The 55,867-nt window shown below is 40.8% G+C and carries 62 protein-coding genes and 2 tRNA genes (1 of these 64 cut by a window edge); 33 read left to right on the forward strand and 31 right to left on the reverse strand.

Annotated elements, in window-relative coordinates; translation table 11 throughout:
• Positions 1-4: 4 nt before the first annotated feature.
• Genes MOB01S_RS04510 through MOB01S_RS04530 form a run of 5 tightly spaced genes read right to left on the reverse strand, consistent with a single transcriptional unit; the run spans position 5 to position 3,936 of the window.
• On the reverse strand, positions 5-355 hold the full coding sequence (locus tag MOB01S_RS04510; RefSeq protein ID WP_066802123.1) for a RidA family protein: 351 nt from the start codon (positions 353-355) through the stop codon (positions 5-7).
• A 22-nt stretch (positions 356-377) separates the two neighbouring features.
• Positions 378-1,109: a hypothetical protein gene (locus MOB01S_RS04515; RefSeq protein WP_066802125.1), complete on the reverse strand. Its 732-nt coding sequence runs from the start codon at positions 1,107-1,109 to the stop codon at positions 378-380.
• Positions 1,110-1,119: 10 nt separating this feature from the next.
• Positions 1,120-1,734, reverse strand: a complete 615-nt coding sequence (locus MOB01S_RS04520; protein WP_029102692.1) for a DUF6915 family protein — start codon at positions 1,732-1,734, stop codon at positions 1,120-1,122.
• Between the two features lie 46 nt (positions 1,735-1,780).
• Positions 1,781-2,677 (reverse strand): hypothetical protein, encoded by an 897-nt coding sequence (locus tag MOB01S_RS04525; RefSeq protein WP_066802130.1) that lies wholly within the window; start codon positions 2,675-2,677, stop codon positions 1,781-1,783.
• 8 nt (positions 2,678-2,685) lie between these two features.
• Entirely contained in the window at positions 2,686-3,936 is a 1,251-nt protein-coding gene (locus MOB01S_RS04530) for a D-amino acid dehydrogenase (RefSeq protein ID WP_066802132.1), read from the reverse strand.
• Between the two features lie 157 nt (positions 3,937-4,093).
• Between MOB01S_RS04530 and MOB01S_RS04535 the strand changes: the two genes are divergently transcribed.
• Positions 4,094-4,855 carry a TSUP family transporter gene (locus MOB01S_RS04535; RefSeq protein WP_066802134.1) on the forward strand — a complete coding sequence of 254 codons (762 nt, stop codon included), beginning with the start codon at positions 4,094-4,096 and terminating at the stop codon, positions 4,853-4,855.
• A 43-nt stretch (positions 4,856-4,898) separates the two neighbouring features.
• Here the strand turns inward: MOB01S_RS04535 and ribF are convergent, their stop codons facing one another.
• Positions 4,899-5,870, reverse strand: a complete 972-nt coding sequence (ribF, locus tag MOB01S_RS04540; RefSeq protein WP_066802136.1) for a bifunctional riboflavin kinase/FAD synthetase — start codon at positions 5,868-5,870, stop codon at positions 4,899-4,901.
• A gap of 242 nt (positions 5,871-6,112) precedes the next feature.
• On the opposite strand from ribF, the gene MOB01S_RS04550 reads away from it, so the two are divergent.
• Positions 6,113-6,877 (forward strand): Slam-dependent surface lipoprotein, encoded by a 765-nt coding sequence (locus MOB01S_RS04550; RefSeq protein ID WP_066802145.1) that lies wholly within the window; start codon positions 6,113-6,115, stop codon positions 6,875-6,877.
• A gap of 60 nt (positions 6,878-6,937) precedes the next feature.
• On the opposite strand, the gene murJ is transcribed toward MOB01S_RS04550, so the two are convergent.
• From murJ to MOB01S_RS04575, 5 genes are all read right to left on the reverse strand, one after another.
• Positions 6,938-8,488, reverse strand: a complete 1,551-nt coding sequence (murJ, locus tag MOB01S_RS04555; protein ID WP_066802147.1) for a murein biosynthesis integral membrane protein MurJ — start codon at positions 8,486-8,488, stop codon at positions 6,938-6,940.
• A 276-nt stretch (positions 8,489-8,764) separates the two neighbouring features.
• Positions 8,765-9,640 (reverse strand): EamA family transporter, encoded by an 876-nt coding sequence (locus tag MOB01S_RS04560; RefSeq protein ID WP_066802149.1) that lies wholly within the window; start codon positions 9,638-9,640, stop codon positions 8,765-8,767.
• Between the two features lie 67 nt (positions 9,641-9,707).
• Positions 9,708-10,961: a 5-demethoxyubiquinol-8 5-hydroxylase UbiM gene (gene ubiM, locus MOB01S_RS04565; RefSeq protein ID WP_245639996.1), complete on the reverse strand. Its 1,254-nt coding sequence runs from the start codon at positions 10,959-10,961 to the stop codon at positions 9,708-9,710.
• 24 nt (positions 10,962-10,985) lie between these two features.
• A complete protein-coding gene (locus MOB01S_RS04570; protein WP_066802153.1) occupies positions 10,986-11,411 on the reverse strand; it encodes a hypothetical protein in 426 nt (141 codons plus the stop codon).
• A 71-nt stretch (positions 11,412-11,482) separates the two neighbouring features.
• Positions 11,483-12,511, reverse strand: coding sequence for an FAD:protein FMN transferase (locus MOB01S_RS04575; protein ID WP_066802155.1), 1,029 nt, complete (start codon positions 12,509-12,511; stop codon positions 11,483-11,485).
• 289 nt (positions 12,512-12,800) lie between these two features.
• On the opposite strand from MOB01S_RS04575, the gene MOB01S_RS04580 reads away from it, so the two are divergent.
• Positions 12,801-14,504: an AMP-binding protein gene (locus MOB01S_RS04580; RefSeq protein ID WP_066802157.1), complete on the forward strand. Its 1,704-nt coding sequence runs from the start codon at positions 12,801-12,803 to the stop codon at positions 14,502-14,504.
• A gap of 100 nt (positions 14,505-14,604) precedes the next feature.
• On the opposite strand, the gene MOB01S_RS04585 is transcribed toward MOB01S_RS04580, so the two are convergent.
• Positions 14,605-15,873, reverse strand: a complete 1,269-nt coding sequence (locus MOB01S_RS04585; protein ID WP_066802158.1) for a tetratricopeptide repeat protein — start codon at positions 15,871-15,873, stop codon at positions 14,605-14,607.
• A 265-nt stretch (positions 15,874-16,138) separates the two neighbouring features.
• Here MOB01S_RS04585 and rph point away from each other — a divergent pair, with 265 nt between their 5' ends.
• Positions 16,139-16,855 (forward strand): ribonuclease PH, encoded by a 717-nt coding sequence (gene rph, locus MOB01S_RS04590; RefSeq protein ID WP_066802160.1) that lies wholly within the window; start codon positions 16,139-16,141, stop codon positions 16,853-16,855.
• A complete protein-coding gene (locus MOB01S_RS04595; RefSeq protein WP_066802162.1) occupies positions 16,855-17,307 on the forward strand; it encodes a hypothetical protein in 453 nt (150 codons plus the stop codon). Before rph ends, MOB01S_RS04595 begins: the two co-directional genes overlap by 1 nt.
• Before the next feature lie 44 nt (positions 17,308-17,351).
• On the opposite strand, the gene MOB01S_RS04600 is transcribed toward MOB01S_RS04595, so the two are convergent.
• The 4 genes from MOB01S_RS04600 to MOB01S_RS04615 form a co-directional block, all read right to left on the reverse strand.
• Positions 17,352-18,281: a hypothetical protein gene (locus MOB01S_RS04600; RefSeq protein WP_066802163.1), complete on the reverse strand. Its 930-nt coding sequence runs from the start codon at positions 18,279-18,281 to the stop codon at positions 17,352-17,354.
• A gap of 113 nt (positions 18,282-18,394) precedes the next feature.
• A complete protein-coding gene (locus MOB01S_RS04605; protein WP_066802165.1) occupies positions 18,395-18,634 on the reverse strand; it encodes a YheV family putative metal-binding protein in 240 nt (79 codons plus the stop codon).
• 28 nt (positions 18,635-18,662) lie between these two features.
• Entirely contained in the window at positions 18,663-18,944 is a 282-nt protein-coding gene (locus tag MOB01S_RS04610) for a hypothetical protein (RefSeq protein WP_066802166.1), read from the reverse strand.
• Between the two features lie 206 nt (positions 18,945-19,150).
• Positions 19,151-21,253: a M3 family metallopeptidase gene (locus MOB01S_RS04615; RefSeq protein ID WP_066802248.1), complete on the reverse strand. Its 2,103-nt coding sequence runs from the start codon at positions 21,251-21,253 to the stop codon at positions 19,151-19,153.
• A gap of 89 nt (positions 21,254-21,342) precedes the next feature.
• On the opposite strand from MOB01S_RS04615, the gene MOB01S_RS04620 reads away from it, so the two are divergent.
• The 10 genes from MOB01S_RS04620 (at position 21,343) to lpxC (ending at position 29,611) form a co-directional block, all read left to right on the forward strand.
• Positions 21,343-22,110: an endonuclease/exonuclease/phosphatase family protein gene (locus MOB01S_RS04620; RefSeq protein WP_066802250.1), complete on the forward strand. Its 768-nt coding sequence runs from the start codon at positions 21,343-21,345 to the stop codon at positions 22,108-22,110.
• Positions 22,107-22,703: a hypothetical protein gene (locus MOB01S_RS04625; RefSeq protein ID WP_066802168.1), complete on the forward strand. Its 597-nt coding sequence runs from the start codon at positions 22,107-22,109 to the stop codon at positions 22,701-22,703. The genes MOB01S_RS04620 and MOB01S_RS04625 overlap by 4 nt, the downstream gene beginning before the upstream one ends.
• 57 nt (positions 22,704-22,760) lie before the next feature.
• Positions 22,761-24,266 (forward strand): glutamate--tRNA ligase, encoded by a 1,506-nt coding sequence (gene gltX / locus MOB01S_RS04630; RefSeq protein WP_066802170.1) that lies wholly within the window; start codon positions 22,761-22,763, stop codon positions 24,264-24,266.
• A gap of 96 nt (positions 24,267-24,362) precedes the next feature.
• On the forward strand, positions 24,363-24,722 hold the full coding sequence (locus MOB01S_RS04635; RefSeq protein WP_066802172.1) for a DUF5713 family protein: 360 nt from the start codon (positions 24,363-24,365) through the stop codon (positions 24,720-24,722).
• 104 nt (positions 24,723-24,826) lie between these two features.
• Positions 24,827-24,902 (forward strand) — tRNA-Ala (locus tag MOB01S_RS04640).
• Between the two features lie 70 nt (positions 24,903-24,972).
• A tRNA-Glu gene (locus MOB01S_RS04645) sits at positions 24,973-25,048 on the forward strand.
• Positions 25,049-25,171: 123 nt separating this feature from the next.
• Positions 25,172-26,854 (forward strand): formate--tetrahydrofolate ligase, encoded by a 1,683-nt coding sequence (locus tag MOB01S_RS04650; RefSeq protein ID WP_066802174.1) that lies wholly within the window; start codon positions 25,172-25,174, stop codon positions 26,852-26,854.
• A 69-nt stretch (positions 26,855-26,923) separates the two neighbouring features.
• Positions 26,924-27,679 (forward strand): CDP-alcohol phosphatidyltransferase family protein, encoded by a 756-nt coding sequence (locus tag MOB01S_RS04655; protein ID WP_157073894.1) that lies wholly within the window; start codon positions 26,924-26,926, stop codon positions 27,677-27,679.
• Between the two features lie 200 nt (positions 27,680-27,879).
• The gene (locus MOB01S_RS04660) at positions 27,880-28,626 is read left to right on the forward strand and encodes a metal-dependent hydrolase (protein ID WP_084349614.1); all 747 of its coding nucleotides are present in this window, start codon (positions 27,880-27,882) and stop codon (positions 28,624-28,626) included.
• A 58-nt stretch (positions 28,627-28,684) separates the two neighbouring features.
• A complete protein-coding gene (gene lpxC, locus MOB01S_RS04665; RefSeq protein WP_245639997.1) occupies positions 28,685-29,611 on the forward strand; it encodes a UDP-3-O-acyl-N-acetylglucosamine deacetylase in 927 nt (308 codons plus the stop codon).
• Between the two features lie 228 nt (positions 29,612-29,839).
• Here the strand turns inward: lpxC and MOB01S_RS04670 are convergent, their stop codons facing one another.
• Positions 29,840-30,376 (reverse strand): hypothetical protein, encoded by a 537-nt coding sequence (locus tag MOB01S_RS04670; RefSeq protein WP_066802180.1) that lies wholly within the window; start codon positions 30,374-30,376, stop codon positions 29,840-29,842.
• Positions 30,377-30,551: 175 nt separating this feature from the next.
• Here MOB01S_RS04670 and MOB01S_RS04675 point away from each other — a divergent pair, with 175 nt between their 5' ends.
• Positions 30,552-31,373 (forward strand): CHAP domain-containing protein, encoded by an 822-nt coding sequence (locus tag MOB01S_RS04675; RefSeq protein WP_245639998.1) that lies wholly within the window; start codon positions 30,552-30,554, stop codon positions 31,371-31,373.
• A 51-nt stretch (positions 31,374-31,424) separates the two neighbouring features.
• Here the strand turns inward: MOB01S_RS04675 and MOB01S_RS04680 are convergent, their stop codons facing one another.
• Positions 31,425-31,994: a DOMON domain-containing protein gene (locus MOB01S_RS04680; protein WP_066802182.1), complete on the reverse strand. Its 570-nt coding sequence runs from the start codon at positions 31,992-31,994 to the stop codon at positions 31,425-31,427.
• Positions 31,994-32,314, reverse strand: coding sequence for a YhbY family RNA-binding protein (locus MOB01S_RS04685; protein WP_066802253.1), 321 nt, complete (start codon positions 32,312-32,314; stop codon positions 31,994-31,996). Before MOB01S_RS04685 ends, MOB01S_RS04680 begins: the two co-directional genes overlap by 1 nt.
• A 105-nt stretch (positions 32,315-32,419) precedes the next feature.
• On the opposite strand from MOB01S_RS04685, the gene MOB01S_RS04690 reads away from it, so the two are divergent.
• Both MOB01S_RS04690 and ftsH read left to right on the forward strand, forming a co-directional pair.
• Entirely contained in the window at positions 32,420-33,052 is a 633-nt protein-coding gene (locus tag MOB01S_RS04690) for an RlmE family RNA methyltransferase (protein WP_066802183.1), read from the forward strand.
• A gap of 251 nt (positions 33,053-33,303) precedes the next feature.
• Positions 33,304-35,187 (forward strand): ATP-dependent zinc metalloprotease FtsH, encoded by a 1,884-nt coding sequence (ftsH, locus tag MOB01S_RS04695; RefSeq protein ID WP_066802255.1) that lies wholly within the window; start codon positions 33,304-33,306, stop codon positions 35,185-35,187.
• A 185-nt stretch (positions 35,188-35,372) separates the two neighbouring features.
• Here ftsH and MOB01S_RS04700 read toward each other — a convergent pair whose 3' ends face one another.
• Positions 35,373-35,741, reverse strand: a complete 369-nt coding sequence (locus MOB01S_RS04700; RefSeq protein WP_066802185.1) for a hypothetical protein — start codon at positions 35,739-35,741, stop codon at positions 35,373-35,375.
• A gap of 27 nt (positions 35,742-35,768) precedes the next feature.
• On the reverse strand, positions 35,769-36,536 hold the full coding sequence (locus MOB01S_RS04705; protein ID WP_066802188.1) for a M15 family metallopeptidase: 768 nt from the start codon (positions 36,534-36,536) through the stop codon (positions 35,769-35,771).
• 301 nt (positions 36,537-36,837) lie between these two features.
• Here MOB01S_RS04705 and MOB01S_RS04710 point away from each other — a divergent pair, with 301 nt between their 5' ends.
• From MOB01S_RS04710 to MOB01S_RS04730, 5 genes are all read left to right on the forward strand, one after another.
• Entirely contained in the window at positions 36,838-37,599 is a 762-nt protein-coding gene (locus MOB01S_RS04710) for a lysophospholipid acyltransferase family protein (RefSeq protein ID WP_066802257.1), read from the forward strand.
• Positions 37,600-37,676: 77 nt separating this feature from the next.
• Positions 37,677-38,552, forward strand: a complete 876-nt coding sequence (gene lgt / locus MOB01S_RS04715; RefSeq protein WP_066802190.1) for a prolipoprotein diacylglyceryl transferase — start codon at positions 37,677-37,679, stop codon at positions 38,550-38,552.
• Positions 38,549-39,052: a hypothetical protein gene (locus MOB01S_RS04720; RefSeq protein ID WP_066802191.1), complete on the forward strand. Its 504-nt coding sequence runs from the start codon at positions 38,549-38,551 to the stop codon at positions 39,050-39,052. The genes lgt and MOB01S_RS04720 overlap by 4 nt, the downstream gene beginning before the upstream one ends.
• A gap of 73 nt (positions 39,053-39,125) precedes the next feature.
• Complete coding sequence (locus tag MOB01S_RS04725; RefSeq protein ID WP_157073895.1) at positions 39,126-39,614, forward strand: hypothetical protein; 489 nt, start codon at positions 39,126-39,128, stop codon at positions 39,612-39,614.
• Positions 39,611-40,453: a thymidylate synthase gene (locus MOB01S_RS04730; RefSeq protein WP_066802193.1), complete on the forward strand. Its 843-nt coding sequence runs from the start codon at positions 39,611-39,613 to the stop codon at positions 40,451-40,453. The genes MOB01S_RS04725 and MOB01S_RS04730 overlap by 4 nt, the downstream gene beginning before the upstream one ends.
• 24 nt (positions 40,454-40,477) lie before the next feature.
• On the opposite strand, the gene MOB01S_RS04735 is transcribed toward MOB01S_RS04730, so the two are convergent.
• Positions 40,478-41,020, reverse strand: a complete 543-nt coding sequence (locus tag MOB01S_RS04735) for a hypothetical protein (protein ID WP_157073896.1) — start codon at positions 41,018-41,020, stop codon at positions 40,478-40,480.
• Positions 41,021-41,034: 14 nt separating this feature from the next.
• A complete protein-coding gene (locus MOB01S_RS04740; protein ID WP_066802195.1) occupies positions 41,035-41,568 on the reverse strand; it encodes a DUF4442 domain-containing protein in 534 nt (177 codons plus the stop codon).
• A gap of 109 nt (positions 41,569-41,677) precedes the next feature.
• Here MOB01S_RS04740 and MOB01S_RS04745 point away from each other — a divergent pair, with 109 nt between their 5' ends.
• Positions 41,678-42,229, forward strand: coding sequence for a dihydrofolate reductase (locus MOB01S_RS04745; protein WP_066802259.1), 552 nt, complete (start codon positions 41,678-41,680; stop codon positions 42,227-42,229).
• Entirely contained in the window at positions 42,213-42,677 is a 465-nt protein-coding gene (locus MOB01S_RS04750; protein ID WP_157073897.1) for a hypothetical protein, read from the forward strand. Before MOB01S_RS04745 ends, MOB01S_RS04750 begins: the two co-directional genes overlap by 17 nt.
• A gap of 34 nt (positions 42,678-42,711) precedes the next feature.
• On the opposite strand, the gene MOB01S_RS04755 is transcribed toward MOB01S_RS04750, so the two are convergent.
• The 4 genes from MOB01S_RS04755 to MOB01S_RS04765 form a co-directional block, all read right to left on the reverse strand.
• Positions 42,712-43,044: a DUF4298 domain-containing protein gene (locus MOB01S_RS04755; protein ID WP_066802199.1), complete on the reverse strand. Its 333-nt coding sequence runs from the start codon at positions 43,042-43,044 to the stop codon at positions 42,712-42,714.
• Between the two features lie 76 nt (positions 43,045-43,120).
• On the reverse strand, positions 43,121-43,261 hold the full coding sequence (locus MOB01S_RS12635) for a hypothetical protein (protein WP_174521830.1): 141 nt from the start codon (positions 43,259-43,261) through the stop codon (positions 43,121-43,123).
• Positions 43,258-43,860, reverse strand: a complete 603-nt coding sequence (locus MOB01S_RS04760; protein WP_169798120.1) for a hypothetical protein — start codon at positions 43,858-43,860, stop codon at positions 43,258-43,260. The genes MOB01S_RS12635 and MOB01S_RS04760 overlap by 4 nt, the downstream gene beginning before the upstream one ends.
• A complete protein-coding gene (locus MOB01S_RS04765; RefSeq protein WP_066802203.1) occupies positions 43,847-44,845 on the reverse strand; it encodes a class 1 fructose-bisphosphatase in 999 nt (332 codons plus the stop codon). Before MOB01S_RS04765 ends, MOB01S_RS04760 begins: the two co-directional genes overlap by 14 nt.
• A gap of 204 nt (positions 44,846-45,049) precedes the next feature.
• Between MOB01S_RS04765 and MOB01S_RS04770 the strand changes: the two genes are divergently transcribed.
• The 7 genes from MOB01S_RS04770 to MOB01S_RS04800 all read left to right on the forward strand — a co-directional run bounded on the left by MOB01S_RS04770 (position 45,050) and on the right by MOB01S_RS04800 (position 51,157).
• A complete protein-coding gene (locus MOB01S_RS04770; RefSeq protein ID WP_066802205.1) occupies positions 45,050-46,057 on the forward strand; it encodes an aspartate carbamoyltransferase catalytic subunit in 1,008 nt (335 codons plus the stop codon).
• On the forward strand, positions 46,054-46,632 hold the full coding sequence (locus tag MOB01S_RS04775) for a hypothetical protein (RefSeq protein ID WP_066802208.1): 579 nt from the start codon (positions 46,054-46,056) through the stop codon (positions 46,630-46,632). The genes MOB01S_RS04770 and MOB01S_RS04775 overlap by 4 nt, the downstream gene beginning before the upstream one ends.
• Before the next feature lie 190 nt (positions 46,633-46,822).
• Positions 46,823-47,365: a Uma2 family endonuclease gene (locus MOB01S_RS04780; protein ID WP_066802209.1), complete on the forward strand. Its 543-nt coding sequence runs from the start codon at positions 46,823-46,825 to the stop codon at positions 47,363-47,365.
• 5 nt (positions 47,366-47,370) lie between these two features.
• Positions 47,371-48,093, forward strand: a complete 723-nt coding sequence (locus MOB01S_RS04785; protein ID WP_066802210.1) for a hypothetical protein — start codon at positions 47,371-47,373, stop codon at positions 48,091-48,093.
• A 114-nt stretch (positions 48,094-48,207) separates the two neighbouring features.
• Positions 48,208-49,188 carry a DUF3784 domain-containing protein gene (locus MOB01S_RS04790; protein WP_066802212.1) on the forward strand — a complete coding sequence of 327 codons (981 nt, stop codon included), beginning with the start codon at positions 48,208-48,210 and terminating at the stop codon, positions 49,186-49,188.
• A 102-nt stretch (positions 49,189-49,290) separates the two neighbouring features.
• Positions 49,291-49,968: a tetratricopeptide repeat protein gene (locus MOB01S_RS04795; protein WP_066802217.1), complete on the forward strand. Its 678-nt coding sequence runs from the start codon at positions 49,291-49,293 to the stop codon at positions 49,966-49,968.
• 31 nt (positions 49,969-49,999) lie between these two features.
• Positions 50,000-51,157: a dihydroorotase gene (locus MOB01S_RS04800; protein WP_066802218.1), complete on the forward strand. Its 1,158-nt coding sequence runs from the start codon at positions 50,000-50,002 to the stop codon at positions 51,155-51,157.
• Positions 51,158-51,316: 159 nt separating this feature from the next.
• Here MOB01S_RS04800 and efp read toward each other — a convergent pair whose 3' ends face one another.
• Positions 51,317-51,886, reverse strand: a complete 570-nt coding sequence (gene efp, locus MOB01S_RS04805; RefSeq protein WP_066802220.1) for an elongation factor P — start codon at positions 51,884-51,886, stop codon at positions 51,317-51,319.
• A gap of 97 nt (positions 51,887-51,983) precedes the next feature.
• Between efp and epmB the strand changes: the two genes are divergently transcribed.
• Positions 51,984-52,997 (forward strand): EF-P beta-lysylation protein EpmB, encoded by a 1,014-nt coding sequence (gene epmB / locus MOB01S_RS04810; RefSeq protein WP_066802261.1) that lies wholly within the window; start codon positions 51,984-51,986, stop codon positions 52,995-52,997.
• A gap of 130 nt (positions 52,998-53,127) precedes the next feature.
• Here epmB and MOB01S_RS04815 read toward each other — a convergent pair whose 3' ends face one another.
• The 3 genes from MOB01S_RS04815 to gorA form a co-directional block, all read right to left on the reverse strand.
• A complete protein-coding gene (locus tag MOB01S_RS04815) occupies positions 53,128-53,952 on the reverse strand; it encodes a hypothetical protein (RefSeq protein WP_066802222.1) in 825 nt (274 codons plus the stop codon).
• Positions 53,953-54,092: 140 nt separating this feature from the next.
• Entirely contained in the window at positions 54,093-54,716 is a 624-nt protein-coding gene (locus MOB01S_RS04820; RefSeq protein ID WP_066802224.1) for a tetratricopeptide repeat protein, read from the reverse strand.
• Between the two features lie 55 nt (positions 54,717-54,771).
• Positions 54,772-55,867, reverse strand: partial view of a glutathione-disulfide reductase gene (gorA, locus tag MOB01S_RS04825; protein WP_066802226.1) — the 3' portion only. The gene runs 269 nt beyond the window's last position; only the last 1,096 of its 1,365 coding nucleotides appear in the window; its start codon lies off the right edge, out of view; the stop codon is at positions 54,772-54,774.

Here is a 55,867-nt window from a genome sequence, read left to right on the forward strand (position 1 = left end):
TACCTTACAAACCTGCCGTAACCACAATTTCCACAAGCCAGTTTGGATTAACCAAATGAGCCTGTACGGTGGCACGAGTGGGCGGTACAAAACCTTGTATCCACGCTTTATATTCAGCATTAAATTGTTCAAAATCAGCCAAATCTTTGATAAATACTTGAGCGGTCAAAAGACGAGATTTGTCCGTGCCTGCTTTGGCAAGGGCTTTGTCAATATTAGCAAGAACCTGCCGAGTTTGCCCCACAATATCAAGGCTGTCATCATCAGGCACTTGTCCTGCCAAATATACCACACCGTTGTAAATGGCGATTTCGGTGATGGTTTCGTTGCTGTCTAGTTTAATAATTTCACTCATTATAAATTACCTTTTCAATTAATTAAAGTTTGGCAAATTCATCAATGCTCAACGCACGAATTTCAAACCACGGTTGTTTTAATAGGGCATTGACCGCTTCCAAATCGGACAATTCTTTAAAGTTTAAACCGCCCACTTCTACCAATAATTGATTGTCTTTATACATCACCAATTCACCATCAATCAATTGTTCTAAGAGCGTGGGCGAATCACTTAATTCTTCCAACGAGCCTTTTGGAGCAACTTTATTTAAAGTCTCCAAAAAATCAGCGATTAAATCATCATTATAATAACCAAAATCCAGTCTGTTATTTTCTAAGGTAAAAATGCCATTCCAGCCTTTAAAATACTCATTTTGATGATTTAACCAAATGACATAGAATTTTTCACTTTCATCAACTTCCACAATTTGATAGAAGTTTAACCCTGCAATTTGGGCAAAGGCAAATATATCATCGTCACTCCATTCGCTAAAATCAATGTCGTCTAGATACTTAAAGGTTTTGCCAAATTTTTCTTGGGTAAAGGCATCAATGGCATCATAAACTTCTTGTTCTGCCTCACCATTGCCAATTGCATAGCTTGACAAATCGTCACTACGCAAGGCGTGAACGGTCAATTTTTTATAAGCGGTTTCGGCATCACTTTGATTGTCATAAACTTCTCTGATGATACTGCTTTCTATCCAGCCCATCACATACCATTCATCGTTGTAGCCAAATTGGTTTTGGCGGATAACATATTTGGTGGTCATAAAAAACTCCTTACAGTTTCACTTTAATTTCTTGCAATTTTTTGGCACTGGGCGGATAAAACGCCCCATTGTCCATCCACATTTCAAACCGCATTGGGTTAAAAATCATATCAGGCGAAATGTCAAATTCCATAAACCGAGCCTTAGCCATTCCCATCATTGGCAAAATGGTATTGACAAACCAGCTATTATGGGTAATTAACAGCGATTTTAATTGCCCCGTTACCGATAGCGGTGATAACATTGTCGCAGAAATTTGCGGATTGTCAATGACATCGGCGTGAAATTTTTCAAGGCGTTTGGCAAGCCCTGCGGTGGGAATGTCGTCCATCGCCATCACAAAATCGCCCAAAGTCGGAATAAACCGATGATGAAAATCCACAAGCAAATGGTCTTTTTCGCATAAATCTTTGGTTTCAATGGTTTTGCCCGCACTATTGACAAAACTGTGTCCAAAAATGGGAATAATCACTTCTTGCACGCCCCAAAAAGTGTGCAAAATGCGGTGGCGGTTGTCGGTACACAGCATTTTTGTGCTGTCAATGAGGGCGTGAATGTCCACATAATCTTCAACTTCTCCGCCCCGTCTTTTTTGGGAAATTTGTGCGTGTTTATAGGGGTTCATAGAGTTCCTTTAAAGAAAATTATTCATCACAATCAATATATTAATATTACACTAAATGGCTAACATCAAACTCCGCTACGCCCCACCATTCACCCCAATAACAAAAATAAAGTTTGCCATTGTCATAAGTCATTGCACTTATTTTTGAATGAATTTCGTCATCGTCATTTAATTGTGGCTCATAATCTTTAATGATGATTTCTTTTTCAATTTGTCGTGTTTGTGCATTAAAAACATAATAACGAAAATTCGCCCCATCAGAAAATAACCATAATGTATTGGTAATTTTTTCCAGTCCACCATAATACATTTTATCATCAAACCAATAAGTATGCAATATCTTAAAATCAGGATAGGAAGTGATATGAATGAAATTGTCATAAAAATTTAACAAAACCGCCTTTTGATTATTATCAAAACAAAATAAAAAGGACAAATCATCATCTAATGGTTTTTGGATTTGCAGTTTGTCATCAGTCCATTTTACCAAATAATCAAAACAACCATCTTGACCATAGGCAAACATTAACATTATGGCATTGTTTTCTGGTAATTTGGTAATTAAAAACTCCGCCCAACCATAATCATCATCAACACTTTGACTTGCCAATAAATTGCCTTGATAATCATAAAGTAAAATGGTGATTTTATGTTGATGATTTCGCTCAATCAACCAAACCCATTGATGATTGGGGCATAATTTGGCATAACAAATTGGCAAATCTAATTGCCATAATAAAGTTCTTTTAAACTTAGGTATGGTAAAGTCAAAAAATTTAATATACCCTGTTTCTTCATTCCAAATGATTGCTTTTTGATGGTGGTTATCCATATCAAAGCAATCTTGTTTTGGGTTAAATTTATTGGGATTGACCGCAAATTTTGGATTGAACGCTACCTTTTGATAAGTATCAATCACAATGGGCTTGGGTAAATGGTTCATAAACTACCTTATTGATAGCGATTTAAATTCAAACCATCAATACTAATCTGTGTCGGCTTACCCAAAATAATATCGCTCAAAAGTTTGCCAGAGCCACACGCCATCGTCCAGCCCAGCGTACCGTGTCCTGTGTTAATAAACAAATTATCATATTTTGTCGCCCCAATAATCGGTGTGCCGTCTGGGGTCATCGGACGCAGTCCCGTCCAAAACTGTGCCTTTGGTAAATCACCGCCATCAAATAAGCTCTTTGTTACCATTTCTAGCGTGGCACGGCGAGCAGGGTTTAGGGATTTGTCAAAGCCTGATAGCTCTGCCATTCCGCCCACACGAATCCGCTTATCAAAGCGAGTAATGGCAACCTTATAAGTCTCATCAAGCACGGTAGAAATGGGGGCTTTGGACTCATCCACAATGTCAATGGTCAAAGAGTAGCCCTTGACAGGATAGACAGGCAAATCAAGCCCAAGCGGTAGTAAAAGATTGCGAGAATAAGAACCGCACGCCAGCACATAGCCGTCCGCTGTAAGCGTTTCGCCATTTGCTAGCACGCCTGTTACTTTTTGGTTATCAAAAAGGATTTTGTCAATGACGGTGTTAAATTTAAATTCTACACCAAGCGATTTGCAATACTCGGCAAGGCGTTTGGTAAACAAATTACAATCGCCTGTTTCGTCATTGGGTAGTCTTAGACCGCCCAAAAGATTGGCGGACGCATACGCCAAAGCAGGTTCGGCATTGACAAGTCCGTCTTTATCAAGTACTTGATAAGGCACACCAAGCTCATCAAGCACTTTGGTGTCAAGTTTCATTGCCTCCAATTGGGCGGGTTTTCTAAACAGTTGTAGCGTTCCGCCTGTTCTTTGTTCGTAGTCAATGTGGGTCTCATCACGCAAAGCACGGATACAATCTCGGCTGTATTCGGCAACTCGCATCATTCGCTCTTTGTTGATTTCATACCGCTTTGCATTGCAATTGGCAAGCATTTGTTTCATCCACGCAAGTTGAAAGCTGGTACCATCTGGGCTAATGGCAAGCGGGGCGTGTTTGGTAAAGAGCCATTTGATGGCCTTCATTGGAATGGCAGGGGCTGCCCAAGGGGTTGAATAACCAGGGGAGATTTGTCCTGCATTGCCAAAGCTGGTCTCTTCGGCAACATTGGATTGGCGTTCAAGGATAGTAACTTTTGCCCCTTGTTTTGCCAAAAAATAAGCGGTGGTTGTGCCGATGACACCGCCACCAAGTACGATGATGTGCATGATAATCTCCCTAAACCAAGATGTTTTATTATAACATATTTTATTTATGGCGACATAAGTCATGATATTTTTCTAAACAGGAATATGTAGCATGGAATAAGGAATATGTGATTTTGGCAAAATTTGCGATAATTAGCCAAATTTTTGGAGCTATGTTATGTTTGATTTTGAAACACATGATTGGATTATTGTGGTATTTTTTGTATTGGGGGCATTATTGCATGGTATTGCAGGTTTTGGTTATCCCATTGTGGGGACGGCGATTATTGCCAGTTTTTATCCTTTAAAAATTGCGGTGGCAATGGTTATTGTGCCATGTATTATTTTAAACCTCATCATGCTTCGTACAGGCGGTACGATTATTGGCAATATGATTAAATATGGCAAAGAGTATTTTTGGCTATTTGTCATGAGTTTTTTGGGGGGATTGGTTGGTGTGCGGTTATTGCTACTTTTCCCTGACAGTTATTTAAAAATCTTTTTGGGTGTTACGCTGATTGTTTATATCGCCACCCAATATAGCAGATTTAAAATCAAATTTAAAAAAGACAAACTCACCATGTCTATTGCAGGTTTTATCGTAGGGGTTGTTGGTGGTGTTACCAATGCGATTGTGGCATTTTTGATGATTTATCTTTTGGGGACTGACCGCCAAAAACAAGACATGGTTATTATCAATAACATGAGTATTTTGATTACCAAAGTCATTCAGTTATTTACTTTGACACCGCTCATTATGCAATTTAGTCAAAAACAAATGGCAATGTTGGGTATTGTGATTGCGATTTCTATGTTTTTTGTATATTTGGGTTCAAAAATCCGCAACCGACTTTCCCAAGAAGTATTTGGGCATGTGATTTCGGTGGTGCTTTTTATGTTGGGTATTTATGCATTGATTCAGGGCATTCGCATTTTATGATTTTAAACAAAAAAAGCGTTATTTTGATAACGCTTTTTTATTGTTAATTTTGCTGTTTTCTTAATTGCAAAGTTCGCCAATTTAATAACTCATTGACGTCTTGGCGAATGCCGTTTTTTAAATCGTCCAAACCTTGATAATGACGCTCACCATGCAAAAAATGCAAAAATTTGACCGTCAAAGTCTGACCATACAAATCCCCACAGAAGTTGGGCAAATGCACTTCCAACCGCCAATCTGTACCATGCACCGAAGGGCGTGTACCAATGTTGGCACAACCAAACAAGCTGTTTGGCGATAATCCAGCCAGTCCTTGCCAACCATCTTGATAAGTATCATCAAGGAGCATGACATCAACGGCAAATACGCCATGCAAGGCAGGTTTTAGGCGGTTTAGAGTGATGTTGGCGGTGGGAAAATTTAGCGTACGACCGATTTTGTCACCGTGTACTACTTGTCCTGTTATGGCATAATCTTGCCCCAAAAGCCCTTTTGCTTTTGCCAAATCCCCCTGTGCCAATGCTTCACGCACGGCAGTTGAGCTGATGCGTAAGTTGTTTTTGGTAACTGTGGGCAAATCATCAACGCCAAACCCCAAGCCTTGTAAAAATACCTTATCCCCCATGCGGTCATGCCCAAAGCGAAAATCATCACCAAGCACCAAATGATGTGTGCCAATGGTTTTTAAGAGGTTGGCAAAGTCATGGGCGGATAAATGGCGAAAAGTGTCGTTAAACTTGGCTTGAATCACCATTTCTACACCAAAGCGGTCAAGTAAAGCGATTTTTTCGGCAAAATTGGTTAGGCGAGCAGGAGGATTTTGGGGGTTAAAAAACTCACGAGGTTGTGGCTCAAATACCATGACGGCGGTGGCAAGCCCTAAGTGCTGGGCGACCGTTTTGAGTGAGTTAAGCATTGCCTGATGACCCAAATGCACCCCATCAAAATTACCAATGGTGAGTACATGGGAGGGTAGGGTGGTGGGGTTTTTGGGGTCTAGGTGGATAATTTGCATGGAAAAATTAAAAAGTCAAAAAGTGTTATTATAGGTGAAATTGATGATTTTTGCATGAAAAACCGTGTGGATTGCCTCAATTTTTAACTTATTAATGTATAACAATAAGAATTGATTTTTTTGCAGAAAAAAAGTTATATATGTATACTTAATACTTGCATTGAGCATATAAATGTAGTAAATTAAATTCACTACAGTCATTGTGGTATTTTCCCTCTTTTTATGCCATTAAGGAATTTGTCATGAAAAAATTGACCCTAAGTCTCCTAACCTTTTCATCTGCATTGGTATTGACCGCTTGCGGTGGTAGCAGTAGCGATAATCCCAAAAATAACGTGGCAGGATTGGTACAGCCTACCAGTGCCAATACAAAATTTGACCCTGCCAAAGTCGCCAATACAACCACTGAAGAGCCCATTTCTGGACAACATTGGCATGCTGTTCATGAGGATAAAAAGCCATCTAAATTTACATTAAATAACAGTAATGTGGGTGAGGACATTACCAAAATTACGGTTGATGGCAAAATCTTTGATTTGCAAGAAGTGGATAAACTGACATACGTGGGCGATGAAAATTTAGGCATTAAATATGGCACAACCAACCACAGTCGTTTTGGGGTTGCTTGGCAGAATTCTCCTAATAACGCTGGTGCTAATGTTATTTTTTATCAAGGCTATCAAACTTTACCCAAAGATATGCCCAAAACTGGTACAGCAAAATATGTGGGGCAAGCGTTTCATGACTGTGCTAACTGCAAAAATTCAGAAGCTAAATCGTCCTTTGATGTTGATTTTGGCAAAAAGACAGTGGCAGGCGTGATTGAGCATAAAGATAGCAAAATCAATTTGGGTGCAACCATTTCGGGCAGTAGTTTTTCAGGTGTCGCCAATGGTGTACAAACCAATGGGGCATTTTATGGCGTTGATGCCAGTGAGCTAAGTGGTATCTACAAAGCAACAGATGGTAAATTTGCTGGGGCATTTGGAGCAACCCAAACCAAATAATGAACCACAAAAAAACGCATCGGACGGTTGTTCGGTGCGTTTTTTTAATGGCTTAGTTATCTATCCATGTCTTAATTGCCTTGGTCTAAAACCAGTTGCCAAAAGCACCACGCCATAGACAGTCGCCCCCAAAATGCAAATGGCAATCAGCATTGTTATTTTGCCAAGTGCTGTACCGTCCTTTGGATAAAAGGGCAGTACAGCATATAAACTTGCCATCATTGCCAATGTTGCAATGATAAACTGCGTACCCATTTTGTACCAATGTTTGCCAAAATGCCAAATACCACGCTTTTGCAAAAAGTAATAAAGTAGCCCTGCATTAACAAAACTTGCCCCTGTGGTAGCAAGGGCAAGACCGCCGTGTAGGGGCAATTTGGCAAGATAAAAAATACCAATAAAAACAACGCTAAATACCATATTGGCAAAGACCGAAACAATGCCGATTTTGACAGGGGTTTTGGTATCTTGCCCTGCAAAAAAGGCGGGTGCAAACACCTTAATAAGCATAAAGCCCAAAATGCCACCTGCCATACATTGCAAGGCAAGGGCGGACATCTGCCCATCGGTTTGGCTAAATTGCCCACGCACAAACAAAGCATTCATCAAAATATCAGACAAAACAAACATTGCCACAGACGCAGGCAAGCCAATGACAATAATCAGACGCATTGCCCAGTCTAGTGTTTTGCCAAATTCTGCCATATCTGCTTTGGCACGGCTTGCTGATAGGCTTGGCAAAATCACCGTGCCGATTGCCACGCCAATCAGACCTAAGGGCAATTCGCTTAGGCGTTCGGCAGAGTACAGCCACGAGACCGAGCCGTTTAGCATTTTGGAGGCAAAAATGGTGTTGAGTAGCAGGTTGATTTGCGTTACTGATACACCAAAAATGGCAGGTAACATTAGGGTTAAAATCCGCCGTACGCCTTCGTGCTCAAAGTCGATTTTGGGGGCGGTCAGTAGATTTTGTTTATATAAATCAGGCAGTTGGATAATTAGTTGCAACAGTCCTGCCACCGCCACTGCATAGCCAAGTGCCATAATGGGCTTATCAAGCAGTGGTGCAACAAGCCACGCCCCAACAATCATACAAACATTGAGTAAAACAGGGGCAAAGGCAGGCGGGGCAAATTTACCATAGCTTTGCAAAATGCTACCAAAAAATGCCGTCATTGAAATAAAAAATAAATACGGAAAGGTAAGATATAAAAGAGCGGTTGCGGTGTCAAATTTGTGATTATCGCCAACAAACCCAGGGGCAAAAAGTTGTATGACTAAGGGGGCGAAAGCCAATACAGCAACCGTTAGCACAAGCAAAATCAGGCTTAGCACACCAGAAACACGGCTGATAAGTAGCTGGACTTCGTGCAAAGTTCTTTGTTCTTTGTATTCGGTTAGAACAGGGACAAAGGCTTGGGAAAATGCCCCTTCAGCAAATAGACGGCGTAAAAAATTGGGGATTTTAAATGCCACCAAAAATGCATCCATCAAACCGCCTGCCCCAAACACGCCCATTAGCACAACATCACGCACCAAACCCAGAATGCGAGAAAGCATAGTCATAGAACTGACCACCATTGTGGAGCGAAAAAGACGAGATTTTGCCATAGGAGTGTGCCGATAAAATTTTTTGTGTATTATAAAGGATTTGGGTGATAAATTGATGAATTTTTTGTGAATTGGTGAGGCTTTGGGTGGATTTGGGTTGTTTAAAATTATAAAAGTATGATATATACTAACCAAACTTCAAAATCGTTATGGTTTTTGTTCGTGGTGAGCTTGTCAAACCATAATGGAAACTCACCCACAGGCACAGCTTGGGGTGAACGGTTTTTGTGCCAGTTTTTAGGTTCGGTTGGTATATTTTAATTTAACGATAAATCATCAACGTCTTTTATAAAACAACTGCCCACCCATTAAATGTATGCCAAGCCCCAAAAGCACCATAATGATGCCCATATAGTGCCAAATGATTAATCTTTCTTTTAATGCCAAAAAACCCACCACCAATGCAATGACGGGTACGAGCATGATAAATGGCGTAACTTTACTTGCTAAGTGGCGAGTCAGTAAATATCCCCACCCTGTATAGCCGATGTAGCTGGCACAATATGCCAAAAACAAAACTGCCAATACCCCATGCAAGCTCATGTTGTGTAACTGGGTCAATACGCCACCAATACCATATATGCCCAATGAAAATAAACCAAATGCCAACAAAGATGAGATGTTGCCCCAGATGACGAGTGATAAAGGATTGACTTGTCCGATTTTTTTGACGATGATGTTGCCCAACGCCCAGCTTAGTGATGCACCCAGTACAGGAAGCATGCCAACGAGCGAAAAACTGCCTTGGTATTGCCCCACCCCAATCAAAACAAGCCCCATGCCTGCACACACCATACCAATAAGGTGGTTGGGTTTGACTGCTTCTTTTAAAAATAGGTGGGCAAATAAGACGGTTAAAAATATTTGGGCTTGTAAAATCAGGGCGGATAATCCTGTGGGAAATTGCCATGATAATGCCAAAAACATGAGGCTAAACTGCCCAAAACTAATCGTTAAACCGTAGAGTATTAAATACTGCCAAGCAACATGAGGTTTTTTAAAAAAGAATATGGCGGGAAATAAAATCAATAAAAAACGCACCATGCCCAATACCAAAGGTGATAGGTCATTTAAGCCGATTTTCATTGCCAAAAAATTCACCCCCCAAATCAATACCACGCTACTTAATATTAAATAGTCTTTTAAATTCATAAATTTATCTGTTTAGTGGTTGGTATGTGATGGCGTGGTATTGGTTGTGGCTTTTAAGTGGGAGAGGCTATTTTCCTGTCAACTGCCCTGCTATCCAGCGTTTGATGGGAGGCAGGTGATTGCTAACTTTTAGGGTCAAATCTCTGACAGCGTGCATCGGCTTGGCGTCATTGGTGAAGATTTTAACCATCAGGTTGGTACCGTGATATAGGGGGCGAGTATGTGCTTGATGGCGAGTGTTGTATTTTTGCAAAAGGGCGGTACTGGCGATGTCTTGGTTGTTGTGATGGGCGTTTAAGATTAGCGTGGCTAGGGTATTTGCCCCTAGCAGTCCAAGGTTAAAACCATGTGCAGTAACAGGGTGCATACCCACAGCACTATCACCAATGAGTGCGACACGATTTCCTATGAAAGTTTTGGCATGTACCCCCATGAGTGGATAATGATGTATCGTGCCAGCCAAGCTAAGTTTGCCCAGACGGTCGCCCATCATGCGTTGGACTTCTAGGGCAAGCTCGTCTTTGTTCATGGCTAAAAATTCATTTGCCTGCGTGTTGTCAAGCGTGATGACGCAGTTGGTGAGCTTGTCATGCAAGGGTAATAGAGCAAGTGTACGACCGTACAAAAAACACTCCCTTGCCGTGCCTTCATTGGAGAGGGGGTGCGATACACGGAAAACAATGACAGTACGCCCAAAGTCATTCATCATTGCTCCAATGCCCATTTTTTTGCGTACAAAAGACAGCCGACTGTCTGCTCCGATGAGTAGTTTGCTGGTTAAAATTTCATCGTTAGCAAGTTTGACTAGGGCTTGGTTTTCGTTGGTTGTGATGTCTTGGATATTTTGGCTGGTTAAAATCTGTACATTTGGTAAATCTTTTACTTCATCATACAAGGCTTGGCGAATGTTGTGGTTGGAGATGAGGTTGCCAAGTCTGTCAATGCTGGTCAAGATTGATAAATCTTTTGGTACTTTAAAATGCAGAGCATCACCAAAATCACCATTGTACACCTTAGCATCTGTCAAACGATAAATCTCATCATCAGGTATGCGTTGCCATGCTCCCAAATTTAGCATAATCTCACGGCTACGGTGAGTTAGGGCGATCTCACGACCATCATAACTGGGGCGAGCGATATCATCTAAGGGGGATTTTTCAATGATTGTCAAGGTCAAATCCGACCCCTTAAAATGCCGTGCAAACGCAAGGCTTGCAGGCCCTGCTCCGATGATGATGATGTCGCTTGTTTTCATGATTGCCTTAGGTGGTTGGGTGAGTATGCCAAAAACCGTCCACCCCCACTTGTGGTAGTAAAACATGGGGTAACGGCTTTTACATGGCGATTATTTGTATTCTGCCAATTCGTTTTTGACGGCGGTTTGTATCCATGCTTTTAGGTCATCAGACAGTTGCCCCATGTGTTCGTCCAAAAAGTCTGTGATTTGGGCAGACAGTTTTTCGCAGATTTTGACTTCAAGCTCGTCCATCTCTTTTCGGCTAAGAGCGGGTTTTTTAGGCTCAATGGGGGTAAGGCTTGTGTCTAGACTGTGAATGAGCTTGACAGGCTTGCTTTCGTCTTTGTGTGTCGCCATCAGGTGTTTAATCTCTTCGCCAAAATCAGGCAAGCTAAAATTAAAATCTCGTGCAGGAATGGGACTGTGCAACATATCAATGATGTCGTCTAGTTCTTGGCGAAATGATTCTTTGACCGCCACAGGGGTGGCAAGCCAGCGTTTGGCAAACTGGGGACTGGGTGAAAAGGCACTCATGGGTTGTCCTTATGAATTTTGATAAAAATATGCCACTTATTGTAAAGCAAAATGCACAATTTTAAAAGTCATTATGGATATTTTGCCGTATAAGCATTGGATTTTATGATGTCAAAACTTTCACCATTTTTGATGATAAATAGTGCCATGATGTTATTGTCATTGGCAAGTCGTATGGCATCGTCTTGGGGAATGGCGGTCAAGGCTGTTGCCCAACCATCGGCGATGGCGGTAGTGTCAGCGATGACGGTTACGCTAGGTACGCCCCCTGCCACAGGATAGGCGGTGTGAGGGTTGATGGTGTGGCTATATGTCTGACCGTTGTAATCAAAGGCGTTGCGGTAGTTGCCACTGGTTGCCATGCTCTGCCCTGATAGGCTGACAGTGGTCATGATTTCACGGTTCGTGGCGGTGCTACCCATGATGGGTTTGTCAATGGCAAGCGTCCACGCCACCCCTTTATCATTGACACCAAGTGTCGTAACTTCTCCGCCAATCTCAACCATATAGTTTTGGATTTGATATTTTGATTTTAGTACATCTGCCACAACATCTACGCCATAACCCTTGGCAATCGCTGAAAAATCAAGCCCCACGCCATCGGCAGTTTTTGATAGTTTATCCTTTGCCAAAATTACTTTATCCAAGCCAATTTTATCACGCACAGCAATAATTTCTTGTTCGCTTGGTGGGTTTTGTAGGCGTTCAACGCTCATGTTTGCCCCAAACCCCCAAAGCTCCACAAGTGGATAAACGGTGGGGTCAAAAGCATGATGTGATTTTTCATAAATCAGACGACTGTCGCCAAGTACCTTGATAAAATCAGGGTCAATGGTGATGGTTTGTCCCATGTTTAGGGCGTTAAACTTGCTTATGGTGCTATCGGCTTGATAAGTAGACATACTGGCATTGATTTCATCAAGGCGTTTATCAATACTTGCTTGCACGTCTGTTACACTCACTTCTGTGGGTGCTTCAAAGGTGATGTGATAGCTTGTCCCCATCGTCTGACCGCTTAATTTGTGGTATGTGGTTTGGGGGGTGGGCGTACAGGCACTTAGGAGTGCTAACGCCAATATAGGCAGGGTAAAATATTTCATGAGAATCATACAAATGAATTTGGATTATTTTATTACAAATAAATGTGATGTACAATGTTATTTGTGGTAGTTAAAAGGTTGTGTTTATTTGTGATAAAAAGCCATTAAAAACCATACCATGAGTGTGGCTATCTACCCAAAAATTTAATGAAATTGTAAATAATATTAAAATAATTGTAAATAATCTGCTTGGGATAGTGTTTTAGTACAGTTTTTCATTGGCAAATCGGTTAAAATAGTGTATTTTAGACACGTCTATTTTTTACAACATTTGTACCGCAGGATAATCATGCAAGATTTTAATATACCAGCTGACCGTGCTTGGCGAAAAACTTACGAAAAAAATGGCTTAGATATTGAGGTGCAGTTACCGCTTGGCATACATTCTTTGATTGATGCTTTTGAACAAAATTTTTCTAAACACTACGACCATGTGGCAGTTACGTGCATGGGTGCGTCTATTACTTATGGCGAGCTGGATTTTTATAGTCGTCAGGTGGCAACTTATCTACAAAGTCTTGGTCTTAAAAAGGGCGATAGAGTTGCTGTGATGATGCCAAACGTCATGCAATACCCCATTTGTATGGCAGGGATTATCCGTGCAGGTTTGACTTTGGTTAATATCAATCCGTTGTATACCGCCCATGAATTAGAGCATCAGCTTAATGACAGTGGGGCGACCACGTTATTTATTATTGAGAATTTTGCCCATACTTTTGAAAAAGTCATCAACAAAAGCCCTGTCAAAAACATCGTGGTTGCCACGCTTGGTGATATGATGGGCTTAAAGGGTTTTGTGGTGAACTTGGTGGTGCGTCATGTCAAAAAAATGGTGCCAACATGGAATATCCCCAACCATGTTGCCTTTAAAGATATTTTAAGCCACATCTCTGCCAGCGACTATGTCCGCCCCCAAATGGGACTTGATGATATTGCTGTACTTCAATATACAGGTGGTACGACAGGTGTGGCAAAAGGGGCAATGCTCACACACCGCAACCTACTGACCAATGTTGAGCAGTGCATGACTTTTGTTGCCAAAGTATTCCCTCCCAAAGAGGATTTGCATGGCAAATACATCGCTACCGCCTTGCCACTGTATCATATTTTTTCGTTTACGGTGTCTATGCTGGGTCTAAAAATGGGTTTTGGGTTGCTACTCATCACTAACCCCAGAGATTTTACAGCATTGAGCAAAGATTTTGCCAAATATAAACCTGTCTTTTTCCCTGCGGTCAATACCTTGTTTAATGCACTGGCAAATAATGAGACATTCCGTGCCTTAGACCACAGCCAGTTACGCCTATCATTGGGTGGCGGTATGTCAGTACTACCTAGCACCGCCCAAGCATGGGAGAAGCTCACAGGCAACTACATCGTAGAGGGTTATGGCTTGTCCGAGACCTCGCCAGTAGCTTGCATAAATCCGCCGGGTGGATATACAGGCAAGATTGGCATTCCTTTCCCAAATACGGACGTGATTTTGCTAGATGATAATGACAAAGAGGTGGCAATGGGCGAAGCGGGCGAGATAGCCATCAAAGGCCCTCAAGTCATGGCAGGCTACTGGAATCGTCCTGATGAGACCGCCAAAGTGATGACGGCTGATGGTTATTTTAAAACAGGCGATATTGGCATTATGGATGCTGATGGGTTTTTTAAGATTGTTGATCGCAAAAAAGACATGATTTTGGTGTCAGGGTTCAACGTCTATCCCAACGAAGTAGAAGAGGTCATTGCAAACCACCCCAAAGTGCTAGAATGTGGGGTAATTGGTGTGCCTGATGAGCATAGTGGCGAGCTGGTCAAGGTTTTTATCGTCAAAAAAGACGACAGCCTTACCGAAAAAGAAGTCATGGTCTGGGCAAAAGAGAGCTTGACAGGTTATAAACGCCCTAAATATGTTGAGTTTGTGACAGAATTACCCAAATCCAATGTCGGTAAGATTTTACGCAAAGATTTGCGTGAGCTTGAAAACAAAAAACGTAATTAAACCACCTAAAAAATAAAACCGCTCAATTGGGCGGTTTTGTTTTGGCTTGGTCTGTGGTATACCCTATAAACCGTATCTATGCGGTCTATATGATTGGGTCCTATTTGAGGGTTTTGGTAAAAATTTGCCAATTGTGATGTATGATTCTTTCAATATAAAAATAAGGCAAATACAATTCAATCACGCAGTCGCCATCTTGTTGTTGTGTCTCTGCCGTGTATGTACATATGTGTTGGTTGTTTTGATTGACCAGTTGCCATTCTACGAGGGTAGCATTGGGGTCGGCGACATTGACCGTAAGACTTCTTGCGTGAGCATCGACCATGCCAATATGAAAATAGGGGATTTTTTCAATGTCGGACAAAGGATAGTCAGGGTAGGGCAGACCAGTAGCTTCAAGTCTATATTTGTCATGTACCAGTACGCTTTGATTGACCGTAACCCAGATGTGGTTGCGTAAAAATTGCTGGTCAATGGTTTTGTTAAGTACAGATAAACTGTTAAAATACACTTGCATGTCTTCTTTGATGTCATCAAATGCCCCCACATAGCCACCCCACATACCTGCCAATATCAGTTCGTTGTGCACAAGAGCATCTCGCATGATGTGAAAAAATTTGCCAGAGTTCAACCATTCATCAACCGCAAAACGCTCTTTGTAGGACAACAAGGAATCTGCATCACGAATGATAAAACAATGCACATCGGGGTCTGATAGTACCAAAAACCGCCAAAAAAGCCCCGAAAAACCAAGCTCTTTTTTATCAACTTTGATGATTTGGGCATTGTGTTTGGTCAGGCGTCTGATGACATGGTCTGGCACGCTATCGTCCACATAAAAACGACACGTCCATTCTGGATAAATCAAAGGAGCAATGGTGGCGTTGATGACAGCCACCTCGCAGTAGCGTGGGTTGTCGCCAAACAGCGAATAGGAGATGATGTTTTTGGTTTTGTCGGCGTGCAGTCCTGTATGGGTCAGTGTTGGCAGAGGTGATGGGCGGTGTTCTAGGGCGAGGGCTTTTTTATCTGCCATGCTTTTTTTGGCATAGGCATAAGCCTCCTCAAAGCGTTTTAGGTGAGTGCATACCGATACAATTGTATCATAAATGGCGTGCTTTGGCTGGTCTGGGCGATAGGGAGCGTTGTCATAATGTGCCAATGCTTGTTGTAGGTGTTCGTAGGCTTGTGCGTGGTTGCCAAGCTGACTGTCTGCATACGCCAAATCGCTAAGCATGATTGGGTGGTTTGGAAATAGGGTTAGACCCTTTTCGTTTAAAATGTGTTTGGCAAGCTCGTAGTTGTGCGTGTCTAAGGCGTGGCGTACATACTGAGCGATGGCTTGTAGTTGCTGGTTGAGTTTTTGCATGGCATTATCAAAATGATGGGTTTGTATAAATCTACGCTAGTAGAGATTTGTTGTGGATGTAAGAACAGGCAAAAATATGTATACCTTGTTATTGTACAATAATATTTTTATTTTTCAAATATGGTTGATTGGGGAATTTTGTAGCGATGTGTAGGCTAGATTAACATCATAAACACGCTAACATTTTACAAAACTTGGCATAAAATTTTGCCGTTTGATAAAAAACTTGTTAAAATGCGTTTTTATTTTAAAAAAGAACCACGCCATGAGACATGACAACCGAGCCTTAGACGCACTTCGCCCCATTTCATTCACTCGCCATTATACCAAACACGCCGAAGGTTCGGTGCTGGTGTGTTATGGCGATACCAAAGTTTTGTGTAACGTCAGCATAGAGGCTGGTGTACCACGTTGGCTAAAAGGGCAGGGTCAAGGCTGGCTGACTGCTGAATACGGCATGCTACCACGTGCTACTGGCACTCGCACCGCTCGTGAAGCCACCAAAGGCAAACAATCAGGGCGAACGATGGAGATTCAGCGTTTGATTGGTCGCAGTTTGCGTGCAATGATTGATTTATCCAAATTGGGCGAAAACACCATTTATGTAGATTGCGATGTTATTCAAGCAGATGGTGGTACTCGCACCGCCAGTATCACAGGCTCGGCGGTGGCACTCATTGATGCCCTAGAAGCATTGCAACGAGACAAAAAAATCACCACCGACCCTCTTATTGGGCTGGTTGGGGCGGTATCAGTAGGCATCAAAGGTGGGCAGGCATATTTGGATTTAGATTATAGTGAGGATTCCACTTGCGATACTGATCTGAATGTTGTGATGACGCAGGCAGGCGGATTTATTGAGATTCAAGGCACAGCAGAAGACAAACACTTTACCCGTGCAGAAGCTGATGCCATGCTTGACCTTGCGGAGGGCGGTATTCGTCAGATTTTTGAATTGCAAAAACAGGCGTTGGGCTGGTAATGCTAAAAGTGATTGATGATGGGGTATCCATCACCCTAAACGGTACGGACAAAAACCCGCTCTTTGCCGTCTCTGCCATACTGGTGGTACTTGCCATTGGGGTTGCGGTGGTGGCGATGGTCGCCCCTGTCCAAATCACCATTGGGGTGATGGCGGTATTTGCGGTGTTTGTTTTTGTGTTTAATATTTACAAAAATCGCCAAAAAACCCAAAGCCACATTGCCACAGGGCAACTCATCATTAAAAATCGCACCTTTGTTGTTATGGGGCAAACAGTCAAATTGAGTGATGATGCCCAAATTGAGCTGATGGAGCAAACACTCATCATCAAGGATTTGGGTAGAGGTTGGTATATTTCTGGTTTTGATGATGTCAAAGAATGCCATGTCGCCAAATCCGTGCTTGAAGGCAAAGCCCTAGAAAAACAAGAAAGAGCGATAAGGATTTTGTAAATAATAAAAACCGCCCAATCATGAGCGGTTTTTATGATGGTGGATTATTTGCCTGATTTTTGTTTTTCAAGTTCGGCAATTTGAGCCTCTAAAATGGCAATCTCTTCGTCTTTGGCTTTGGTCAATTCATTCATCAAATCCAACTGCTCTTTGATGAGCTTGCTTTGTTCAGCAAGCTGACTTTCAGTATCAGACAAGCGGTCAATCTCTTCTTTGAGTAGGGCTGGATCTTCTGGAATCTCTGCCTTTAAAATCTCATCAGGATTGATTTCAGGTAGTGTACTTGGAATGATGCTCTGTTGTTCGGTAGTTGGTGCAGGGGCATCAGTAGTGGGTGGCACTGCTTCGCTCGGTGTGGGCGGTGGAGGTGCTTGTGTGGTGGGTTGGGGTGCAGGTGTGGGCGGTGGTGTTACAGGCTCAGGATTACTGTCGCTGAACAACACAAACACCAATGCCCCAATCAACAACAACATTACCACACCACCGATGATGAGTGCCATCGGTGTTTTTTTTGCGGTTTTTTTGGCAGATGTATCAACACCCAATCCTAAATCACCATCAGTATTTTTGGTTTTTTTGCCAAACAGTCCGCCAGTTGCTTTGGCTTTTTGGTTGGTGTTATCTTTTTTGCCAAATACACCACCTAAACCTGATTTTTTGGTGGTGGTAGCAGGAGCTGGCTCGTCGTTGTTTGTGGTTTCAAAATCAAGTACAGGGGCAGTTGAAGCAGATTTTGCCTTACTGTTGGCAAATTCTAATTCTAACTCTTCCTTACTGCTTAGAACTTTTTCTCTTTTCTCTTCAATCGTTTTGCTAAGGGTGCTTCCCCCTGTTGCTTGGGGGTTGGCTGATTTGGATTCTGGGGCGGGTGTGGCGGTGCTTGCACCTGTTTCGTTATTTGGTTTAACGCCAAAATCAAGATCTAAAAAATCATCTAAATCAACATTGGTTGGGTCTTTTTTTTGGTCAGACATAATAAAACCTGTATCAAATGGGGTTGAGGCACACTTTGCCTAAATATATTTCTATCATATCAAAATTTGCCAAAATTTTCAGCTTTTTGGTGCATTTTTAAGAAAAAATGTAATTATTTTACAAATCTCACCACGCCCACAGCTGTCATACTCCCTTCTGTATTTGCTTGGATTTGGGGCAGGTCATCTTTGGTGGGTCGGCGTGCGATGTGCTGACACTTGACACACTCAATGTACTCATCAGGCTCTGGGGTGAAAATCTGCACTTGGACAGTGGTGTCAATTTGACCGCAATGGGTGCATTTGACCCCTGCAAGAAATTGGCGTTTTGGGCGGTTGGATTGGTATCTCATGATGATAAATATACAAAAATTGGTTGGATTAGGCTTGGGCAAATACGGCTATGATGGGCAATACCAAACCGCCCACACAGAGCATGAGCCACAAGGCAGTTTGGTCGCTAAACTTACGCAGTATGGCAAAATACCCCCACGCATACAGCCCCAAAATCACCGCACCAATGACCCCGCCCAACAGCCCACCACCATTGATGATGGTTAGTACAAGATTGATGAGGGCAAACCCACCAGCCCAGATGTAGGTGGGTTGATTACTGTTGTCTTGGGCGTATGCCATAAAAAGCAGAAGTATTAGGGTTGGCATAATTCAATCCTTGTGGGGGTGTTGATGTGATTTTAGCCCCAATTTGCCGTTGGTGCAATCATTAGATTTCTTGCAAAACTATGATTTTTTAGTTTTTAAAAATTTAAAGTTCAATAAAATCAAGGGTTATGAACGACAATTTTCGTATTTTGCAAGCACCCATGTTGCACAGCCAGTACTTTACAAATAGGTTATTTGATAAAATGCTATTTGACAAAGCCACTATGGCGAAGCAGGGCATCTATATTTGCCCCACGCCCCATAAAACTCTCAAAGCTGTCTTTGGCAGGACGTGAGCCACCCATTTGTAAAATCTCGCTTTTAAATCGCTCACCTGTGGCAGGGTCAAACACGCCATGTTGGTCAAGGTTTGGGTTTGTTTCAAATTTACCAAAAGCGTCCGCCGACAATAGTTCCGCCCATTTGTACGAATAATAACCAGAAGCATATCCGCCAGCGAAAATGTGGCTAAATGTGTTGGCAAAGCGGTTGTTGGCAGGTGGTGTGATGACGGCAATCTCGGAGCGAACTTCGTTTTGCATGGCTAAAATGTCCTCATAAGTGCCCAACGCTTGCCCATGCACCCGCAAATCAAACAGCCCAAACTCGATTTGGCGGAGGGTTTGTAGTCCGCTTTGGAAGTTTTTGGCATTGACAAGGGCGGTCAGCTTATCCTCTGGCAACGGCTCGCCTGTATGGACGTGGCGACTGATGAGTTTGATGCCATCTTTATCAATGGCAAAGTTTTCCATAAACTGACTGGGTAGCTCCACAGCGTCCCATTCTACACCACTAATACCAGCAACATCGCTTAGGGTGATTTTGGTCAAAAGATGGTGCAAGCCATGCCCAAACTCATGAAACAGTGTGGTAACTTCATCAAAGGTCAAAAGGCTTGGCAACTCACCCACCGCAGGCGAAAAGTTGCCCACAATAAAGCCGACAGGGAGCTGTTCAGTCTTACTATCCTTATGCTTTTCTTGAAAGCCAGACAGCCACGCCCCACCTCGTTTGCCTGTGCGAGCAAACAAATCCAGATACAGCCCACCGATGAGCTTGTCATTTTCATGCAATTCAAAAAACTGCACCTCATCATGCCAGCGTGGTACTTCGCCTGTGCGTTCTTTAAATGTAACACCAAAGAGTTTGCCAATAATCTCAAACAAACCGCCCAGCACCACAGGCAAAGGAAAATAAGGGCGAAGCTCATCGCTGTTTAGGTTGTATTTTTCTAGGCGGATTTTTTCGGACAAATAGGGTATGTCCCATGGCTTAACTTTATCCATGCCCAAAGTTTTGCCCAAAATCTGCAAATCAGCAAGGTCGGCTTTGGCAAAGGGGGTGGCATGACTGGCAAGATTTTTTAAAAAGTCTGCCACCTCGTCTTTGTCGTTTGCCATTTTGGTGGCAAGCGACACTTGTGTATAATCATCAAACCCAAGCAGTTTGGCTTTTTCTTGACGCAGTGCAAGAATCTGGCTCATGATGGGGCCATTATCAAAGCCTTTGCCTGCCTCATAAGTACACTCACTGCTGGCACGGGTGTTGTAGGCATGATAGAGTGTCTCACGCAAAGCACGGTCATCGGCATACTGCATGACTGCCAGATACATTGGCACATCAAGCGTGGCGACATAGTCGGTGGCAAGAACGGTGTTTGGGTGGGTTTGTTTGTAGTTGTCGCCTGCTGATTTTAAGAGTGCAAGCCCACTATCGGTCAAGCCTGATAACTGCTCTTGGGTCAGTGGCAGGGCAAAGGCGGTCGTTGCATCTAGGACATTGTCAGAGAACTTGGCAGAGAGTGTGGATAATTGTGATGAAATGTCAGCAAAACGGCTTTTTTTGTCGTCATCAAGTGCCACACCAGAGAGGGTAAAGCCTTGTAGGGCAAGCTCCACCGCTCGGCGTGTGGCAGTATCCGCACCCAGCGTGTCAAAATTATCGGCAATGAGTTTATAAAGCTGATATAAGGGTAGCGACTGCCCTGTTTTGGTGGAAAAGGCAGACAAAGCAGGCAAAACCTCATGATGACTACTGCGAATGTCAGTGCTAGATACCACGCTGTTGAGGTGGGAGAGTACGCCAAAACTGCGATTTAACTGTAAATTCAAGCGGTTAAACTGCTGGATAACATCAAGAGCAACCTTTGGGTCATCTGTGGTGGGCAAATTGTCCAAAAATTCACTGGCGTTTTTTAAATCCGCCTCCACCAATGCTTTTGGGGTATTTGCGTCTGTTTTATGAAAATCCACCAAATGCAGGCGAGGGTCAAAGGCAGAGTGTGTAAAATTGATGTTCAAATCGGTCATGGTTTTTTCCAAATATTTCAATGATTTTGGGGTATAATAAGGATAATTGCTAAGTTTTGCAAGTTTATTATAAATATTCAATTTTTATCATGACCCCCATTAACATCGTTTCTTATAATATCCATAAAGGCATGTCGCCCCTAAACCGCCGACCGATTTTACATGAGTTGGCACGCTCTTTGTCTGCCTTACCCATTGATGTTTTGTGCCTACAAGAGGTGCAAGGCAAAAACCTCAAACGAGAACTTGCCTTTAACGAGTACCCAAACCACCCACAACATGAATGGTTTGGCGAGTATCTGTCATTATCCAGCAGTTATGGAGCCAATGTCTATTATCCACACGGCAATCACGGCAATGCCACATTATCACGCCACCGCCTTGACCCCAAGCATAATGTAAACATTACAGTAAGCCATCTAGAAAAACGAGGCGTGTTACACAGCGAGATTTATCCTGCTGATTGGGGTGTGCCTGTGGTGGTGCTAAATGCCCATCTGAATCTATTTGAAAAAGACCGCACCAAGCAATACACCGCCATCAAAGACTATATCAATAGCGACATTGACAAAGACAAGCCCCTTATTTTGGCAGGGGATTTTAACGATTGGACAAAAAACTCTTATGAGGTGATGGCAGATTTAGGCTTAAAAGAAGTCTTTTTTGACAAATATGGTCAATACCCCAAAACTTTCCCCGCCAAATTCCCCCTACTTAGCCTTGACCGCATTTATGTGCGACATCTGTCGGTATTATCCGCCCAAGTCTATAAAGGTATGGCGTGGGCGGATTTATCTGATCATTTGCCGATAGGGGCGAGGGTGGTTTTGGATAACTCATATAAGAAAATACCATGAATGATGTTGTTATTTTAACTCGTGATAATTTTGACGAAGTTTTAACCCAAATCAAAAATTGTGATAATCCAGAAAATTTACCGATTATCCAAACCAACCTTGTCCGCCCAATAATGACTTTTCGGTTATTTTGGTTTTTGATGGTTGTTATGGGTGGTCTGTTTGTTTTATTATCCAATCTGATACAAGGGCATTTTGATATTTTTATTATTGTATTTTTTATAATATGGTTTTCTATATCGGGTTTATTTTTAACTTTTGAAATTAAAAATTATAAAATAAAAGCCTTTTGGGATAAAACAACCGATAATTTTTATTGTCAATTAACACCAGAATATTTTATTTATCGTTTCAATGATAATGAAATAAAGTTGGCTTGGCAAAAAATATTTGAGATTTCTTATGTGCGTGGTAGTCAAAATACCCAAAGACATTTATTGATTACGCCAAGAGCAGATGATATTCGTATTTATGACAGTCATACTTTTTTGGAAATTAAGTCTTTGGTGGAATTATTTAGGAATTATCATCATAAAATTTGTCCACCAAATCCACAAATTCCCCCTGTTTCTCTGTTTGGCTTTAAACTTTAAATTACAAAAAAATTACGCTATAATACCCCAATTTCCCAATTTAAAAAGAGAACCCCTATGCCCTTCCCCAAAGTCCGCACTCGTATCGCCCCAAGCCCCACAGGTTTTCCCCACGTTGGCACAGCTTATATTGCCCTTTTTAATATGGTGTTTGCCAAATCACAGGGCGGTGAGTTTATCCTGCGTATTGAAGACACCGACCAAGTCCGTAGTACCGCCCAATCCGAACAGATGATTTTGGACGCCCTAAAATGGGCAGGCTTAGAGTGGAGCGAAGGTCCTGATGTCGGTGGGCAGTTTGCCCCTTATCGCCAAAGCGAACGCCGTGAGATTTACCAAAAGTATGCCAACGAACTTCTTGACAAAGGACACGCCTTTCGCTGTTTTTGTACGCCTGATGAGCTAGACCAAATGCGTAAAGAGCAAGAAGCACAAGGCTTGGCGGTCAAATATGACGGACGATACGCCAATCTTTCCCGTGAAGAGAGTGATCAACTTGCCAAAAGCGGTAAGCCCTTTGTCATTAGAATGCGTGTGCCGCAAACAGGTGTCTGCACCTTTAATGATATGCTAAGGGGTGAGATTAGTATCCCTTGGGAAAGTGTGGATATGCAGGTTTTGTTAAAGACGGACGGTCTGCCCACCTATCATCTTGCCAATGTTGTGGACGACCATTTAATGCAAATTTCCCATATCATCAGAGGCGAAGAGTGGATTAACTCCGCTCCCAAACACAAACTTTTGTACGAATATTTTGGTTGGGAAATGCCCGCCCTATGTCATATGCCTCTACTTCGTAACCCCGACAAGTCCAAACTCTCCAAACGCAAAAACCCCACTTCTATCACCTATTATCGGGACGCAGGGGTATTGCCACAGGCACTGCTCAATTATCTGGGGCGTATGGGATATAGCTTGCCAAGCGAGCAGGAGATATTTAGCCTAAATGAAATGATTGAGACTTTTGATATTCAGAGAATTTCATTGGGTGGACCGATTTTTGATATTGAAAAGCTCTACTGGCTAAATGGCGAATATATCAGAAAAATGAGTGCCGATGAGCTAAAAAATACCATTTTGGCTTGGGCATTTGACAATGACAAATTAACCAATATCGCTAAGGCAATTCAGCCTCGTATCAATACTTTGACCGATGCGGTGAATTGGGCGGGCTTTTATTTTCAAAACTTGCCAAATATTACGGCTGATGATTTTGCTCATAAATCTTTGGATAATGAAAAGCTCTTGGAAATTTTACAAATCGCCACTTGGCAATTAGAAAGTTTGCCTGTATGGAGCGAAGAAAATATCTATAAAACTTTAAAAGGTTTGTCCGCTCATTTTGAAGTCAAATTAAAAGACTTTATGCAACCCTTCTTTATCGCTATTGCAGGGTCGTCAAGCTCCACGCCTGTGATGAATTCCATGTATGTCATTGGGGCAGATATGACTTTGGCAAGACTTCGCCATGCCATTGAAGTTTTGGGCGGACTTGGCAAAAAGAAACTTAAAAAGCTAGAAGAAGTCAATAAATCTTTGCCTAATTTTTTAAATCAAGAATAATCCTAAAAAACCGATGATTTTAATTATCGGTTTTTTGTTGTGTTTTTCTTTAAAATGTGCAATACTTTTTGATGTATCAATACCGGCAGACAACCCATGTTAGACAAACAAAATTTAACCAACGAAACCATCAAAGCCCATGATTTTTTGGCGGATATGTACCAAGATGACTATTATCCAAGTCATTTGGTTGCCAAGATTGAACAGATTTTATTACAGCTGTGTGTGGACATAGAGACACACAAGCCAACCAGTGTTGCCGAGTTTTGCAAGTATTCGCACCCTGCGGTAGAAAAAATCAACGACCTAGAAGATGAGTTTGATGAGCATGACAGCGAGCTTGAAACGGTGGCTCGTGAATGTATGGGTGAGAACTTTGCCATCATCGCACAGGCGTATGGGCTGACTCTGACAGGCGATGACCTTGAAGAAATCATTGCCCCTCGTGAATGGTGATTTTAATTTTAATAAAATCAAAGTTTTACAAGATTTTTATTAAATTTTAAAATTTTTTCTTGACACCTTGTCTCTCTCCTTATATAATACGCCCACCTTGACACGGGGATATAGCTCAGTTGGTAGAGCGCTACAATGGCATTGTAGAGGTCAGCGGTTCGATCCCGCTTATCTCCACCAAATTTTAGGATTTGGTTGTTGAGAAACACAAGTTTCCTAGGCAAATATTACTTGTGTTAAGTTTTAAAACGCTCCATTCGTCTAGAGGCCTAGGACATCGCCCTTTCACGGCGGTAACAGGGGTTCGAATCCCCTATGGAGTGCCATATTTTAAACCCCCAAGTAATCTACTTGGGGGTTTTTGCTTGTACGGGTTTGGGGTTGATGAGGGTGTTTTGTTTGGAGATTTATGTTACTATATCACTCTCATGTTTTTAAGGAAAATCATCATGACCCACCTAACAGATGCTCAAATCGCCCAATCAGCACGCCTTGCCCCCATTGCCGATATTGGCAAAAAACTTGGCATTACGCCCAATGACCTAATCCCCTATGGACATACCAAAGCCAAGATTGAGCCTACTGTTTTGGACGCTTTGCCCAACAAAAATGGCAAATTGATTTTGGTAACTGCCATCAACCCCACACCAGCAGGCGAGGGCAAAACAACTGTTACCATTGGGCTTGCCGATGCCCTAAATCAAGTTGCCAAAGACAAAACAATCATCGTTGCCATTCGTGAACCGTCTTTGGGACCTGTGTTTGGGGTCAAGGGCGGTGCAGCAGGCGGTGGATACGCCCAAGTTGTGCCGATGGAGGACATTAACTTGCACTTTACAGGCGATTTTCACGCCATCGGTGCAGCAAACAATCTACTGGCGGCGATGATTGACAACCACATTTATCAAGGCAATGAGCTTGACATTGACCCAAATCGTGTCTTGTGGCGGCGAGCGGTGGATATGAATGACCGCCAGCTACGCCATATCACCTCAGGGCAAGGCAAAAAAGTGGACGGTGTAGAGCGTGCAGACGGCTTTGATATTACGGTGGCAAGCGAGGTGATGGCGTGCTTTTGTTTGGCAAGCGATTTGGACGATTTAAAAGAACGGCTTGGTAATATTTTGGTTGCTTATACCACCCAGAATAAGCCCATTTTTGCCAAAGATATCAAGGCAAATGGGGCAATCACTGCACTTTTAAAGGATGCCATTAAGCCCAATTTGGTGCAAACGCTTGCCCACACCCCAGCCATCGTACACGGTGGACCTTTTGCCAACATCGCTCACGGCTGTAATTCGGTCATCGCCACCAAAATGGCATTGCATTTGGGCGATTTTGTGGTGACCGAGGCAGGGTTTGGGGCGGATTTGGGGGCGGAAAAATTTTGCGACATCAAATGCCGTTTGTCAGACATCGCCCCAAGTGCGTGCGTGATTGTCGCCACTGTGCGAGCCTTAAAATACAATGGCGGTGTTGCCAAAGACGATTTGAAACTTGAAAATGTACAGGCACTCAAAGACGGCTTGCCAAACCTTTTAAAACACATTGACAATATGCAAACGGTGTTTGGCTTGCCGTGCGTGGTGGCGTTAAACCGCTTTGTATCCGATAGCGATGATGAGCTTAACGAAGTGATTAGGGCGTGTGAAAATATCGGTGCGTCCGTTGCTTTGTGTGAGGTGTGGGAAAAGGGCGGTGCTGGCGGTGTAGAGCTTGCCCAAAAAGTCTTGGAGGCGATGGATAAACCGTCTGAATTTAAATTTTGCTATGAGCGTGATTTGCCAGTGGAAGACAAAATTGGTACGCTTGCTAACCGCATTTATGGGGCAAGGGGTGTGATATTGTCGGACAAAGCCAAACAGTCGCTTGATGATTTGAGAACAAGTGGGCTAACGATTGATGATTTGCCCATTTGTATGGCAAAAACGCAGTATTCGTTTTCGGACGATGCCAAAAAACTTGGCGTGCCAACAGACTTTGACATCACAGTACAAGACATTACCCTATCAAATGGGGCGGGATTTTTGGTGGTGATTTGTGGGGCGATAATGAAAATGCCAGGGCTTCCCAAAGTACCATCTGCCCAAAATATTGATGTAGTGGACGGGCAGATTGTTGGGCTGTTTTGATTGTTTAATCAATAAAAATGGCAAAGGGTTTTTGCCATTTTTATATTGATGATGTTTATTATGATTGGTTTGAATAAAATCACCACACACTTAGATAAGATTTTTGATTGCTATGCTATTATCGCATTGGTGGTTGGATTTTTTATATTTGGCTGGATGGTTTTGTTATTTTTTGTATTTTTTATGCTTATTTCTTTTGATGTTCATAAAAAAAATCAAAAGAAAATTGGTAAAAATGTTATTATATTAATTATATTATTTTTAGGCGTATTTTTATTTGGTTTTTATCAAGATATTAAAAAGCATTCAAACATTATTTATAAAAAAGAAAATTTATATAAAATAGAAGGTACAATCCCAAAGAAACCTACCCGTGTCGCTATTGGACGAACTCATGAGTATTTTTTGACACTTGATAACAAACATTTTTATTGTGGTGATGATAAAAGGCGACATGCGTGCCAATTGATGTACGAATACTACGGTAAAAATGCCACCATTTATTATCAATATGGAAACAATCATCATCGGGCGTATGAGATTATAACAGATGATAAGGTGATTTACTCATTTTGTGAGCAGGTGGATTATTTCATAAAAAAGCAAACGATAGCAAAAAGAAAGTTTATTTATTTTGGTGTTTTATATGTCATGCCACTATTATTATTTATTTTTCTGATAAAATTACATAATCATCAAGTTAAATACGAAATTAGTTTTCATCAAGAATTGATAGCCAAAGATATTGATGATTGGCTTGGATTTGGTGTATTGTGTGCTTTTTTGGTTGTGTTGGCGTTTGGTTATTATTTACTAAAATTTTAAAATCTCATCGTTTTTATTTTTTAAAATTGTTATAATAAACTTCCTGCAAAACTCAAAAACAAGGAAAACCGTTCGTGGTGAGCTTGTCGAACCGCCACTGTTTTCCTACCCGCAGGCAAGCTCAGGGTGAACGGAAAACCTAGTTTTGCAGGAAGTCTAATACCATATTTATTCAAAAGTCATCAACTTAACGGACACACATGGCAAATTTTCAAACGCATCTAAATACTTCTCTTGTCATCAGTACAGGATTGTCGGTATTTGGCTATATGCATGATTTGTATGGCATTATAACGGCAGTATTTTGTGTGTTGATTGGGACGATGGGTGGACTTTTGCCTGATATTGATTTGGAGAGTTCAACCCCTGCCCAAGTTGGTTTTTTTTGGGCATCGCTTGGTGTGGCGACATTGATGGCGGTTTTGTATGCCATGCACCGCACGGGTGCCGATGTGCTTGTGCATACGCTTTTGATTTGGGCGGTGGGCTTTTGCGTGGTACGACTTGGGGTGTTTGGACTGTTTAGCTATTTGACGGTACATCGTGGCATGGTGCATTCGGTGCCTTATGTGGCGATGTGCGGGCTCTTGGTGGTGTATGGCTCTTTTTGGGGGTTAAAAACAACCGCATTTGTTAGTTGGTTATTTGGGGTGTTTTTATTTTTTGGGGGGCTTGTACACTTGTTACTTGATGAGATTTATAGTGTCAATGTGTTAAACGTCAGCCTAAAACGTTCAGCAGGGACAGCCTTTAAATTCTATGAACGTAAAAAGCCATGGCGATATTTTATTTTATACACGCTTATTGCTGTGCTTGTGTTTTTTGCTCCAGATTATCATGATACATGGCGAGTGATGAAGGCACTGGCGATAAGTCTTTTTGAATTGGGTGAAAAACTGCCCTTGCCTGATGAGTTGTTAGAAAGAATCACACAACATTTGCCATAATGACAAAATTGTCTCATTTTGTTAAAATAAGCCAAATTGTAACAAAATGAGACAAACATTGAATACAACTCCTACCTATCAACGTACCCTTGCCACATCTATTACCGCACAAGGTGTGGGACTTCACAGTGGTAAAACTGTTACCATGACACTGCGTCCTGCTCCTGTTGGTACGGGCATTGTTTTTGTGCGTACAGACCTTAATAACACCCAAATTCCCATGAGTGCTACGCTCATCTTGGATACCATGATGTCATCAAATCTTGTGGTGGGTGATGCTCGTGTGGGAACGATAGAGCATTTATTGTCGGCTGTGTCAGCCTGTGGTATTGATAATCTTTATGTTGATGTTGATGCTTCTGAGATTCCTATCATGGACGGTTCGGCGGTGGTATTTTTATCATTGATAGAAAAAGCAGGCGTGGTAGAACAACACGCTCCCAAAGAATTTATCAAACTTAAAAAAGAAGTCAAAGTAACAGATGGCGATAAATGGGCAAAAATCACCCCCAACATGAGTGATGATGATGGTTTTTTTATGACATTTGAGATTAATTTTGACCATGTCGCCATCAAAGCAACCGACCAGACCGCTACACTTGATTTTAATACCGATAACTTTATTCGTGAAGTGGGGCAAGCTCGCACCTTTGGTTTTTTAAAGGATTTAGAATATCTGCGTTCTTGTAATTTGGCATTGGGTGGTAGTTTGGATAATGCGGTGGTGCTTGATGATGATTCTGTGATGAATGAGGGCGGACTTCGTTATCCCAACGAATTTGTTCGCCACAAAATCCTAGATGCGGTAGGGGATTTGTATGTGATTGGTCGTCCGTTATTGGGTCAGTTTTCAGCATATAAATCAGGACACGCTCTCAATAATGCCCTGATTCGGGCGATTTTGGCAGACGAAACCAGCCATGAAATTGTAACATTTTATGACAAAAATCGTTGCCCAATTACTTATCATTCCCCAAAAATTTAAGCAACTGTTGTTAGGCTAGCATGATAGCAGTTAAAAATGGGCAAACTTAGTGTAATAATTAACAATTGTTCATGTTTTGCATATTGTCAAATGTATGTTCAAAAAAGTGGTGATTGAATCTTATATTTTACAAGCCTTGTGCAATTTGTTAAGTTTGATTATCAAGTAAAATCCACAATGTTGATGATGAGTCTGTTACATAACTTTACAAAATGGTGAAAAAACTCATCAATTTATTTGATTGTCATCTTTGACATGGATATTTTCTAACAATACCAAAAGACGTGAACGTAATTTTGGATTGGTGATGACAATATCGGCAGTTTGTGTTATAGTTTGCTTTATAGTTTCGTTTAATGGTTTTTTTGAACGAATAGTTTTGTTTTGGTGTGCCAATTTTTTATTTTTGTGAGCCATGCTGATGATAAAATGCAGTTCGGTAAAGCAAGCAAAATCTTCGTGGCTTATCAGAGCTTCAAAACAAGATGTTTGCAAATAACGTGCGTGATTGACTGCTGTCGCTGACGGCAAGGATATGGTCAGTTTGTTGTTTGTGGCATACACAACTTGGCAAGAATCCGCCAATGTCTGCCCAAGTATCGTTGCTAGTATAAGTCTAGCGATGGTGGTAAGATATTGTAGCCTGTTGAATTGCTTGTTAAGCTTGGGAGGTATTGTCGCCCCAGCTGATGCCATGCGTTCTAGGCTCGTTGCTAAGTGGTTGGTTTGTTTATTTTTTAACAAATCATCATAAGGTTTTGACATAAAGCACTCCAAAATGCGGACGTGGTGTCCAAAGGTCAAGTTTAACATGCTGTATGGGCAAAAGGTAGTCCCTAGATGTGTTTTTTGATGTAAACTTGATTTTCCCAAAAACTAACAGACATTCTTGATTTGTGTGGTGGTGGATTGTCATGAGTGAAGAATGCGAGGCAAACTAATGAAAAAAGTATTGTGGTTAATGCCAGCGATTGGCTTGACGGTAACAGGTGCAAAAGCACAAGATTACATTCCAACCCAAAGTGGCACAATTGCCATTTCGTCAGTAGACAGAACTGTAACTCTCGTTACTCCCAACCAAGCAACAACAAATGCGGTAGGTATTAGCAATGAAGAGTTAAATCGTGAGATTGACAACCTGATGGCAAATGCAAACAATGCAAGCCGTGTTCCTGTTGTCCAAGCAACTCAAAATACTCGCACCGTTGTACAAAATTTCAACGCTGGCAATAATGGCGAATACAATGTGAAGGTTGATGCGGATAAAGCCTTTATCAGTGTTAGCCGTGCAACTCCAGTTCAAACTCAACTACAGGCCCAATCCCAACCCCAATCTGCATCAGCCATTAGCAGTGGTGCGGCACCAGCCGTAGCAGCTCGCTTGGCATCTCGTGCTGCACATGGCAAAAGCATTGGTCGTTGTGCCTTATATGTGCGTAAGGCATTGCAATCAGCAGGTTATAACTTCACACCAAAACCATCAGCCTATCAATACGCACATGGCACGTTGGCAGGGGCGGGTTTTACAAAAATTAGCAACCAAAACTACGTCCCCCAAGTGGGCGATGTGGTGGTATTTAACCGCACTGCTAAAAATCCGCACGGTCATATTCAGATTTATGATGGACGTGGTTGGGTGTCGGATTTTCGCCAACCTAAATTTAGCCCATACAGCCAGCACAACGGTTATACCGTATGGCGTGACAGTCGTTACCTAGATGCCTCTAACAATGGCGGCACGATGATGGCAATGAACGATTAATGGTTCATATCATACATAAAAACCGACTTTTAAGGTCGGTTTTTTTTATTTTTAAAGTTTTTGCCAAAATGACTTATCGTGAAAATCAGGCGGATTGGCGTGCTTGATGGCATAAAAATATGGTGTGTTGTCTTGATATAAAATGGCGGTGGGGCTAATGGTGCAAATATCCATATGAGCGGTATTGTCTAATTTGACACCAACATGATAAACGTGATGAGTATCCAAAGGTGTGCCAGTAATGGCAAAAACCGTGCCATTTGCCCAACGTGGGGGTAGGGTGTTTGGGGTGCGGTAATCATCAAAATGATAGAGGTTGAATGCACCTGTTGGGGTGAAGTTGAGCTCAATGTAGGCACGTTGTCCAAAATCAAAAAAACATTCTAGGCAAGTTTTTTCCCACAAAAAATCACATCGCATGAGTGTTGGCTTGTTGGATGTATCCATAGAAAATGAGTTTTCTATAAAATAGCTAAGCTGTAAGGTGTCGCCTTGTATGCTTGCCACCACGTCCACGCTGATGGCATGGCTTGGGGTGGCAGTCAAAGCAAAATGGTAAGTTTTGTTGCTTTTTGAGTTGCCCCAAAAAACATCTTGGTGAGCTTGGATAAAAATTGACATTAAAATCCAAACCGTACCAAGTTAGACAGTTTGGGATTGGGTTCGTCATTTTTGCGATACAGTAATACCATGCGTCCAATGTGATGAGCAACCATGCTCTTCGTAGCTTCGGCTAGGGCGTTGGCACATTCTTTGCGTTCGTCTGCTGAGCCTGCTGGGATTTTGACTTTGATGAGTTCGTGGTCGCTCAATGCTCGAGCCGTTTCTTCAATTAGGGTGGGTGATAGACCGTTTGCCCCCACGATGATGATGGGGTTTAGGCGATGACCGATGCCACGAAGTTCTTTGATAAGCTCACGCTCTTGGGATTTTTTTGACATAAATTTTTCCAAATGTAAAATTTTAGCCATTATAGCAGAAAATTTGCCAAATTTAGTGATAATAATGGTAAACTAAGCAGTTAATTTTAAGTTGAAAAATTTGCAATGGCAACTCGCATAACCAATAAAAAGTTCAGTAAATCATCAAAGGCGTGGATGAAAGAGCATATTGATGATTTTTATGTACAAAAAGCCCAAAAAGACGGCTACCGAGCAAGGGCAGCATACAAGCTCATTGAAATCAACGAAAAGATGGGACTTATCAAAAAAGGCATGACGGTGGTGGATTTGGGTTCTGCCCCTGGTAGCTGGTCGCAGGTGGCAGGTCAGTTGGTTGGTGATGATGGGATTTTGATTGCTTCTGATATTTTGCCAATGGATACACTTGAAAATGTAACCTTTATTCAAGGTGATTTTCGTGAACAAGAAGTGTTTGATAAAATTATGAATGAAGTGGGCGGTCGCCCTGTGAATGTGGTGCTGTCTGATATGGCACCCAATACTTCGGGCATGTCGGCGGTGGATATGCCACGCATGATGTATTTGTGTGAATTGGCGGTGGATTTTGCTCTAAAAGTGTTGCCCGAAGGCGGGGCGTTGATTATGAAGGTGTTTCAGGGCGAAGGGTCGCCAGAACTTCGTGCTGATATGCAAAAAAAGTTTAGCAAAATCAAAAGTATAAAACCAGCCGCTAGCCGTCCTCGCTCCAAAGAGATGTTTTGGGTGGCGATTAAGTGATTGCTAGATTATGTAAGTTTGTAAAAAATTGTTAATAAACCATCTGCCTGTTGAATTTATCAGGTTAATTCTTGATTTTGTATGAATAAGCCTTATATTATTGACTTGTAGCGTGTGTTGGTGGGGTGTGTTTGTTCGTTAAATATCACCAAATGGGGTTAAGAAGTTGCCAAAATTTCCATGACAAATCACCTAAATATGCCCCAAGCTCCCATTTTTAAAAGTGCCAATAGGAATAATTTGTGAACGATATGGCAAAAAATGTTTTGTTATGGCTCGTGATTATCGGTGTGATAGTTGCGGTGTTTAGTAATCTTGACCGTGGTGCCAGCAAAGCTGATACGATGAAGTATTCAGCGTTTGTTACGGCTGTCTCAGAAGGTCAAATCAAAAAGATTGAGATTGATGGTGAGGAAATTACAGGTACGAAGACTGACGGCTCATTGTTTGAGACGGTTCGTCCTGCCTTGACTGATGATGAGCTGATGCCCATGCTTCGCAAACACGCCGTTGAGGTGGAGGGGGCAGTGCCTGAACGCCAAGGTGTAGGCACTCAGCTACTTATCGCAGCATTTCCGATATTGCTGATTATTGGTTTGATTTGGCTGTTTAGTCGTGGCATGAATGGTGGTTCTGGCATGGGCGGTGGACGCAACCCCATGAGTTTTGGTAAATCCAAAGCCAGAATGCTAGACAAAGACCAAATCAAAGTTACCTTTGCTGATGTTGCAGGCTGTGAAGAATCTAAACAAGAAGTTGTTGAGATTGTGGATTTTTTAAAAGACCCTTCCAAATTTACCAAACTTGGAGCAACCATTCCTCGTGGCGTGCTGATGGTAGGTCCTCCGGGTACAGGTAAAACCTTGCTTGCCAAAGCCATCGCAGGGGAAGCAGGCGTGCCATTTTTTAGCATTTCTGGCTCTGACTTTGTAGAAATGTTTGTTGGCGTGGGTGCGTCTCGTGTGCGTGATATGTTTGACCAAGCCAAGAAAAACGCCCCTTGCATCATCTTTATTGATGAGATTGATGCGGTGGGTCGTCATCGTGGTGGCGGTGGTATGGGTGGTGGTCATGATGAACGTGAGCAAACCTTAAACCAACTGCTGGTTGAGATGGACGGTTTTGAAGGTAATGATGGCGTGATTGTCATTGCAGCAACCAACCGTGTTGATGTGCTGGATAAAGCCCTGCTTCGCCCCGGTCGTTTTGACCGTCAAGTGTCGGTGGGCTTGCCAGATATCAAGGGGCGTGAGCAGATTTTGAATGTGCATTTGAAAAAATTACCACAAACCATCGGTGTTGATGTCAATGCTTTGGCTCGTGGTACACCGGGGTTTAGTGGTGCTCAGCTTGCCAACCTTGTCAATGAAGCTGCCCTGTTTGCCGCTCGCCGTAATAAGCATAGTGTAGATATGAACGACTTTGAGGACGCCAAAGACAAGCTGTATATGGGTCCTGAAAGAAAGTCTATGGTGCTTAGTGAATCTGAACGCCGTGCCACCGCTTACCACGAGGCAGGACACGCACTGGTTGCCCAGCTTTTGCCAAATACTGACCCTGTACATAAGGTTACGATTATGCCTCGTGGTTGGGCATTGGGGGTAACTTGGCAACTACCAGAACAAGATGCGGTTAGTAGTTATAAGGACAAAATGCTCAATGATTTGTCTATCTTGTTTGGTGGGCGGATTGCCGAAGAGATTTTTGTCAATCGCAAATCCACAGGGGCAAGCAACGACTTTGAGCGAGCAACCAAGTTGGCTCGTGCGATGGTAACCAAATACGGTATGAGCGATAAAATGGGTGTGATGGTCTATGAGGACGATGATAGTGCTGGTTATTTTGGCTCTTCTCGGACGGTCAGTGAGGCGACACAGCTCAAAGTAGATGAGGAAATTCGCCGTATCCTAGATGAGCAGTATCAAGTGGCATACAAGCTTATTGATGATAACCACGATAAAATGCACGCCATGGTAGATGCTCTGATGAAATGGGAAACCATTGACCGTGAGCAATTTTTGCAGATTATGAATGGTGAAAGTCCACGAGAGCCAAAGGAATATCAGCATGAAGTACCAACCGTTAACCTAACCAAACCTGCTGATGATTTGCCACCACCTCTGCCAACTGCTTGATTACTCAAATAAAAAACAGCATTGATTGAATGCTGTTTTTTATTTTAAGATTTTATAGTGATTTAACTTCAAAAACCACCAAAACCGTTGGCCCCAAGCTTGCCTGCGAGCAGTTTTCCGTTATGGGCAGGCAAGCTCACTTTGAGCAAAAAACCTTTGTCTGGTTTTGAATAAAATTGACTATATTAACGCACATCAATGTGGGTGCTATAAACATCTACGGTAAAATAACCACCTTTATTAACAATGCGGTTAATGGTGGTTTGTGAAATACTGCCACGAGAGAGCTTTTGGCTCATGGTTTGGCGGTTGGCTTTGCTGTCAAAATAGCAGTCTGCCTCGCCAGTCTCATCGCTCACCCCATTCCAAAAATCTGCACGGTCTTGCTGTAAAATGGCGGCGGCACTGGCTTTGGTATTGCCAGTGGCAAGGTTTTTGCCTGAGGAGTTGATTTTATCACTATTGGTGATGTGTGCCTCATAGGTGCAAAGATATTGAGCGAAAGTAAGGTTGGTCAATAAGAGCGTGCCAAGTAGTAGGGCTTTGATTTTCATAAAAATCCTCACGGTTGGTTGAAGTGATTAACGACATTCTTTGATGAGTAGTTCTGGGCGGTACTCAAAATGTGGACTGTCATAACTTGCCCATTTACCACCCCAGATAAATCCATGTTTTTCAAAGATTTGTACGACTTGTTGGAGTTTTGGGTCGCCAAGCAGGGCTTTGGGATAGGGGCAAGTCTTGTCCTCGCTGGTACAGCCGTCCCATCGCCAGTATTTGTGTAAGGGCTTAGGAAGCTCAAAATCCACTGCTACGCCAAAACTATGACTGCTTAGGCGGTTTGTTCCTGCAATCACACGCCAGTTGAGCGTGCCAAGTGACTTGTTGACATAGCTGGCTAACTCTTTGTTTTGGGCGATTTCATCACCGACTTTTTGGAGCTGGGCAGAGGCGTGGTTGCGTTTGTTAAATTGTAGGGTTTTGCCTGAGGGTTGCCATGTGATGGTGGTCATGTTGGCTTTGACTTGTGCCTGTGTACTGCCATACAATGCCTTAAAAAACAGATCATTTCTAAGACGACCTGCGTCCTCATATTGTTTGGGTGGATTGAATGCCAAAGGGTAAGTTTGTGAAAGCTGATCGGCAATGCTGGCGTGATTTAGGCGTTGGATAAATGGGGCGGTAGAAACCGTGCCAAGAGGCAGTATTTTGCCGTTTGTAAAAATCACTTTGCCATCTGTAACTGATTTAATGTCAGGATAGGCGGTGGTCAGGCAAGTTGCCACATCAGCCAAGGCAGGAAAGCTGATGGCAAGTAGGGTGGTGAGTGTGAGCTTGGCGATTTTCATGGTGTTTTGGAGCTGGTAAAAATTGATGAATTAACTTGATTTGTTATATGAAGTTAACAATCCGTCATTGGGTAAACTTAAAACCAGTGCAACCGCCACCATCATGGTGTGCGGTCATGCCTACTAAAATACAAACAATCTTTGTATCATTAATAATCTTAGTATATCACGCCACCTAAAAAAGACAACCGCTTAACACTCCTTATCAAGTGCACCATAAATTTAACAATCGTTCACTAAAAATGCTTGCAATTTTGCCCAAAGTTTTATAGCATACGTTTTTTAACCAGTGATGATGATTATGGCAAACTTTCTCAATCGCACAAAAAAAGTTATAAGCATGAGTAATGCACTTATTGGTGGTTTTCGGGCTGCCTATAAGATTGGTGCATTTACAGAACCACCCAGAGACAAACTACCCAAATATATCCAAACCTTTTGTCGCAAAATGGCAAATTCTTTTGGTGTACAAGTCGTGCAGGTTGAGCCTGTGCCACAGACACACGGACTGTGGGTGTCCAACCATGTTTCGTGGCTGGATATTCCTGTGGTTGGGTCGGTTGCCCCAGTGTTTTTTTTATCAAAGGCGGAGATTGGCGAGTGGTTTATTTTTGGTAGGCTTGCCAAGGCAGGGGGAACACTGTTTATCAAACGTGGCTCTGGTGATACAGGTTCGGTGTCTGACCAAATCAGCAACTTTTTGCGTGATGGCTCATCGGTAGTATTTTTTCCAGAGGCGACTACCACAGATGGTAAGCAAATCAAAAAAATCTATGGCAAACTGCTCCAACCTGCGATAGATACAGGCTTGCCCATTTGTCCTGTGGTGGTGGCGTATGTAGATGCAGATGGCAAACTCTCCGATGATGCCGCCTACTACGGTAAACGCACTATGGCGGACAGTTTAAAACGAGTCATGGATAACGGCAAAATTACCGCTTATGTATTGCCCCTTGCCCCGATTTTTGCAGGCAACAAAACCCAAAAAGAACTCACCACCGAGCTACAAACTGCGATGGAGCAGGGACTGGCACAGTTACATCAACGAGTATTAAAGGCGTGATTTGAGTTTGGTTGTTTCAAAACTGCTCAAAATTTGCTATCATAGTCAAGTTTTACACAACGATTTTGACAAGCTTTATGGCAATCACACATCCCCAGTTTAACCCTGTCGCCCTTGATTTGGGCTTTTTGCAAGTGCATTGGTACGGACTGATGTATTTACTTGCCTTTTTGTCCGCCTATGTTTTGGCAACTTTTTGGGGCAAAAAACGAGGCGATTTCACAGGTGAGATGGTCTCTGACCTTATATTTTTTGGGGCGATGGGCGTGATTTTGGGTGGTCGCATTGGTTATGTGATACTTTATAATTTTGGCGAATTTTTAGCCAATCCTGCCTACCTGTTTAAAGTCTGGGAAGGGGGCATGAGTTTTCATGGTGGCTTTGTTGGTGTATTGGTTGCCATGTTCTTTTTTGGACGTAAATACAAAAAACACGCCTTTACGGTGTTAGATTTTATTGCTCCTTGTGTACCGTTGGGTCTTTTGTTTGGTCGGATTGGCAACTTTATTAATGGTGAGTTGTGGGGGCGTGTCTCACATGGGGATTATGGGCATTTGATGTATTTTCCCCAAGCGGTCAATGCTGACTTTAACCTCATTAATGCCAATCCAAGCCTACAAGCGATTGCCAAGCCTGTTGGTGAACATCTGCTCCTACCACGCCACCCAAGCCAGCTTTATCAAGCCTTTACAGAGGGCGTACTGCTATTTATCCTCTTATGGTGGTTTAGTAGCAAGCCACGCCCACGTTATGCCATCTCTGCCTTGTTCCTTTTGGGTTATGGGTGTAGCCGTTTTACCACCGAGTTTTTCCGCCAGCCTGATGTGGGCTATGAACTCATCTTTGGTTGGATGAGTAAAGGGCAACTGTATAGTCTGCCGATGATTATCGCAGGGGTGATTTTGATGAGCTTGGCGTACAAAAATAAAGTCTATGATTGGCAAAAGATATGACGGATTTTAAGTTTAAAGACAAAACCTTTAATTTTCCGATTTTTGTTTATCGCAATCACCATTTTAATAAAAAGACGCAGGTAATTTTTATCATTATTATGGTCATTGGGTTTATCATCACAACTTTATTTGCGTTAATGATTGAAAAATATTGGGGAATGATGGTTTATTTATTCTTAGTCATTGCTTTTTATGTTACGGTTTTAATGTCAAAAAATCCATTGATGGTGATTTATCCCCAAAAAGTGGTATTTAAAAATTTTGGCATTGGCAAGCCAAAAACATTAGATTGGCAAGATTGTCAATTAGAAATCGCCACCCTAAAACGAGATTTTGGAGAAATTCCCTTATTGAATTTTTTATCTAAACGCAATGATGGTAAAATGGAAAGAATTTTTTATGTGGTTTTAAATAATATTCGTTTTGAAAATGAACATTTTGATAAAAACAATTCGTTAAAATTTTTTGAAAAAATTAAAGCATTAAGTGAAAATCCGTAAGGTGTATAATAGCACCATCAAAAAATAAATCTAAACGGCGTGTAATGTACACCTTATTTATTGAGAGAATAAAATGCAAACAATCCAATTTAGGGGTGCTACCTTTACATATCCAATTAGAGTTTATTACAATACCAGAAATCATATGAGAATTATTTTATGGGGATTTCCTTTAATGAGTGGTTATGCCACCATAAAGTCCTTTTCCGAGAATAATACGGAAGGCTTGTGGATGTGTTTATCTGTATTTATTTTTAGCATTGCTTTGAATTACGCATTCAGTAAACCCACCTTTACCATTTATCCTAATAAAATTATTTCTCATCAAATTGGTAAAGACAAAGAACTGTATTGGCGATATTGTGAATTTTTGGTTACAAAAGAAAAAGGTAATAAAAATTACGAATACCTTTGTTTAAATTTCTTAGATATAAGAAAGCCCAAAAAATCACAAAATTTATTTTTAGTTAGCTTGGAAGCCATATGCTTTGAAACAGAAGATTTTGGAGCGGATGGCAATTTATTATTTTTTACACAATTAAGAGAAAAAGGCATAAAATGAAACAATATCTAGAACTTCTCTCCCATATCCTAAACAATGGCGATGACAAAGGCGACCGTACAGGCACAGGCACTCGCTCTGTCTTTGGCTATCAAATGCGGTTTAATTTGGCGGACGGTTTTCCCCTGCTGACCACCAAAAAAGTGCATCTCAAATCCATTATTTATGAGCTTGTGTGGTTTATCAAAGGCGATACCAATGTCAAATACCTGCAAGACAATGGTGTAACCATTTGGGACGAGTGGGCAACGGCTGAGCAAACCGCCAGATTTGGACGAGCCGAGGGTGATTTGGGGGCGGTCTATGGTCATCAATGGCGAAACTTTGGGGCGAGCAAAAATAGCGATGGCACTTATCAACAAGATGGCTTTGACCAGCTGTCTTGGCTCATTAACGAAATCAAAACCAATCCCAATTCTCGCCGTCTGATTGTCTCTGGCTGGAATCCGATTGAAGCAGGGCAGGTGGCTCTACCGCCTTGTCATACGCTGTTTCAGTTTTTTGTGGTGAATAATAAACTTTCTTGCCAGCTTTATCAAAGAAGTGCCGATGTATTTTTGGGCGTGCCGTTTAATATTGCAAGCTATGCTCTTTTGACTCATATGATTGCCCAAGTGTGTGATTTGCAGGTGGGCGAATTTATTTGGACAGGGGGCGATACGCATTTGTATCACAACCATTTTGAACAAGCCAAATTACAATTAAGCCGTGAGCCTTTGCCACTTTGTCAATTACAATTAAATTCTGATGTTAAAGATTTATTTGACTTTACATTTGATGATATTAAGATTGTGAATTATCAATCGCACGAAAGAATAAAGGCAGATGTGGCGGTGTGATATTTTTAAATTCCAATCATTAAGTTATTGGGATTTTTTAATGATTTTAATGTCGTTTTCATAAATGGCGGTTGTTAAAAAGATGCTTTCTTTGGGTTGGACTTCCAATAAATCACCCATATTCACACGGTCATAAAATTTTTGACTCACAGTCCAATTGCCAAATTCTTGGGTGATGATGTGGCGGTATACTATACCACGACCTTTTTTTACATAGGCATCAGTGATTTTTACCATGACGGGAGCATGATGTTTACCAAAAAGGTCGGTATAAACTTCCAATATCATGATTGATGGTATGACGGAGAATAAAGCTGAACCAAAAAGGGCAATTAGGACATCTTTTGGTGAAGGAGTGAAGTTGCCATTTTTAAACGCATAAAATATGAAGATGAGAAATAGAATAAAAACAAGCACGGCATTGATGACAATCACCCCAATACCAATCAAACTTGGTGTTGAAAATACATTAGGTATTATCTTGTGTAATAATAGCAGTATCATGGCGATTGCGGTAAGTGCCATAATGATGAGTAATTCCTGACCGAATGATAAATGCCTACTCATTTGATTAAACTCTATTAAAACCGACTAACAAACTTTGCCGATTTACTAAATGCTCTTAGGCGAATATATAGGGTCTTTTTTACCTTTGCAATCACTTCATTGTTTACATCAACAATATCCACTTCATAGTCTCTAAATACAGCTTTACCATCTTTGGCGAGTTCTTTGATGGTATTAACTTCATCATCATCAATATTAAAAGTAGCAAACACATCAGAAGTCCCTGCCTTAATAAAGTCAATATGAGCCGATTTATCCCAAACCATATATTCTTGCCCCAATTTTTGCATAAGCAATGTCATAAAAAATGGGTCGGTCATACTGTATAGACTACCACCAAATTGCGTGCCGACAATATTTTTATTTCGCCAAGTTAAGGGCATTGACACCCTAATCATACCCTTATCATAATCAATCTCATCAACCCGAACTCCTGCCCCCACATAAGGCGAATAGGTATTGATATAAAATTTGGTGGCAATAGGGTTATTAAGATTGGCGTATTTAAAAAATTGTTGTTTGCCTTTTTTGATTAGGGAATTTAACATTGGTGTTTCCAGTAATTGAAATTATACGATATTCTATCATGGATTTATTTTGATATAAAGTTATTTATAAATGTGTGTTATAATAACCAAAATTTTTAGAGATATGATGATGACACAGCCTGTATTGCTCAACAATTCCATTAAGATTGTGCATGTGGTTGCTTTTGACCAAAACCATTGTATTGGTAAAGATGATACCTTGGCATGGCACATTCCAGAGGATTTGAAGCATTTTAAATCCATAACCACAGGAGGGGTGGTGGTGATGGGTAAAAAAACTTTTCTTAGTATGGGGAAGCCCTTGCCCAATCGCATTAATTGGGTGGTTACTTCTGATAAAAATTGGCGTGCCGATGGTGTGAAAGTGGCTCATAGTCTTGAAGAGGCGATGGAGCAAGCAAGTATTGATATTAAGAAGATGAATCAAAATCAACTATTTATCATCGGTGGTGGGCAAATCTACCAGCAAACATTGGCGATTGCTGATGTACTTGAAATCACACGAGTGGATTTGGCAATTGATGGTGATGCTTTTTATCCAAGGATTGATGATAGTTTTGAGAAGGTGTGGCAATCTGCACCCCAACATGATGATAAAAATGGTATTGGTTTTATATTTGAGCGTTATCAAAGGATTGATAAATATGAAAAGAATAATTAAGAAATTAATGATGATGGTTTTATCATTATCTTTTATGATGATTGGTTATGTTGGTATTGAGCGGTCTGAAACAAAGGCATTAATCCGCATTACTCAAAATCACCAATTGGATTCAAGATTTTATATTCGTAATTTTTGGCATATTGAAGACATTAAAACACGTGATGAATTATTAAAAGATGTACAAAAAACACTAAATATATTAAAACAAACTCAACAAGATTTTAACCAACTAAATCTGTATACGCCTTTTGCACTAGATGTCAGAAGAGAATATAATCATGGTGTGTCACATTTAGAGAATTCTATTAAAAATATTAAGAAAGGTGATAAATTAGAGGTATTAAAAAAAGAAATTGATAAATCAGAACAGATTTTATTAAATTCACGAGAAAAACTATTCAATCTGTCTGATCGTTATTTTTTATCCATAGAATTAAAAATGTAAGCCATTCATGATGTAGATGAATGGCTTGGATAGTTTAGTTTGTTTGGTCGTCCTTGTTTTTATCAAGATGTTTGACCGCAAAGCGAAGTTGCTCCCAAAGTAGACTTTCTTGTTCAGTAAAGGCATTCCATAGTGTGTCCTCGCTCATCACGCTGTATTCACCAGCAGTTGTGAGGTCAAACTGTTCGCCATTTTCAATTTTTTCATAAATATCACGCCATTCGCCATTAAAATAAAAGTCTTGTAGCGTTTTCATTAATGCTACGCTTTTTTGTAAATCTTGCTTGGCAATTTGTAATTTTTCGTGGACGGTAAGCCATTCTTTGTAGATGGCTTGGATTTCGTTAATGCGGGTTTGGGTGGTCATAGATTACTCCTATTTTGGTGGTTTTGGTTTATTGGATATTGTATTTGCTGATTGATGATTTATCAATCACATAAAATTAGTTCATCTGTATTTCTCGTTCCAATGAAAATTTATCACTTCTTTGCCTATTGTGAGAAATTTTCTTATATTTTTTTAGGTCGGTTAATAGGGCGTGGGCGGTTTTAATTAGGGGGTTGTCTTTGGAAGTGATAATCATTTTATTAAACTTGCTCTTTGAATGATTGTGGTGATGGTGTTTTGATTGGTGTTTAGCCAATGTTCGCATTCATCTAAAAACTCTAAAATTGGCTTGTGAATGTCCATTTTAAGGGCAATATTTTCTTCAAAAATATAAGCATGGTTAACGAAATTATCAATGTTATCAATCGCATTATAATTATAGTGATAATTTTGCAAAAGCATTGAATATAAGTCCAAAATTTTATTTTCACTATTTTTATCAGAAAAATAATGGTGAGCATAAAATGATAGTTTAAATGGTCTAATTGTCAAAGGATAAATTAAAGAAAAAGTATAAAAACATTTGGCTTGTTCTTTATTAAGGGTAATTAAATTAAGATTTTCTAGGGTTTTTGACAATAATTCTGATAATTCATTGAATGTTAAAAAATCACAATCATCAATAATATTCAGCATTAAATCATCATAATAGCCATTATTCATTAAATAATGGGTAAAATCAATCATCTCATCTCGGTCTAACAAATTTAAAGTTAAACGACTGGCAATGAGTGCAATTTGATATTGCCAGTCGTTGATGGTGGGGAGATTATAAATAGCGTTAGGCTTTATCACCATTTGCCAAAATCCCAGCCTTGTCGTGCAATGCCTTAACATACGCCACCTCTTCTTTTGCCCCCAGTACCACAGGGATTCTTTGATGAATGTCGGTGGGGGTGATTTCCATGATACGCTGTACGCCGTCCGTGCTTGCCCCACCTGCTTGCTCAATGACAAAGCTCATGGGGTTGGCCTCGTACATCAGACGCAGTTTGCCTGCTTTACCTGCAATTTTGGTGTCAAAAGGATACATAAATACCCCACCACGAATCAAGATACGATGCACATCGGCGATCATCGCCGCCACCCAACGCATGTTGTAGTCTTTGTTTCGTACGCCTGTATCGCCTTGTGTTAGCTCCTCGATGTACTGGGCGATGGGAGGTAGCCAATAACGGCGGTTGGAGGCGTTGATGGCGTATTCAGCAGTTTGCTCACTGATACGCACATTGTCATTGATGAGGATATAGGTTTGGGTCATTGGGTCAAAGCTAAACATGGCAACGCCTTTACCAAAGGTAACGGCAAGCATGGTGGAGGTGCCATAGATAAAATAGCCTGCCCCCACTTGGTGTTTGCCTGCTTGCAAAAAGTCAGCCTCACACGCTTTTTGACCTTGATTATGATAGGGTAAAATAGAAAAAATCGTGCCAACAGTCATGTTAATGTCAATGTTGGACGAGCCGTCCAGAGGGTCAAAGGTAACTAGGAGCGTGCCGTCATCATTGGCAGGGCTAATCTCATCAAGCTCCTCACTTGCCACCCCTGCACAGTTGGGGTTGTGGATTAGGGCGTTTAGGAGCAAATCGTTAGAAATCACGTCCAGCTTTTTTTGGGCTTCGCCTTGCACATTTTGACCGCCTGCCTCGCCATGAATGCCTGCCAAAGCCCCCTTATCCAAAAGATGGCTAATCGCCACGCTGGCGGTGGCAAGGGTGGTCATCGTACTGGCAAGCTCTGGGGTGGTGTGGGTTTCTAGATATTGAGCAAGGGTTGTCATAATTTATCCTAAATCATATGATGAATTGTTTTATTCTATCATAAAGTGAGGGGTAAATGTTAGAGGTATTTTGTTTTTGAATGGCTAGATAAATTTTATAAATAATCAAAACCTTGTTAAAAATTAACTCATCATCATTCCCAAAAGTGTAAAAATTTGCTAGAATGGCTTAATTTGTTTTTTAAAAGCTAAAAAGGATAAAAAATGCACGCCTCTCATACCCTCACCCAAAAACTCCACACCTCCCAATCCGCCCCACAGCTTACCGATGATGGGCAATTAAAGCATTTTTTAAGCGTTGAGGGCTTATCCAAAGACTTGCTAATGCAAATTATCCAAAAGGCAAATGGCTATCTTTTGCCAAACGGTCAAATCAAAAATTCCAATGAACTAGACGGTTGTACGGTGATGAATTTGTTTTTTGAAAATTCCACCAGAACTCGCACCACCTTTGAAGTTGCCGAAAAACGGCTTGGGGCAAATGTGCTAAACCTTGACATTGCCAAATCCTCCACCTCTAAGGGCGAAAGCCTTGCCGATACTTTGTGGAATTTGCAGGCGATGACGGCAGATATGTTTGTCGTTCGTCATTATTCATCTGGGGCAATGCACTTTATGGCACAAAAGGTCTGCCCAAGCGTGGCGGTTATCAATGCAGGCGACGGTCAGCACGCCCACCCCACCCAAGCAATGCTTGATATGCTGACCATTTACAGGGAAGCCAAAAAGCCCTTTGAGGCATTAAAAGTTGCCATTATTGGCGATGTTAAGCACAGCCGTGTGGCTCGCTCGGATATTTGTGCTTTGCAGACTTTGGGGGTCAAAGACATTCGGGTGGTCGCCCCCAAAACCTTGCTCCCCAAAGGCATTGAACGCTATGGCGTGTCGGTGTTTAATGAGATGGAAAAAGGTATCGCAGGGGCTGATGTTTTGATTGGACTTCGTATTCAAAATGAACGCATTGGTTCGCCTCTGTTGCCGTCCACCGCTGAGTATTTTAAGATGTATGGCATTACTCAAAACCGATTAAACTTGGCTGACAAAGACGCCATCGTAATGCACCCTGGCCCTATGAATCGTGGCGTGGAAATTGCCTCCGAGGTGGCGGACGGTGAGCAGTCGGTAATTTTAAAGCAGGTTAATAATGGCATTGCCGTAAGAATGGCGGTAATGGCAATGGCGATGGAAGGGCAAAGAAGTTTGAGAAAATGAAATTAAATGCAGTAATTGATAACTTTGCTTGGCATAAATTTGGCACGGCTTATCATAGTAGTGCCAAAGAAGTGGGTATAAAATTTTTGGCGGTATTAAATGGCACAGCCAATGATGACGATTATCACTATATTATCAACCATTTGGAACATCAAGCCACTTTGTATAAAATCAGTCCGTGGGGATTGAAGTTTTGTTTTGAATTGCTTAATGAAAAAAACGCCAATAAAGTGGCGGTATTATATTGTATTCAAACGCTTTTTGAAGCCAGCAATTACAACAGTCAAGTGGATAAATTTTGTGCATTTAAAGCTACCAAAAAAGACTTACAAAAATACGAAATATTAAAAACCAAACTCTTTGATGATGAATTTGATGGTTATTTGAATGATGAATTTTTAAAATTATTAAAACTTATCAAAAGAAATTTTTGGCATATTGCAATTTTGGATTATATTGATGATAAAAAATCTATGATTGAAATGTTGCAATTTGATAAAAATCAAGAAGTGGCAAACAAAGCCAAACAACTAATGGCGGATATTAATAATCCAAAACAATATGAGTTTGGTTAAATAAGGATAAATAATGTCAGAAGTTTATGATTTTATAATGCAATTACCAAAAGAGAATTTAAAAAAGACGGTTTAACCATTCAAAAAGGGTTAAGAAATGAGTGGTTAAACCGTAATGATAAGATTAAAAATGATAAGTGATGTTGTTGTACATTTTGTGCATACTAAAATCCAATGATAGGAAAATAAAATGTCCGCCTTAGAAAAAATCGCTCAAATAAGCGAACAAGATTATTTGTCTTATTATGATAAATTGCCCAATGAAAAATATGAATTGATTGATGGTTCTATTTATGCCCAAGCAGGGGCAAGCCGTACGCACAATAAATTGGCAATGAATATTGGTACAAAATTACAAACACATTTAATCAATAATCCTTGCCAACCTTATATCAGCGATTTAAAAGTAAAAGTAGAAAGTAATTATTTTTATCCTGATATTGTGGTGGATTGCGGTGATGATGAATATATGGCTAATAAGCCAATTTTAATCATTGAAATTTTATCAAAATCCACCGCCTTTTTGGACAAAACCAAAAAACTTTGGGAATATGCCCAATTGGCAACGGTGCAAGAGTATGCCACCGTTGAACAATCTTTTAAACAAATTACCCTATATCGCCGTGAAAATGATTGGCAAGCCCAAATTTTTGAAACGGGTGAGATTTATTTTAAAAGTATTGATTTAAAAATAGGTATTGATGAGATTTACAAAAACTTAATTTTGAAATAAAATTTATGGGTATTTTTAATATTTTTATCAAACCAACTTCCGAACAATTTATAATATTGTTTTTATTTTATTCTATTACTTCTTTATTGGCGGTCTTTTTCGTCTCTGGTTTTAAGGATATTTTTATTGCCATACTTGTTCTTAATATTTATATATTTTTTCACGCTTTACTATTTCATATTGAAACGGTGTTGGATAGTAAAGATATAAAAGAAAGGTGGGAAAATGCGATTATTATTATACCAATTGTTGCAATTATTATGGGTATATTTATATCTGCTATTGAGGATAAAGTAAAAATACATAAATTAGTATCAAATAAAAGTGAATTGTTTGAAATTTCTGGTATTGTACCAAACGGTGCTTCCGTTAAAACTGCTATTAAAGGTAAAAATCGTGTTTTTTTAAGAATTGGCGATGCTAGGTTTCATTGTGCTGAAACGATTAATGATGATTGTGAAAAAATCTATCAATATAGCGGAAAAAATGCCACAATATATTATCAGCCAATACTTTATAATGACGATAATTTGGTTTATGAAATTGTTGTGCACGATAAAGTAGATATTGCAGTTTATAATTTTGATAGCCAACTGAAAAAATTTCAAGATAAGCGTAAAAAGCATAGAAATGAATTAATATTTTTTGTAATGTTGGTGTTAATTTCATCTTTATATTTCTTTTTAATCTCTCGCCATTTAATTGAAGAATTGGAAGGGTATGAATGATAATAGTTTGAATTAATTGGGTGTAAAGTGCATATTATGAACCGTTTAAAACCTAAACATTAAATGAGCAATATTAATCTCTATTTATGTTAAAAATATCACAAAGGCACTTAAATGTCAGATGACTTAGCAAGCCAAAAGCCACAAATTTTCTTTATAATAATGCTGGTTTGTGTGCCTGTTTGTGCATTATTGATTTATATAACCGTTGGCTTTTATCAAGCTTTTCTTGCTGGATTTTTTGGACTAAGATTAATTATCTTTGCTTATGTTGCTCAAAGAGATGAAAAGGTTAGAGATGAAAAGGAATTGGAAAATGAACACTTTGCTCTTGTGATGGTTATGCCAATTTGTATGATTGTCTTTGGGTTATGGCAAGGTGGGGTTTTTGGTAGAGAAGATTTTGTATTAAATAAAAGTGAGTTAAGCCAAGTTTCTGGCATTATTCCTGAAAAATATACTTATGTAGGTGGTTATAAAGCTCCTGATAGATACTATCTGACTATCAGTGATGTTAGATTAAATTGTGCCGAAAACGACAAAGACTATTGTAAAGATGTTTACAAATACGCAAGAAAAACCGCCACCATTTATTATCAACCAAAAGCAAGAAATGGTAACTTAGTTTATGAAATTATTGTTAATGACATTAAGCCTTTTGCTTTATATGGCTTTGATGGGCAATTATACGATTTTAAAAGGGTACGCCAACAAGAAAATCTAAGGCTTGTTGCTTATTTTGTGATATTATTTATAATGTGTTTTATATTTTGGTTTGGTTCTCGTGATTTTGCCGATTATTTGGAAGTGATGAACGATGAAGAAAAAGCAGAATATGACGAAAAGCACAACAAGCCACAAATCAGCTCTCCAAGTATCAGAGATTTTAGATTTTTGGGTAGTATGATGTATGTGGTTGGATTGTTTGTGATTGTGATTTCTTTTTTGATTGGTGTCTATGCTCTTTTTGTGCAAAAGTTTATATTATTATTTGTTTGTATCATTGCTTTAACACTTTCTATATTAGTGGTGCAAAAATCAGAAAGAGATGCTGAGAAAAGGCACAATGAGCGTTTGGGTATTAATGATAACTAAATCAATTTATTTTGAAATAAATTTTAAAAGGAAAACTTAAATGAAAAAACCTCCTCCCTATTTGGCAATCATATTTTAAACCATTTAAATAAGAGAATATTTATGTTTAAAAAACTTTCGTTATTAACCGCAGGGTTATTATTATCGGTGTCGGTATTTGCTAATGATGTGCAAGCGTTAATTCAAAAGGCAAATAATGGCGATGTGCAGGCTTGGGCAGATTTGGCGAATTATTATCATAACCAACAGGATTATATCAATGAATTTTATTGGACGGAAAAACTTGCAAATCAAGGGTTTGCAACATCTCAATTTAATCTTGGTGTGATGTATGATAACGGTTTGGGTGTACACCAAGATGATGCCAAAGCGGTAGAATGGTATACCAAATCAGCGAGCCAAAATTTTGTGTTGGCTCAGTTTAATTTGGGAAATATGTATAGAAATGGTCGTGGTGTAGAAAAAAATGATAATAAGGCAATAGAATGGTGGTCTAAATCCGCTCAACAAGACTTTGAAAAAGCCCAATACAATCTTGCAGGAATGTATTTAAGGGGTGAAAGCGTTAAGAAGGATTTGGATAAGGCTTTTGAATTATACCAAAAATCAGCACTGCAAGGCAATTCAAAAGCACAATTTAATTTGGCAAGTATGTATGCAAATGGAGATGGTGTTGCTGAAAATCGTATAAAAGCCAAAGAGTGGTTCGGTAAATCCTGTGAAAATGGCAAACAAGATGCCTGTGAACAATACAAGATTTTAGAAAGTCAGGGCTACTAATCTTAAAAAACATAAGCAAAAGAGAAATTTTATGAAAAACCTCCTTCCCCCCAACTGGCAATTTAACCAAAGCCAATTAAATGGTATTAACACAGACGGCAAATGGCTACTTCCGCCCCTTGTGGATTTGTGCGTTGTGATTGCTAATAATGAGCACGCTACGATAGACAGCGAAAGCAAATCAGCCTATCAAAACGGCTTTTTGTATGTGTGCACACCGCCAACGACAAGCCAACCGCTTGACAATGGCTCTTTGATTGACGACATTCGCCACAAGGCAAGCAAAAATGGCGTGCATTTGTCGGTCATTGGGGCATTGACTGCACACCTACAAGGCGAAAAACTTGCCAATCTTGCCAGCCTAAAACCCAAAACTATCGCCGTATCCAATGGGCGAGCAGGCTTTGGGAATGATGATGTGCTACTGCGAGCGTTGGAGTATGCCAACACCTTTGATGTCAAAGTGTTTTTTTATCCTGATGAACCAAGCCTATCAAAGAACGGTGTGGCACACGATGGCTATGTGGCAAGTTTTCACGGTCTGGCTGGCATTCCGTGGATTGCCGAGACGGTTGCCCTTGCCAAGCAACTGCTCATTGTAGAAGAGACTGGCGTATCGGCTCATTTTAGCTGTCTTAGCTGTAAATCATCGGTGGAGCTGGTTCGCACCGCCAAGAAAAAGGGCTTGCCTGTAACGGCTGATGTGGCAATGCACCAGCTTCATCTGACCGATGATGCGATAGATGGCTACAATACTTTGGCATTTGTTTATCCGCCCCTGCGTTCACAGACCGACCAAAGGGCGTTGATTGAGGGCTTGCAAGATGGGACGATTGATGCGATTTGTTCTCATCACGAGCCTGTATCAATGACCGCCAAACTTGCCCCCTTTGCCGAAAGTACGGCTGGCATTAGCAATTTTGATACTTTTGCAAGCCTTGCAGTGAAACTTGTTACGGACGGTATTTTGACACACGAACAACTGATCCAAAAGATTTGTATCAATCCTGCCAAAATCGCAGGCATTGAAATGATTTACCATCAAAAAGGTGGGGCGATACTGATTGACCCCACACAACAATGGACGGTCAATGATAAAACCCTATTGTCAATGGGCAAAAATACGCCTTTTATCAATCAAACGTTGGTTGGGAGAGTGGAAAGCGTGTTTTTGCATAAAAATGAATAAACAAAAATAACTATCATTTGTATTTTGGTAAATGTGTGTTATAATCACTGCTAATCTTTCTCCACCCCAATCTTCAACATTGAGATTGGGTTTTTTTATCGGAACATTAAAAAAGCAACCCAAACAGGTTGCTTTGTGAGATGTGGTGTAAAATTTGCCTTACACACGACCCAAATATTCACCAGTACGAGTGTCTACCTTGACGATTTCGTTTTGTTGAACAAATAATGGCACACGTACCACCGCACCTGTTTCTAGTTTGGCAGGTTTACCGCCACCGCCAGAAGTATCACCACGTACGCCTGGGTCTGTCTCAATGATTTCAAGCTCTACAAAATTAGGAGCAGTTACCGAAAGTGGAGCACCGTTAAATAGGGTGATGGTGCAAAGGGCGTTTGAGTTTTCTTTTAGCCACTGGGCAGAGTCGCCCATGGCGTTTTTGTCGGCTTGAAGTTGTTCAAAAGTTTCAGGGTGCATAAAATGCCAGTATTCACCATCATTGTATAGATAGTTCATTTCGCTATCTACCACGTCCGCACCCTCTAAGGTATCGCCTGATTTGAAAGTTTGTTCTAGAACCTTACCTGTTTTTAGGTTTCTTAGTTTGACACGGTTAAAGGCTTGACCTTTACCAGGTTTGACATATTCGTTTTCTAGGATAGAGCAGGGGTTGCCGTCAAGCATAACTTTTAAGCCAGCTTTAAATTCATTGGTTGAAAAACTTGCCATGAAATTTACCTTTAAATTGTAAAAGAAAATGAAAAAATGCGTTATAATGACACACCTAACCGTTTATTATAACCAATATTACCAAACTTTGTCAAAAATGACCGATATTTTTTTTAATTCTCCCAACTGGCAAAAAGAGCTTGCTTCTGCTGTTGGTGATGTAGCTACATTGTATGAACTTTTGGATTTGCCCTTACCTAGCCAATACCACGCTCCCAAAAAATTCCCTCTAAGAGTGCCTCATGCCTTTATCGCTAAAATGAAAAAAGGCGACCCAAATGACCCACTTTTATTGCAAGTGTTGCCTGACATTGCCGAAACCTTGCCTGTGGCAGGTTATACTACTGACCCACTTGATGAAAATAACCACAATCCGATTAAGGGGTTGATTCATAAATACCAAAGCCGAGCCTTGATTACCGTAACAGGTGCGTGTGCGGTGCATTGTCGTTATTGTTTTCGTCAGCATTTTGATTATGGGGCAAATTTGCCAAATGGTGAAGATGTACGCCAAATCTGTGATTATATCAGCAATGATAAAAATATTAATGAAGTGTTGTTAAGTGGTGGCGATCCTTTAAATATTAACAATCGCCGTTTTAATGAATGGATTTTGTCATTATCCAACATTCACCATATTAAAACCATTCGTATTCATACCAGAATGCCTGCCATTTTACCAAGTCGGATTGATGATGAATTACTGGCGATATTGGCTGATTGTCCAAAAAACATTGTCATGGTACTTCATATCAATCATGCCAATGAAATAGATGATGTATTGGCTAAAAAATGCCAACAGTTAAAAAATAGCGGTGTGGTATTATTAAACCAATCGGTTTTATTAAAAGGTGTCAATGATGATGTAGAAACGCTATGCCAATTAAGCCATCGTCTGTTTGATATTGGGGTGATACCTTATTATTTGCATATTTTGGATAAAGTGGCGGGGTCGGCTCATTTTGATTTGCCCATAGAGAGGGCGATAGAGATTTATTGGCAACTCTTAGAAAAGCTGTCGGGTTATCTTGTACCAAAACTTGTCCAAGAAATCGCAGGCGAGCCTTATAAGGTGCCGATTGATGTTTATCAATTTCAAAGATGTACTTAATTCATATCAGAACCACACAAAAAACCGTTCGTCCTTAAGTCAAGTCGAAGGGTGGAACGGTTTTTTTTTGTTGGGTTTGACAAGCTCACCACGAACGAAAAAAACTAATTGTGGTGTATTTGGAGTTTAATTAAATATATAACGATGACAATGTTTCTTTGACTATTTTATCCATATTTTCCAACTTTTCTTTTTTACCTTCGGCGAATTTTTTGGGTTTGACACTTTTGCCAGTTTCGTCCCACGCCAATACTTCTGATACATTATCTTTATCATCTTTAACCACTTTAAACATGGCATTGGCATTTTCATAAAAATAGATGTGAGTGATTTCTTTGGGTGTGGTATTGGTAATTTTCAAATAAGCCATGACGGTTTGGCTGTTTGGGTAATTGATGACGAAGGTGGTGGTGTCGGTGATTGCTTGTGAGTAAACGGACGGTTTGCCATTGGTAAAAGCAGTGTACCAATACGAAGTATTCATCATTTCCATGATATTGCCATTTTCATCAAACCAAATAATATCACTGTCAATGACATCATCTTCAAAACTGCTTTCGTCCGCCCCTTGTTTGAGAATGACGGGAGCAATTTGCGGAGCGTGATTGGTGTAGAAATCTTGGACAACCGTGCGACCGTCAGCTGTTGTGCCTAATATTTTGCGATAATAGCCGTCTGGGGTAGATTTGTCTGTAAGGTTGCCGTCTTTGTCGTAATAATAGGTTTTGCCCGCTTTGGCGGTGTAGGCAATGGGGTTAACGTACGTTTGGGCGGTTATGCCCGCAAGCTCATTGGGTAGGGTGGGTAAGTCTAAATTAAGCTCGGCAAAGGTGGGGGCGATGTGTCCTTCGGATTTTAATCGCTGTTCTAATTGCTCTTGGATTTGTTCTGTTTTACAAGCGGATAAAGACAAGGCGAGTAATGAGGTCAGAAAAATGGCAAATAGGTTGGGCATGGGGAGTCCTTATTGTGATGAATGTGATTTGTTTGTTAAAATTAAAAAATATAAGCCGTAGGTGCGTACTACGCACCCTTTGGTATTAAAATTTTCAATACAATATCATTAGCACCAAACAATTATTTTTTGATAAATAATTAAAAATGTTTTAAATAATTGCAAGCAGTTTCTGATTTGTTTTCACACGCTTTTTGATACCAGTATTTTGCCTGTTTGTCGCTTTGAGTAACACCTTGCCCCTTTAAATAACGATTACCTAAATATAATTGAGCGGTTGGGTTATTTTGTTCGGCAGATTTTTGATACCAATATACTGCTTTTTCATAATCCACAGGTACGCCATCACCTTGATAATAAATAACACCCAAATTAAGTTGAGCATAATCATAACCTTGATTGGCGGATTTTTCAAGCCAATAACGAGCTTTTTCAAAATCCTGCTCCACGCCATTGCCTTGATGATAAAATTCGCCCATTAAATATTGAGACTTAGCGATGCCTTGTTCGGCAGAGTTTTCACACCAATAAATTCTGGCTTCACTCATATCGTGATGTTTTTGCATTTGATGAGTTATGTCGCATAAAAAGGCTTGGGCATCTTTATCGCCTTGTTCGGCTTTAATTTGTATTTCGTGGTCGCTCCCATCGTCATAGCCCATTACTTTATAAGCTGGATTAGCAAATGAAATACAGCCATATAAACTTGCAAACATAAATACCGTTATTTTTGCCAATAAACGACTTTTAATTTGATTAAACATTGTATTTTTCCTTAAAAAATAGGAATAATCTTTTACAATTATTCCTATTTTATTTTTATCTCATCGTTACAAACTCTTCACTTCCTGTCGGGTGAATGGCAACGGTGTCATCAAAGTCTCTTTTGGTTGCCCCCATCTTGATGGCAACGGCAAAACCCTGAATCATCTCATCAACGCCAAAGCCCACACCATGTAGTCCGACCACCTTTTGGTCATCGCCTACGCAGATAAGCTTCATCAGGCATGGTTCACGATGGGCAGTGATGGCAGAATACATGGGGGTAAAACTTGACCGATAAACTTTGACGTTGTCAGCCCCAAATTCATCAATGGCACTTTGTTCGCTCATGCCAATCGTGCCAATGGGCGGGTGACTAAAAATAACTGTTGGTACAAGTGTATAATCCAAATGTTCGTTGGGTTTGTTGTTGAATAGTCGCTCGGCGAGTCTGCGACCACTTGCCACCGCCACAGGGGTTAACTCAATGCCATGTTCAATAATATCGCCCACCGCATAAATACCCTCTACATTGGTGTTTTGGAATTTATCTACGATGATTTGCCCTTTGGTGTTCACTGCCACGCCTGCTTTGTGCAAATCAATCACATCAGTAGCAGGCACTCGCCCTGTCGCCCAAATCAAGCATTCTGTATTTAGTGTTTGACCGTTGTCAAAATAGATGGTCAGTTCATTGTCATTTTTGGTGATTTTGACTGGATTGACACCAGTGTGAAAAGTGATACCGTCCTTTGTCATGATGTCTTGGAGTGTATCAACAATGTCTTTGTCAAAATTTTTCAAAATGCCACTACGTACGCACAAATGTGTCTGTACACCAAAAGCATTCATCACGCCTGCAATCTCAACGCCGATGTAACCACCACCTACGATGGCAACCGATTTTGGCAATGTGGTCAAATCAAAAAATCCGTCCGAATCAATGCCGTGCTCTGCCCCCTCGATGTTTGGACGGCTTGGACGACCCCCTGTGGCGATGGTGATGTGGTCAGCGGTGATGGTTTGTGTTGTGCCGTCTTCGTGGGTAACCTCAATGGTTTTGTTGTTCACAAATTTGGCAAAACCATTGATGAGTGTTACGCCATTTTTGTCAAATCCACGTTGATAAGAGGCGTGGATACGACTGATGTAG

Origin of the sequence: Moraxella oblonga NBRC 102422, assembly GCF_001598275.1 — a bacterium.
In the GTDB taxonomy this organism is placed as follows: domain Bacteria; phylum Pseudomonadota; class Gammaproteobacteria; order Pseudomonadales; family Moraxellaceae; genus Moraxella; species Moraxella oblonga.

Excerpts from the sequence above, each read along its gene's own strand:
- MOB01S_RS04510 (WP_066802123.1), bottom strand. The coding sequence starts at position 355 with ATGAGTGAAATTATTAAACTAGACAGCAACGAAACCATCACCGAAATC.
- MOB01S_RS04515 (WP_066802125.1), bottom strand. The coding sequence starts at position 1,109 with ATGACCACCAAATATGTTATCCGCCAAAACCAATTTGGCTACAACGAT.
- MOB01S_RS04520 (WP_029102692.1), bottom strand. The coding sequence starts at position 1,734 with ATGAACCCCTATAAACACGCACAAATTTCCCAAAAAAGACGGGGCGGA.
- MOB01S_RS04525 (WP_066802130.1), bottom strand. The coding sequence starts at position 2,677 with ATGAACCATTTACCCAAGCCCATTGTGATTGATACTTATCAAAAGGTA.
- MOB01S_RS04530 (WP_066802132.1), bottom strand. The coding sequence starts at position 3,936 with ATGCACATCATCGTACTTGGTGGCGGTGTCATCGGCACAACCACCGCT.
- MOB01S_RS04535 (WP_066802134.1), top strand. The coding sequence starts at position 4,094 with ATGTTTGATTTTGAAACACATGATTGGATTATTGTGGTATTTTTTGTA.
- ribF (WP_066802136.1), bottom strand. The coding sequence starts at position 5,870 with ATGCAAATTATCCACCTAGACCCCAAAAACCCCACCACCCTACCCTCC.
- MOB01S_RS04550 (WP_066802145.1), top strand. The coding sequence starts at position 6,113 with ATGAAAAAATTGACCCTAAGTCTCCTAACCTTTTCATCTGCATTGGTA.
- murJ (WP_066802147.1), bottom strand. The coding sequence starts at position 8,488 with ATGGCAAAATCTCGTCTTTTTCGCTCCACAATGGTGGTCAGTTCTATG.
- MOB01S_RS04560 (WP_066802149.1), bottom strand. The coding sequence starts at position 9,640 with ATGAATTTAAAAGACTATTTAATATTAAGTAGCGTGGTATTGATTTGG.
- ubiM (WP_245639996.1), bottom strand. The coding sequence starts at position 10,961 with ATGTTTTACTACCACAAGTGGGGGTGGACGGTTTTTGGCATACTCACC.
- MOB01S_RS04570 (WP_066802153.1), bottom strand. The coding sequence starts at position 11,411 with ATGAGTGCCTTTTCACCCAGTCCCCAGTTTGCCAAACGCTGGCTTGCC.
- MOB01S_RS04575 (WP_066802155.1), bottom strand. The coding sequence starts at position 12,511 with ATGAAATATTTTACCCTGCCTATATTGGCGTTAGCACTCCTAAGTGCC.
- MOB01S_RS04580 (WP_066802157.1), top strand. The coding sequence starts at position 12,801 with ATGCAAGATTTTAATATACCAGCTGACCGTGCTTGGCGAAAAACTTAC.
- MOB01S_RS04585 (WP_066802158.1), bottom strand. The coding sequence starts at position 15,873 with ATGCAAAAACTCAACCAGCAACTACAAGCCATCGCTCAGTATGTACGC.
- rph (WP_066802160.1), top strand. The coding sequence starts at position 16,139 with ATGAGACATGACAACCGAGCCTTAGACGCACTTCGCCCCATTTCATTC.
- MOB01S_RS04595 (WP_066802162.1), top strand. The coding sequence starts at position 16,855 with ATGCTAAAAGTGATTGATGATGGGGTATCCATCACCCTAAACGGTACG.
- MOB01S_RS04600 (WP_066802163.1), bottom strand. The coding sequence starts at position 18,281 with ATGTCTGACCAAAAAAAAGACCCAACCAATGTTGATTTAGATGATTTT.
- MOB01S_RS04605 (WP_066802165.1), bottom strand. The coding sequence starts at position 18,634 with ATGAGATACCAATCCAACCGCCCAAAACGCCAATTTCTTGCAGGGGTC.
- MOB01S_RS04610 (WP_066802166.1), bottom strand. The coding sequence starts at position 18,944 with ATGCCAACCCTAATACTTCTGCTTTTTATGGCATACGCCCAAGACAAC.
- MOB01S_RS04615 (WP_066802248.1), bottom strand. The coding sequence starts at position 21,253 with ATGACCGATTTGAACATCAATTTTACACACTCTGCCTTTGACCCTCGC.
- MOB01S_RS04620 (WP_066802250.1), top strand. The coding sequence starts at position 21,343 with ATGACCCCCATTAACATCGTTTCTTATAATATCCATAAAGGCATGTCG.
- MOB01S_RS04625 (WP_066802168.1), top strand. The coding sequence starts at position 22,107 with ATGAATGATGTTGTTATTTTAACTCGTGATAATTTTGACGAAGTTTTA.
- gltX (WP_066802170.1), top strand. The coding sequence starts at position 22,761 with ATGCCCTTCCCCAAAGTCCGCACTCGTATCGCCCCAAGCCCCACAGGT.
- MOB01S_RS04635 (WP_066802172.1), top strand. The coding sequence starts at position 24,363 with ATGTTAGACAAACAAAATTTAACCAACGAAACCATCAAAGCCCATGAT.
- MOB01S_RS04650 (WP_066802174.1), top strand. The coding sequence starts at position 25,172 with ATGACCCACCTAACAGATGCTCAAATCGCCCAATCAGCACGCCTTGCC.
- MOB01S_RS04660 (WP_084349614.1), top strand. The coding sequence starts at position 27,880 with ATGGCAAATTTTCAAACGCATCTAAATACTTCTCTTGTCATCAGTACA.
- MOB01S_RS04670 (WP_066802180.1), bottom strand. The coding sequence starts at position 30,376 with ATGTCAAAACCTTATGATGATTTGTTAAAAAATAAACAAACCAACCAC.
- MOB01S_RS04675 (WP_245639998.1), top strand. The coding sequence starts at position 30,552 with ATGAAAAAAGTATTGTGGTTAATGCCAGCGATTGGCTTGACGGTAACA.
- MOB01S_RS04680 (WP_066802182.1), bottom strand. The coding sequence starts at position 31,994 with ATGTCAATTTTTATCCAAGCTCACCAAGATGTTTTTTGGGGCAACTCA.
- MOB01S_RS04685 (WP_066802253.1), bottom strand. The coding sequence starts at position 32,314 with ATGTCAAAAAAATCCCAAGAGCGTGAGCTTATCAAAGAACTTCGTGGC.
- MOB01S_RS04690 (WP_066802183.1), top strand. The coding sequence starts at position 32,420 with ATGGCAACTCGCATAACCAATAAAAAGTTCAGTAAATCATCAAAGGCG.
- ftsH (WP_066802255.1), top strand. The coding sequence starts at position 33,304 with ATGGCAAAAAATGTTTTGTTATGGCTCGTGATTATCGGTGTGATAGTT.
- MOB01S_RS04700 (WP_066802185.1), bottom strand. The coding sequence starts at position 35,741 with ATGAAAATCAAAGCCCTACTACTTGGCACGCTCTTATTGACCAACCTT.
- MOB01S_RS04705 (WP_066802188.1), bottom strand. The coding sequence starts at position 36,536 with ATGAAAATCGCCAAGCTCACACTCACCACCCTACTTGCCATCAGCTTT.
- MOB01S_RS04710 (WP_066802257.1), top strand. The coding sequence starts at position 36,838 with ATGGCAAACTTTCTCAATCGCACAAAAAAAGTTATAAGCATGAGTAAT.
- lgt (WP_066802190.1), top strand. The coding sequence starts at position 37,677 with ATGGCAATCACACATCCCCAGTTTAACCCTGTCGCCCTTGATTTGGGC.
- MOB01S_RS04720 (WP_066802191.1), top strand. The coding sequence starts at position 38,549 with ATGACGGATTTTAAGTTTAAAGACAAAACCTTTAATTTTCCGATTTTT.
- MOB01S_RS04725 (WP_157073895.1), top strand. The coding sequence starts at position 39,126 with ATGCAAACAATCCAATTTAGGGGTGCTACCTTTACATATCCAATTAGA.
- MOB01S_RS04730 (WP_066802193.1), top strand. The coding sequence starts at position 39,611 with ATGAAACAATATCTAGAACTTCTCTCCCATATCCTAAACAATGGCGAT.
- MOB01S_RS04735 (WP_157073896.1), bottom strand. The coding sequence starts at position 41,020 with ATGAGTAGGCATTTATCATTCGGTCAGGAATTACTCATCATTATGGCA.
- MOB01S_RS04740 (WP_066802195.1), bottom strand. The coding sequence starts at position 41,568 with ATGTTAAATTCCCTAATCAAAAAAGGCAAACAACAATTTTTTAAATAC.
- MOB01S_RS04745 (WP_066802259.1), top strand. The coding sequence starts at position 41,678 with ATGACACAGCCTGTATTGCTCAACAATTCCATTAAGATTGTGCATGTG.
- MOB01S_RS04750 (WP_157073897.1), top strand. The coding sequence starts at position 42,213 with ATGAAAAGAATAATTAAGAAATTAATGATGATGGTTTTATCATTATCT.
- MOB01S_RS04755 (WP_066802199.1), bottom strand. The coding sequence starts at position 43,044 with ATGACCACCCAAACCCGCATTAACGAAATCCAAGCCATCTACAAAGAA.
- MOB01S_RS12635 (WP_174521830.1), bottom strand. The coding sequence starts at position 43,261 with ATGATTATCACTTCCAAAGACAACCCCCTAATTAAAACCGCCCACGCC.
- MOB01S_RS04765 (WP_066802203.1), bottom strand. The coding sequence starts at position 44,845 with ATGACAACCCTTGCTCAATATCTAGAAACCCACACCACCCCAGAGCTT.
- MOB01S_RS04770 (WP_066802205.1), top strand. The coding sequence starts at position 45,050 with ATGCACGCCTCTCATACCCTCACCCAAAAACTCCACACCTCCCAATCC.
- MOB01S_RS04775 (WP_066802208.1), top strand. The coding sequence starts at position 46,054 with ATGAAATTAAATGCAGTAATTGATAACTTTGCTTGGCATAAATTTGGC.
- MOB01S_RS04780 (WP_066802209.1), top strand. The coding sequence starts at position 46,823 with ATGTCCGCCTTAGAAAAAATCGCTCAAATAAGCGAACAAGATTATTTG.
- MOB01S_RS04785 (WP_066802210.1), top strand. The coding sequence starts at position 47,371 with ATGGGTATTTTTAATATTTTTATCAAACCAACTTCCGAACAATTTATA.
- MOB01S_RS04790 (WP_066802212.1), top strand. The coding sequence starts at position 48,208 with ATGTCAGATGACTTAGCAAGCCAAAAGCCACAAATTTTCTTTATAATA.
- MOB01S_RS04795 (WP_066802217.1), top strand. The coding sequence starts at position 49,291 with ATGTTTAAAAAACTTTCGTTATTAACCGCAGGGTTATTATTATCGGTG.
- MOB01S_RS04800 (WP_066802218.1), top strand. The coding sequence starts at position 50,000 with ATGAAAAACCTCCTTCCCCCCAACTGGCAATTTAACCAAAGCCAATTA.
- efp (WP_066802220.1), bottom strand. The coding sequence starts at position 51,886 with ATGGCAAGTTTTTCAACCAATGAATTTAAAGCTGGCTTAAAAGTTATG.
- epmB (WP_066802261.1), top strand. The coding sequence starts at position 51,984 with ATGACCGATATTTTTTTTAATTCTCCCAACTGGCAAAAAGAGCTTGCT.
- MOB01S_RS04815 (WP_066802222.1), bottom strand. The coding sequence starts at position 53,952 with ATGCCCAACCTATTTGCCATTTTTCTGACCTCATTACTCGCCTTGTCT.
- MOB01S_RS04820 (WP_066802224.1), bottom strand. The coding sequence starts at position 54,716 with ATGTTTAATCAAATTAAAAGTCGTTTATTGGCAAAAATAACGGTATTT.